General features: G+C 75.7%; 59 protein-coding genes and 1 pseudogene (1 of these 60 running past the window's edge). 43 read left to right on the top strand and 17 right to left on the bottom strand.

Annotated elements, in window-relative coordinates:
* The 3 genes in view from LFA75_RS00710 to nusB are tightly spaced (at most 3 nt apart) and all read left to right on the top strand, a layout consistent with a single transcriptional unit that may run on beyond the window.
* Positions 1-785: the 3' portion of a M24 family metallopeptidase gene (locus LFA75_RS00710; protein ID WP_225231861.1), read on the top strand. The gene continues 283 nt to the left of window position 1, outside the view; 785 of the gene's 1068 nt are visible here — the last part of the coding sequence; its start codon lies off the left edge, out of view; the stop codon is at positions 783-785.
* Complete coding sequence (efp, locus tag LFA75_RS00705) at positions 786-1346, top strand: elongation factor P (RefSeq protein WP_225231860.1); 561 nt, start codon at positions 786-788, stop codon at positions 1344-1346.
* 3 nt (positions 1347-1349) lie between these two features.
* Positions 1350-1757 carry a transcription antitermination factor NusB gene (gene nusB / locus LFA75_RS00700; protein ID WP_225231859.1) on the top strand — a complete coding sequence of 136 codons (408 nt, stop codon included), beginning with the start codon at positions 1350-1352 and terminating at the stop codon, positions 1755-1757.
* Between the two features lie 70 nt (positions 1758-1827).
* On the opposite strand, the gene bldD is transcribed toward nusB, so the two are convergent.
* Complete coding sequence (gene bldD, locus LFA75_RS00695) at positions 1828-2367, bottom strand: transcriptional regulator BldD (RefSeq protein WP_225231858.1); 540 nt, start codon at positions 2365-2367, stop codon at positions 1828-1830.
* Positions 2368-2599: 232 nt separating this feature from the next.
* On the opposite strand from bldD, the gene pyrR reads away from it, so the two are divergent.
* The 14 genes from pyrR (at position 2600) to LFA75_RS00625 (ending at position 18757) form a co-directional block, all read left to right on the top strand.
* Complete coding sequence (gene pyrR, locus LFA75_RS00690) at positions 2600-3178, top strand: bifunctional pyr operon transcriptional regulator/uracil phosphoribosyltransferase PyrR (protein ID WP_225231857.1); 579 nt, start codon at positions 2600-2602, stop codon at positions 3176-3178.
* Positions 3171-4088, top strand: coding sequence for an aspartate carbamoyltransferase catalytic subunit (locus LFA75_RS00685; RefSeq protein ID WP_225231856.1), 918 nt, complete (start codon positions 3171-3173; stop codon positions 4086-4088). Before pyrR ends, LFA75_RS00685 begins: the two co-directional genes overlap by 8 nt.
* Positions 4085-5368, top strand: a complete 1284-nt coding sequence (locus LFA75_RS00680; protein ID WP_225231855.1) for a dihydroorotase — start codon at positions 4085-4087, stop codon at positions 5366-5368. The genes LFA75_RS00685 and LFA75_RS00680 overlap by 4 nt, the downstream gene beginning before the upstream one ends.
* On the top strand, positions 5365-6480 hold the full coding sequence (carA, locus tag LFA75_RS00675; protein ID WP_225231854.1) for a glutamine-hydrolyzing carbamoyl-phosphate synthase small subunit: 1116 nt from the start codon (positions 5365-5367) through the stop codon (positions 6478-6480). Before LFA75_RS00680 ends, carA begins: the two co-directional genes overlap by 4 nt.
* The gene (carB, locus tag LFA75_RS00670; RefSeq protein WP_225231853.1) at positions 6467-9802 is read left to right on the top strand and encodes a carbamoyl-phosphate synthase large subunit; all 3336 of its coding nucleotides are present in this window, start codon (positions 6467-6469) and stop codon (positions 9800-9802) included. The genes carA and carB overlap by 14 nt, the downstream gene beginning before the upstream one ends.
* Positions 9799-10857, top strand: coding sequence for an iron-sulfur cluster-binding protein (locus LFA75_RS00665; protein ID WP_225231852.1), 1059 nt, complete (start codon positions 9799-9801; stop codon positions 10855-10857). The genes carB and LFA75_RS00665 overlap by 4 nt, the downstream gene beginning before the upstream one ends.
* Positions 10854-11852: a dihydroorotate dehydrogenase gene (locus tag LFA75_RS00660; RefSeq protein ID WP_225231851.1), complete on the top strand. Its 999-nt coding sequence runs from the start codon at positions 10854-10856 to the stop codon at positions 11850-11852. The genes LFA75_RS00665 and LFA75_RS00660 overlap by 4 nt, the downstream gene beginning before the upstream one ends.
* Positions 11849-12730: an orotidine-5'-phosphate decarboxylase gene (gene pyrF, locus LFA75_RS00655; RefSeq protein WP_225231850.1), complete on the top strand. Its 882-nt coding sequence runs from the start codon at positions 11849-11851 to the stop codon at positions 12728-12730. The genes LFA75_RS00660 and pyrF overlap by 4 nt, the downstream gene beginning before the upstream one ends.
* 216 nt (positions 12731-12946) lie before the next feature.
* Positions 12947-13273, top strand: coding sequence for an integration host factor, actinobacterial type (gene mihF, locus LFA75_RS00650; RefSeq protein ID WP_091245213.1), 327 nt, complete (start codon positions 12947-12949; stop codon positions 13271-13273).
* Positions 13274-13308: 35 nt separating this feature from the next.
* Positions 13309-13878, top strand: a complete 570-nt coding sequence (gene gmk, locus LFA75_RS00645; protein WP_225231849.1) for a guanylate kinase — start codon at positions 13309-13311, stop codon at positions 13876-13878.
* Between the two features lie 46 nt (positions 13879-13924).
* The gene (gene rpoZ / locus LFA75_RS00640; RefSeq protein WP_014741310.1) at positions 13925-14188 is read left to right on the top strand and encodes a DNA-directed RNA polymerase subunit omega; all 264 of its coding nucleotides are present in this window, start codon (positions 13925-13927) and stop codon (positions 14186-14188) included.
* 76 nt (positions 14189-14264) lie between these two features.
* Positions 14265-15479, top strand: coding sequence for a bifunctional phosphopantothenoylcysteine decarboxylase/phosphopantothenate--cysteine ligase CoaBC (coaBC, locus tag LFA75_RS00635; protein WP_225231848.1), 1215 nt, complete (start codon positions 14265-14267; stop codon positions 15477-15479).
* An 88-nt stretch (positions 15480-15567) separates the two neighbouring features.
* Positions 15568-16773, top strand: coding sequence for a methionine adenosyltransferase (gene metK, locus LFA75_RS00630; protein WP_225231847.1), 1206 nt, complete (start codon positions 15568-15570; stop codon positions 16771-16773).
* Between the two features lie 31 nt (positions 16774-16804).
* A complete protein-coding gene (locus LFA75_RS00625; protein ID WP_225231846.1) occupies positions 16805-18757 on the top strand; it encodes a primosomal protein N' in 1953 nt (650 codons plus the stop codon).
* Here the strand turns inward: LFA75_RS00625 and LFA75_RS00620 are convergent.
* Complete coding sequence (locus LFA75_RS00620) at positions 18754-19257, bottom strand: hypothetical protein (protein ID WP_225231845.1); 504 nt, start codon at positions 19255-19257, stop codon at positions 18754-18756. The two genes, LFA75_RS00625 and LFA75_RS00620, sit on opposite strands and share 4 nt — an antisense overlap.
* 51 nt (positions 19258-19308) lie before the next feature.
* Here LFA75_RS00620 and def point away from each other — a divergent pair, with 51 nt between their 5' ends.
* The 12 genes from def to hisG all read left to right on the top strand — a co-directional run bounded on the left by def (position 19309) and on the right by hisG (position 30061).
* Positions 19309-19860 carry a peptide deformylase gene (gene def / locus LFA75_RS00615; RefSeq protein WP_225231844.1) on the top strand — a complete coding sequence of 184 codons (552 nt, stop codon included), beginning with the start codon at positions 19309-19311 and terminating at the stop codon, positions 19858-19860.
* Entirely contained in the window at positions 19809-20897 is a 1089-nt protein-coding gene (locus LFA75_RS00610) for a methionyl-tRNA formyltransferase (RefSeq protein ID WP_318250064.1), read from the top strand. Before def ends, LFA75_RS00610 begins: the two co-directional genes overlap by 52 nt.
* On the top strand, positions 20876-22216 hold the full coding sequence (locus LFA75_RS00605) for an RsmB/NOP family class I SAM-dependent RNA methyltransferase (protein ID WP_225231843.1): 1341 nt from the start codon (positions 20876-20878) through the stop codon (positions 22214-22216). Before LFA75_RS00610 ends, LFA75_RS00605 begins: the two co-directional genes overlap by 22 nt.
* A 4-nt stretch (positions 22217-22220) precedes the next feature.
* Positions 22221-24167 (top strand): acetate--CoA ligase, encoded by a 1947-nt coding sequence (acs, locus tag LFA75_RS00600; RefSeq protein ID WP_225231842.1) that lies wholly within the window; start codon positions 22221-22223, stop codon positions 24165-24167.
* A gap of 94 nt (positions 24168-24261) precedes the next feature.
* Positions 24262-24714 (top strand): hypothetical protein, encoded by a 453-nt coding sequence (locus tag LFA75_RS00595; protein ID WP_225231841.1) that lies wholly within the window; start codon positions 24262-24264, stop codon positions 24712-24714.
* 22 nt (positions 24715-24736) lie between these two features.
* On the top strand, positions 24737-25414 hold the full coding sequence (gene rpe / locus LFA75_RS00590; RefSeq protein WP_225231840.1) for a ribulose-phosphate 3-epimerase: 678 nt from the start codon (positions 24737-24739) through the stop codon (positions 25412-25414).
* On the top strand, positions 25411-26457 hold the full coding sequence (gene ribD / locus LFA75_RS00585; protein ID WP_225231839.1) for a bifunctional diaminohydroxyphosphoribosylaminopyrimidine deaminase/5-amino-6-(5-phosphoribosylamino)uracil reductase RibD: 1047 nt from the start codon (positions 25411-25413) through the stop codon (positions 26455-26457). The genes rpe and ribD overlap by 4 nt, the downstream gene beginning before the upstream one ends.
* A 1-nt stretch (position 26458) precedes the next feature.
* Positions 26459-27067 (top strand): riboflavin synthase, encoded by a 609-nt coding sequence (locus tag LFA75_RS00580; RefSeq protein ID WP_225231838.1) that lies wholly within the window; start codon positions 26459-26461, stop codon positions 27065-27067.
* Positions 27064-28353 (top strand): bifunctional 3,4-dihydroxy-2-butanone-4-phosphate synthase/GTP cyclohydrolase II, encoded by a 1290-nt coding sequence (locus LFA75_RS00575; RefSeq protein ID WP_225231837.1) that lies wholly within the window; start codon positions 27064-27066, stop codon positions 28351-28353. Before LFA75_RS00580 ends, LFA75_RS00575 begins: the two co-directional genes overlap by 4 nt.
* 37 nt (positions 28354-28390) lie before the next feature.
* Positions 28391-28903 carry a 6,7-dimethyl-8-ribityllumazine synthase gene (gene ribH / locus LFA75_RS00570; protein ID WP_225231836.1) on the top strand — a complete coding sequence of 171 codons (513 nt, stop codon included), beginning with the start codon at positions 28391-28393 and terminating at the stop codon, positions 28901-28903.
* Entirely contained in the window at positions 28900-29166 is a 267-nt protein-coding gene (locus LFA75_RS00565; RefSeq protein WP_225231835.1) for a phosphoribosyl-ATP diphosphatase, read from the top strand. Before ribH ends, LFA75_RS00565 begins: the two co-directional genes overlap by 4 nt.
* A 31-nt stretch (positions 29167-29197) precedes the next feature.
* Positions 29198-30061: an ATP phosphoribosyltransferase gene (gene hisG / locus LFA75_RS00560; RefSeq protein WP_225231834.1), complete on the top strand. Its 864-nt coding sequence runs from the start codon at positions 29198-29200 to the stop codon at positions 30059-30061.
* 41 nt (positions 30062-30102) lie between these two features.
* Here the strand turns inward: hisG and LFA75_RS00555 are convergent, their stop codons facing one another.
* Together LFA75_RS00555 and LFA75_RS00550 are read right to left on the bottom strand one after the other, a co-directional pair.
* Positions 30103-31314 (bottom strand): MFS transporter, encoded by a 1212-nt coding sequence (locus LFA75_RS00555; protein WP_225231833.1) that lies wholly within the window; start codon positions 31312-31314, stop codon positions 30103-30105.
* A gap of 125 nt (positions 31315-31439) precedes the next feature.
* Positions 31440-32360 carry a LysR family transcriptional regulator gene (locus tag LFA75_RS00550; RefSeq protein ID WP_225231832.1) on the bottom strand — a complete coding sequence of 307 codons (921 nt, stop codon included), beginning with the start codon at positions 32358-32360 and terminating at the stop codon, positions 31440-31442.
* A 119-nt stretch (positions 32361-32479) separates the two neighbouring features.
* Here LFA75_RS00550 and LFA75_RS00545 point away from each other — a divergent pair, with 119 nt between their 5' ends.
* Positions 32480-33283, top strand: coding sequence for an SDR family NAD(P)-dependent oxidoreductase (locus LFA75_RS00545; protein WP_225231831.1), 804 nt, complete (start codon positions 32480-32482; stop codon positions 33281-33283).
* Here LFA75_RS00545 and LFA75_RS00540 read toward each other — a convergent pair.
* Positions 33263-34411 (bottom strand): annotated as a pseudogene (locus LFA75_RS00540) (FAD-dependent oxidoreductase); the annotation flags it as partial. The gene LFA75_RS00545 and the pseudogene LFA75_RS00540 sit on opposite strands and share 21 nt — an antisense overlap.
* A 309-nt stretch (positions 34412-34720) precedes the next feature.
* On the opposite strand from LFA75_RS00540, the gene LFA75_RS00535 reads away from it, so the two are divergent.
* Positions 34721-35362 carry a TetR/AcrR family transcriptional regulator gene (locus LFA75_RS00535; protein WP_225231829.1) on the top strand — a complete coding sequence of 214 codons (642 nt, stop codon included), beginning with the start codon at positions 34721-34723 and terminating at the stop codon, positions 35360-35362.
* A 7-nt stretch (positions 35363-35369) separates the two neighbouring features.
* Here the strand turns inward: LFA75_RS00535 and LFA75_RS00530 are convergent, their stop codons facing one another.
* Positions 35370-36374 (bottom strand): DUF2877 domain-containing protein, encoded by a 1005-nt coding sequence (locus LFA75_RS00530; protein WP_225231828.1) that lies wholly within the window; start codon positions 36372-36374, stop codon positions 35370-35372.
* Positions 36375-36702: 328 nt separating this feature from the next.
* Here LFA75_RS00530 and LFA75_RS00525 point away from each other — a divergent pair, with 328 nt between their 5' ends.
* Positions 36703-38589, top strand: coding sequence for a helix-turn-helix domain-containing protein (locus LFA75_RS00525; RefSeq protein WP_225231827.1), 1887 nt, complete (start codon positions 36703-36705; stop codon positions 38587-38589).
* A 24-nt stretch (positions 38590-38613) separates the two neighbouring features.
* On the opposite strand, the gene LFA75_RS00520 is transcribed toward LFA75_RS00525, so the two are convergent.
* The 3 genes from LFA75_RS00520 to LFA75_RS00510 are packed head-to-tail and all read right to left on the bottom strand — an operon-like array spanning position 38614 to position 40293.
* A complete protein-coding gene (locus LFA75_RS00520) occupies positions 38614-39363 on the bottom strand; it encodes a CbtA family protein (RefSeq protein WP_225231826.1) in 750 nt (249 codons plus the stop codon).
* Positions 39363-39566, bottom strand: coding sequence for a CbtB-domain containing protein (locus tag LFA75_RS00515; RefSeq protein WP_225231825.1), 204 nt, complete (start codon positions 39564-39566; stop codon positions 39363-39365). The genes LFA75_RS00520 and LFA75_RS00515 overlap by 1 nt, the downstream gene beginning before the upstream one ends.
* 52 nt (positions 39567-39618) lie before the next feature.
* Positions 39619-40293 carry a (2Fe-2S)-binding protein gene (locus LFA75_RS00510; protein ID WP_225231824.1) on the bottom strand — a complete coding sequence of 225 codons (675 nt, stop codon included), beginning with the start codon at positions 40291-40293 and terminating at the stop codon, positions 39619-39621.
* A gap of 61 nt (positions 40294-40354) precedes the next feature.
* On the opposite strand from LFA75_RS00510, the gene LFA75_RS00505 reads away from it, so the two are divergent.
* Complete coding sequence (locus LFA75_RS00505; protein WP_225231823.1) at positions 40355-41560, top strand: amidohydrolase family protein; 1206 nt, start codon at positions 40355-40357, stop codon at positions 41558-41560.
* Here the strand turns inward: LFA75_RS00505 and LFA75_RS00500 are convergent.
* Positions 41551-42384 carry a DUF998 domain-containing protein gene (locus tag LFA75_RS00500; protein WP_225231822.1) on the bottom strand — a complete coding sequence of 278 codons (834 nt, stop codon included), beginning with the start codon at positions 42382-42384 and terminating at the stop codon, positions 41551-41553. The two genes, LFA75_RS00505 and LFA75_RS00500, sit on opposite strands and share 10 nt — an antisense overlap.
* Positions 42385-42433: 49 nt before the next feature.
* On the opposite strand from LFA75_RS00500, the gene LFA75_RS00495 reads away from it, so the two are divergent.
* Positions 42434-42817, top strand: coding sequence for a GntR family transcriptional regulator (locus LFA75_RS00495; RefSeq protein ID WP_225231821.1), 384 nt, complete (start codon positions 42434-42436; stop codon positions 42815-42817).
* Positions 42814-43146 (top strand): YnfA family protein, encoded by a 333-nt coding sequence (locus LFA75_RS00490; RefSeq protein ID WP_225231820.1) that lies wholly within the window; start codon positions 42814-42816, stop codon positions 43144-43146. The genes LFA75_RS00495 and LFA75_RS00490 overlap by 4 nt, the downstream gene beginning before the upstream one ends.
* On the opposite strand, the gene LFA75_RS00485 is transcribed toward LFA75_RS00490, so the two are convergent.
* Both LFA75_RS00485 and LFA75_RS00480 read right to left on the bottom strand, forming a co-directional pair.
* Positions 43121-43543 carry a hypothetical protein gene (locus LFA75_RS00485; RefSeq protein WP_225231819.1) on the bottom strand — a complete coding sequence of 141 codons (423 nt, stop codon included), beginning with the start codon at positions 43541-43543 and terminating at the stop codon, positions 43121-43123. The two genes, LFA75_RS00490 and LFA75_RS00485, sit on opposite strands and share 26 nt — an antisense overlap.
* Complete coding sequence (locus LFA75_RS00480; RefSeq protein WP_225231818.1) at positions 43540-44490, bottom strand: WcbI family polysaccharide biosynthesis putative acetyltransferase; 951 nt, start codon at positions 44488-44490, stop codon at positions 43540-43542. Before LFA75_RS00480 ends, LFA75_RS00485 begins: the two co-directional genes overlap by 4 nt.
* Positions 44491-44574: 84 nt before the next feature.
* On the opposite strand from LFA75_RS00480, the gene LFA75_RS00475 reads away from it, so the two are divergent.
* Entirely contained in the window at positions 44575-45798 is a 1224-nt protein-coding gene (locus tag LFA75_RS00475) for an MFS transporter (protein ID WP_225231817.1), read from the top strand.
* A gap of 3 nt (positions 45799-45801) precedes the next feature.
* Here the strand turns inward: LFA75_RS00475 and LFA75_RS00470 are convergent, their stop codons facing one another.
* Entirely contained in the window at positions 45802-46002 is a 201-nt protein-coding gene (locus LFA75_RS00470) for a hypothetical protein (RefSeq protein WP_225231816.1), read from the bottom strand.
* A 64-nt stretch (positions 46003-46066) separates the two neighbouring features.
* Here LFA75_RS00470 and LFA75_RS00465 point away from each other — a divergent pair, with 64 nt between their 5' ends.
* The 3 genes from LFA75_RS00465 (at position 46067) to LFA75_RS00455 (ending at position 48602) form a co-directional block, all read left to right on the top strand.
* Positions 46067-46891 carry a helix-turn-helix domain-containing protein gene (locus tag LFA75_RS00465; RefSeq protein ID WP_225231815.1) on the top strand — a complete coding sequence of 275 codons (825 nt, stop codon included), beginning with the start codon at positions 46067-46069 and terminating at the stop codon, positions 46889-46891.
* 68 nt (positions 46892-46959) lie between these two features.
* The gene (locus LFA75_RS00460; protein ID WP_225231814.1) at positions 46960-47712 is read left to right on the top strand and encodes an SDR family oxidoreductase; all 753 of its coding nucleotides are present in this window, start codon (positions 46960-46962) and stop codon (positions 47710-47712) included.
* On the top strand, positions 47709-48602 hold the full coding sequence (locus LFA75_RS00455) for an SDR family NAD(P)-dependent oxidoreductase (protein WP_225231813.1): 894 nt from the start codon (positions 47709-47711) through the stop codon (positions 48600-48602). Before LFA75_RS00460 ends, LFA75_RS00455 begins: the two co-directional genes overlap by 4 nt.
* Here the strand turns inward: LFA75_RS00455 and LFA75_RS00450 are convergent.
* Positions 48557-49411 (bottom strand): SDR family NAD(P)-dependent oxidoreductase, encoded by an 855-nt coding sequence (locus tag LFA75_RS00450; RefSeq protein ID WP_225231812.1) that lies wholly within the window; start codon positions 49409-49411, stop codon positions 48557-48559. The genes LFA75_RS00455 and LFA75_RS00450 overlap by 46 nt on opposite strands.
* A 92-nt stretch (positions 49412-49503) precedes the next feature.
* On the opposite strand from LFA75_RS00450, the gene LFA75_RS00445 reads away from it, so the two are divergent.
* The 3 genes from LFA75_RS00445 to LFA75_RS24040 are packed head-to-tail and all read left to right on the top strand — an operon-like array spanning position 49504 to position 51529.
* Positions 49504-50421, top strand: coding sequence for a LysR family transcriptional regulator (locus tag LFA75_RS00445; protein ID WP_225231811.1), 918 nt, complete (start codon positions 49504-49506; stop codon positions 50419-50421).
* Positions 50422-50474: 53 nt separating this feature from the next.
* Positions 50475-51122, top strand: coding sequence for a dihydrofolate reductase family protein (locus LFA75_RS00440; RefSeq protein WP_225231810.1), 648 nt, complete (start codon positions 50475-50477; stop codon positions 51120-51122).
* Positions 51026-51529, top strand: coding sequence for a maleylpyruvate isomerase N-terminal domain-containing protein (locus LFA75_RS24040; protein WP_404820923.1), 504 nt, complete (start codon positions 51026-51028; stop codon positions 51527-51529). Before LFA75_RS00440 ends, LFA75_RS24040 begins: the two co-directional genes overlap by 97 nt.
* A 50-nt stretch (positions 51530-51579) precedes the next feature.
* Here LFA75_RS24040 and malQ read toward each other — a convergent pair whose 3' ends face one another.
* Entirely contained in the window at positions 51580-53460 is a 1881-nt protein-coding gene (gene malQ, locus LFA75_RS00425) for a 4-alpha-glucanotransferase (protein WP_225231809.1), read from the bottom strand.
* 70 nt (positions 53461-53530) lie between these two features.
* On the opposite strand from malQ, the gene LFA75_RS00420 reads away from it, so the two are divergent.
* Positions 53531-54187 carry a hypothetical protein gene (locus tag LFA75_RS00420; RefSeq protein ID WP_225231808.1) on the top strand — a complete coding sequence of 219 codons (657 nt, stop codon included), beginning with the start codon at positions 53531-53533 and terminating at the stop codon, positions 54185-54187.
* Position 54188: 1 nt separating this feature from the next.
* On the opposite strand, the gene LFA75_RS00415 is transcribed toward LFA75_RS00420, so the two are convergent.
* Together LFA75_RS00415 and LFA75_RS00410 are read right to left on the bottom strand one after the other, a co-directional pair.
* Positions 54189-55013 (bottom strand): HpcH/HpaI aldolase/citrate lyase family protein, encoded by an 825-nt coding sequence (locus LFA75_RS00415; protein ID WP_225231807.1) that lies wholly within the window; start codon positions 55011-55013, stop codon positions 54189-54191.
* Positions 55014-55059: 46 nt separating this feature from the next.
* Positions 55060-56517 (bottom strand): ATP-dependent helicase C-terminal domain-containing protein (locus LFA75_RS00410; RefSeq protein ID WP_318249948.1); only part of this gene is annotated, 1458 nt, incomplete at its 5' end.

Genomic DNA, 56517 nt, shown 5'->3' with positions numbered 1-56517 from the left:
ACGTGGTCACCGTCGACGGGCTGCGGGCGCTCACCGCGGCGGCCGACGGCGCCGAGCTGGTCAGCGTGCAGCGCGCGGTGGAGGACCTGCGCGCGGTCAAGGACGACGACGAGGTCGACGCGCTGCGCCGGGCCTGCGCCGTGGCCGACCGGGCGCTGGCCGAGCTGGCCGTCGAGGGCGCGCTGCGGCCCGGCCGCACCGAGCGCGAGGTCGGCCGCGAGCTCGACGCCCGGATGCTCGCCCTGGGTGCCGAGGCGGTGTCCTTCGAGACCATCGTGGCCACCGGCGCCAACTCCGCGATCCCGCACCACCGCCCCGACGGCACCGAGCTGCGCAGCGGGGACTTCCTCAAGCTCGACTTCGGGGCCACCTTCGACGGCTACCACTCCGACATGACCCGCACCCTGGTGCTCGGGCACGCCGCGGACTGGCAGACCGAGGTCTACGCCCTGGTGCAGGCCTCCCAGGCCGCCGGCCGGGCGGCGCTGGGGGTCGGTGTCGAGGTCACCGCGGTCGACGCCGCCTCCCGCGACGTCATCGCCGCGGCCGGCCACGGCGAGCACTTCACCCACGGCCTCGGCCACGGGGTGGGCCTGGAGATCCACGAGGCTCCGGGCATCTCGGCGCTGGGCGCGGGTACCCTGGCCGCCGGCATGGCCGTCACCGTGGAACCCGGGGTCTACCTCCCCGGGCACGGCGGTGTCCGGATCGAGGACACCCTCGTCGTCACGGCCGACGAGCCCGAGTTGTTGACCCTCACGAGCAAGGAACTGCTGGTTCTCTAGATGGCTACCACCAACGACCTCAAGAACGGCATCGTCCTCAAGCTGGACGGACAGCTGTGGACCGTGACCGACTTCCAGCACGTGAAGCCGGGCAAGGGTGGCGCGTTCGTGCGGACCACCCTGAAGAACGTGCTCAGCGGCAAGGTCGTGGACAAGACCTTCAACGCCGGGCTGAAGGTCGAGACCGCGACCGTGGACAAGCGGACGATGACCTTCCTGTACAAGGACGGCGCCGACTTCGTCTTCATGGACGGCGACACCTTCGACCAGATCCCGGTGTCGGCGGCCACCGTCGGCGACGCGGCGAACTACCTGCTGGAGAACACCGAGGCCATGGTGGCCGTGCACGACAGCGTGCCGCTGTTCATCGAGCTGCCCGTCACCATGGAGCTCGTCGTCTCCCACACCGACCCGGGCCTGCAGGGCGACCGCTCCACCGGCGGCACCAAGCCGGCCACGCTGGAGACCGGCGCCGAGATCCAGGTACCGCTGTTCATCACCACCGGCGAGAAGCTGAAGGTCGACACCCGCGACGGCCGGTACCTCGGCCGGGTCAGCTAGCACATGGCTGCCCGTTCCAAGGCGCGCAAGCGCGCGGTCGACGTCCTCTACGAGGCCGACCTGCGCGGCGGCGACATCCTCCCGCTGCTGCGCGAGCGGATCGCCGACGGCCAGCCGCCGATCGGCGAGCACACCGTCCGGCTGGTCGAGGGCGTGGTCGAGCACTCGGCCGACATCGACCGGCTGATCGAGGAGCACGCGCAGGGCTGGTCGCTGGACCGGCTGCCCGACGTGGACCGCGCGATCCTGCGGATGGCGGTCTTCGAGCTGCTCTGGGTCGAGGACGTCCCCGACGCGGTGGTCATCGACGAGGCGGTGGAGCTGGCCAAGAGCCTGTCCACCGACGACTCGTCCGGCTACGTCAACGGCGTGCTCAGCGGCGTCCTGCAGGCGCAGATCCCCACCAGCTGAGCCACGGGCTGACAGACGACGAAGGGCCCCTCCCGCACCGGGAGGGGCCCTTCGTCGTGCGTGGGTGTGCTCAGCGGGGGTTGCGGCGGCGGTCGCCCCAGTCCTCGGTCTCGTCCTCGTCGGTGTAGATGCTGCCGTCGGCGCCGGGGGAGAGCACGCCCCACTCGATCAGCCGGGTGGTCAGCTCGTCCGGGCTCATGTCGTAGATGATCGCCAGCGACTTGAGGTCCTCGGTGCGGATGGACAGCACCTTGCCGTTGTAGTCGTGCCGCTGGGCCTGGATGGTCGAGGCGTAGCGGGCCAGCGGGCCGGCCTCGTCGGCGGGCAGCGAGCCCAGCGACTCCAGGTTCAGCACGATCTTGGTGGACTTGGTGATCGCGGAGCTGGGCCGCGGGTCGGGCAGCAGCTCGGCGACCGGGACGCCGTAGAACACCGCGAGCTCGGAGAGCCGCTGCACGGTCACCGCGCGGTCCCCCCGCTCGTAGGACCCGACGACGACGGCCTTCCAGCGGCCGTGCGACTTGTCCTCGACACCCTGCAGCGAGAGACCCTGCTGGTTCCGGATCGCCCGGAGGCGAGCGCCCAGCGCTCGGGAGTAGTCGGTGCTCATCGTGTCCTGCTCACTCAGTGTCGTCGGATGTGGCGCCTGCTGGTGACGGAGAGTACTCGATATCGGTGGTGCACAGCACGTCGAGCACCTCGGACGGGTGAGGACCGACCGATGCAGGTCACATCGGGCCGTGCGCTAGCGTCCTCGGTGGACCAAACCACTCCTTTAACGACCCGTCCCGTGAGGCGGGGAAGGAGGCCTGATGGTGCTGCACGAACCACAGCCATCGACCTTGACCGACGCCGTGCCCGGATCCACCTCAGGCCAACCACTGCTCACCGCCGACGACGTGACGCGGGTGGTGGACCGGATGGCCCACCAGCTCATCGAGCGCGCGGCCGGCTCCACCACGACCGGTGACGGCCTGGCCGACCTCGTCCTGGTCGGCATCCCCACCCGCGGCGCCCCGCTGGCCCGCCGGCTGGCCGCCCGGATCGAGGCGTTCACCGGGACCGCCGTCGACGTGGGCACGGTGGACATCACCCTGTACCGCGACGACCTGCGCACCCGCGGCGTCCGTGCGCTGGAGGACACCCGGCTGCCCGACGCCGGCATCGACGGCCGGCTCGTCGTCCTGGTCGACGACGTGCTCTTCTCCGGCCGTTCGGTGCGGGCCGCCCTGGACGGCCTGCGCGACGTCGGCCGCCCGCGCGCCGTCCAGCTGGCCGTACTGGTCGACCGGGGGCACCGGGAGCTGCCGATCAAGGCCGACTTCGTGGGCAAGAACGTGCCGACGTCGCGCACCCAGCAGGTCCGGGTGCGGCTGGCCGAGGTCGACGGCGAGGACGGGGTGACCGTCACCGATGCGTAGGCACCTGCTCGAGTCCGCCGACCTGGACCGCTCCGACGCCACCCTGGTGCTCGACACCGCCGCCCAGATCGAGTCCGCGCTGGCCGGCCGCGAGGTCAAGAAGCTGCCCACCCTGCGCGGGCGCACCGTGGTCAACCTGTTCTTCGAGGACTCCACCCGCACCCGGATCAGCTTCGAGCTGGCCGCCAAGCGGTTGAGCGCCGACGTCATCAACTTCTCCGCCAAGGGCTCCAGCGTCTCCAAGGGCGAGAGCCTCAAGGACACCGCGCTGACCCTGGAGGCGATGGGTGCCGACGGCATCGTCGTGCGGCACGGGTCCTCCGGCGCCCCGCACCGGCTGGCCACCTGGGTGGCCGGCAGCGTGGTCAACGCCGGCGACGGCACCCACGAGCACCCCACCCAAGCCCTGCTGGACGCCTACACGATCCGGCAGCGGCTGGGCCGGCTGGAGGGCGTCAAGGTGGTCATCACCGGCGACGTGCTGCACAGCCGGGTGGCCCGGTCCAACGTCTGGCTGCTGCACACGCTGGGCGCCGAGGTCACCCTGGTCGCCCCGCCGACCCTGCTGCCCGTCGGCGTCGGGTCCTGGCCGGTGAGGGTCAGCTACGACCTGGACGCCGTCCTCCCGCAGGCCGACGTGGTGATGATGCTGCGCGTGCAGGCCGAGCGGATGAACGCGTCGTTCTTCCCGTCGGCCCGGGAGTACAGCCGCCGCTACGGCCTGGACGCCACCCGCATGGCCAAGCTCGGCGACGACGCGATCGTCATGCACCCCGGCCCGATGAACCGCGGCATGGAGATCGCCGCGGACGTCGCGGACTCACCCCGCTCGACGATCGTCGAGCAGGTCGGCAACGGCGTCAGCGTGCGCATGGCCGTCCTCTACCTGCTGCTCGGAGGCCCCGCATGACCCTGCTCCTGAAGGGCGCCCGGCCCTACGGCGAGGACGCCGTCGACATCCTGGTCAAGGACGGCGTGATCGCCGCGATCGGGGAGTCGCTGTCCACGACGGCCGACACGATCGACGCGACCGGCCTCGTCGTCCTCCCCGGGCTGGTCGACCTGCACACCCACCTGCGCGAGCCCGGCCGGGAGGACACCGAGACGGTGCTCACCGGCTCCCGGGCCGCGGCGCTGGGCGGCTTCACCGCCGTCCACGCGATGGCCAACACCGACCCGGTGGCCGACACCGCCGGCGTCGTCGAGCAGGTCTGGCGGCTGGGCAACGACGCCGGGCTGGTCGACGTCGTCCCGGTCGGCGCGGTGACCGTCGGGCTGGGCGGCGAGCAGCTGGCCGAGCTCGGCGCGATGGCCGACAGCGCCGCCCGGGTGCGGGTGTTCTCCGACGACGGCAAGTGCGTCTCGGACCCCGCGCTCATGCGCCGGGCGCTGGAGTACGTCAAGGCGCTGGACGGCGTCGTCGCCCAGCACGCCGAGGAGCCCCGGCTGCCCGTCGGCGCCCAGATGCCCGGGGGCGCCCGCTCCGCCCGCCTCGGGCTGACCGGCTGGCCCGCGGTCGCCGAGGAGGCGATCATCGCCCGCGACGTGCTGCTGGCCGAGCACGTCGGCGCCCGGCTGCACGTCTGCCACGTCTCGACGGCGGGCTCGGTGGAGCTGATCCGGTGGGCCAAGTCCCGCGGGGTGCAGGTCACCGCCGAGGTCACCCCGCACCACCTGCTGCTCACCGACGCCCAGGCCGAGGGCTACGACGCCACGTTCAAGGTGAACCCGCCGCTGCGCACCGCCGAGGACGTCGCGGCGCTGCGGGCCGGGCTGGCCGACGGCACGATCGACGCCGTCGCCACCGACCACGCCCCGCACGCCGGCGAGGACAAGGAGTGCGAGTGGTCCGCGGCCCGGCCCGGGATGCTCGGGCTGGAGCAGGCGCTGAGCGTCGTCGTCGACACGATGGTCGACACCGGGCTGCTGACCTGGCGCGAGGTGGCCGACCGGATGTCGGTGCGGCCCGCGCAGATCGGCCGGCTGGCCGGGCAGGGCCGGCCGATCGCGGTCGGCGAGCCGGCCAACCTGGTGCTGCTGGACCCCTCCGCCCGCGCGGTGGTCGACCCGGCCGCGCTGGCCAGCAAGAGCCGCAACAGCCCCTACGCCGGGCGCGAGCTGCCCGCCCGCGTGGTGCACACGCTGCTGCGCGGAGAACTGTCGGTCCTCGACGGGAAGGTCCAGAAGTGAGTGAAGCGCTGCTCGTGCTCGAGGACGGCCGCGCGTTCCGCGGCGAGTCCTACGGGGCGACCGGGACGACGGTCGGCGAGGCGGTGTTCTCCACCGGGATGACCGGCTACCAGGAGACGCTGACCGACCCCAGCTACCACCGCCAGGTGGTCGTGATGACCGCCCCGCACATCGGCAACACCGGGGTCAACGGCGAGGACGACGAGTCCCGCCGGATCTGGGTCGCCGGGTTCGTGGTGCGCGACCCGGCCCGCCGGCCGGCCAACTGGCGCTCCACCGGCACCCTGGACGACGAGCTGGTCGCCAACGGCGTGGTGGGCATCAGCGGGGTGGACACCCGGGCGCTGACCCGGCACCTGCGTGACCGCGGCGCGATGCGGGTCGGCATCTCCACCGAGGTGCTGGACGCCGACGCGCTGCTGGCCCAGGTGCTCGCGGCGCCGTCGATGAGCGGTGCGGACCTGGCCCCGGAGGTCACCACCGAGGCGGCCTACGTCGTCCCGGCGGTGGGGGAGAAGAAGTACACGATCGCGGCGCTGGACCTGGGCATCAAGGCGGCCACGCCCCGGCACCTGGCCGAGCTGGGCGTCGAGACGCACGTGCTGCCGGCCACGGCCACCGCGGCCGAGCTGCTGGCCGCCGGCCCGGACGGCGTCTTTCTGTCCAACGGCCCCGGCGACCCGGCGGCCAGCGACTACGCCGTGGACGCCGTCAAGGGCGTGCTGGACGCCCGCCGGCCGCTGTTCGGCATCTGCTTCGGCAACCAGATCCTCGGCCGCGCGCTGGGGCTGGGCACCTACAAGCTGCCCTTCGGCCACCGCGGGCTCAACCAGCCCGTGCTGGACCGGGTCACCGACTCGGTGCGGGTCACCAGCCAGAACCACGGCTTCGCCGTCGACGCCCCGCTGGACCGGGCGTCGGACACCCCCTACGGGCGGGTCGAGGTCAGCCACGTCGGGCTCAACGACCAGGTGGTCGAGGGCCTGCGCTGCCTCGACGTGCCGGCGTTCAGCGTGCAGTTCCACCCCGAGGCCGCGGCCGGTCCGCACGACGCGGCCCCGCTCTTCCAGCGCTTCGTGGACCTGATGGAGGACAACCGTGCCGAAGCGTGACGACATCTCGCACGTGATGGTGATCGGGTCCGGCCCGATCGTCATCGGCCAGGCCTGCGAGTTCGACTACTCCGGGACCCAGGCCTGCCGGGTGCTCAAGGCCGAGGGCCTGCGGGTCAGCCTGGTCAACAGCAACCCGGCGACGATCATGACCGACCCCGAGGTGGCCGACGCCACCTACATCGAGCCGCTGACCCCGGAGTTCGTCGAGAAGGTCATCGCCGCCGAGCGCCCCGACGCGCTGCTGGCCACCCTGGGCGGCCAGACCGCCCTGAACCTGGGGCTGGCGCTGCAGGAGAACGGGGTGCTGGAGAAGTACGGCGTCCGGCTGATCGGCGCCGACGCCGAGGCGATCAACCGCGGCGAGGACCGGCAGCTGTTCAAGGACATCGTCCGGTCGATCGGCGCCGACGCCCCGCGCTCGACGGTCTGCGGCACCGTCGAGGAGGCCCTGGCCACCGCCGCCGAGGTCGGCTACCCGGTCGTCATCCGGCCCAGCTTCACCATGGGCGGGCTGGGCTCGGGGTTCGCCACCGACGAGGCCATGCTCCGCCGGATGGCCGGGCACGGCCTGGCCGACTCCCCGGTCCACACCGTCCTGATCGAGGAGTCGGTGCTGGGCTGGAAGGAGTACGAGCTCGAGCTGATGCGCGACCACACCGACAACGTGGTCGTCGTCTGCTCCATCGAGAACATCGACGCGATGGGCGTGCACACCGGTGACTCGGTGACCGTGGCCCCGGCGATGACGCTGACCGACCGCGAGTACCAGCACATGCGCGACGTCGGCATCGCCGTGCTCCGCGCGGTCGGCGTGGACACCGGCGGCTGCAACATCCAGTTCGCGGTCAACCCGGAGAACGGGCGCCTGGTCGTCATCGAGATGAACCCGCGGGTCTCCCGGTCCAGCGCGCTGGCCTCCAAGGCGACCGGCTTCCCGATCGCCAAGATCGCCGCCAAGCTGGCCATCGGCTACACCCTGGACGAGATCACCAACGACATCACGAAGGTGACCCCGGCGGCGTTCGAGCCGACGCTGGACTACGTCGTGGTCAAGATCCCGCGGTTCGCCTTCGAGAAGTTCCCCGGCGCGGACCCCCGGCTCACCACGACGATGAAGAGCGTCGGCGAGGTCATGAGCATGGGCCGCAACTTCACCGAGGCCCTGGGCAAGGCGATGCGGTCCACCGAGACCCCGCAGGTCGGCTTCTGGACCGGCCCCGCCCAGCCCGAGGCCACCGCCGAGGAGCTGGTCGAGCAGCTGCGCACCCCGCTGGACGGCCGGCTCTACGTCGCCGAGCGCGCCCTGGCCGCCGGCGCCACCGTCGAGGCGGTCGCCGAGGCGTCCGGCTTCGACCCCTGGTTCGTCGACCAGGTGCTGCAGGTGACCGAGATCGGCGCCGCGGTCCGGGAGGCGCCCTCGCTGACCCCCGAGCTGCTGCGCCGGGCCAAGCGGCACGGCCTCAGCGACCGCCAGGTGGCTGCGCTGCGCCCGGAGCTGGCCGGCGAGGACGGCGTCCGCACGCTGCGCTGGCGGCTGGGCATCCGGCCGGTCTACAAGACCGTGGACACCTGCGCCGCCGAGTTCGCCGCGACCACGCCCTACCACTACTCGACCTACGACGAGGAGACCGAGGTCGCCCCGCGCACGAAGCCGGCGGTGCTGATCCTCGGCTCGGGGCCCAACCGGATCGGGCAGGGCATCGAGTTCGACTACTCCTGCGTGCACGCCGTGCTGGCCCTGCAGGACGCCGGCTACGAGGCGGTGATGGTCAACTGCAACCCCGAGACCGTCTCCACCGACTACGACACCGCCGACCGGCTGTACTTCGAGCCGCTCACCTTCGAGGACGTGCTCGAGGTCGTCGAGGCCGAGCGCGCCGCCGGCCCGGTCGCCGGGGTCATCTGCACCCTGGGCGGGCAGACGCCGCTGGCGCTGGCCCAGCGGCTCAAGGACGCCGGGGTGCCCGTGCTGGGCACCGCCCCGGAGGCCATCGACGCCGCCGAGGACCGCGCCGAGTTCTCCCGGGTGCTGGCCGACACCGGTCTGCCGGCGCCCAAGCACGGCACCGCGTTCCGGTTCGACGAGGCCCGCGAGATCGCCGCGTCGATCGGCTACCCGGTGCTGGTCCGCCCGTCCTACGTGCTGGGCGGGCGCGGCATGGAGATCGTCTACGAGGACGCCACGCTGGAGGCCTACCTCGCCAAGGCCACCGACGTGAGCCCGGACCACCCGGTGCTGATCGACCGGTTCCTCGAGGACGCCGTGGAGATCGACGTCGACGCGCTCTACGACGGCACCGACCTGTACCTGGGCGGGGTCATGGAGCACATCGAGGAGGCCGGCATCCACTCCGGCGACTCGGCGTGCGCGCTGCCGCCGATCACGCTGGGGTCCACCGACCTGCACGCCATCCGCGCTGCGACGCAGAAGCTGGCCGCGCGGATCGGGGTGCGCGGGCTGATGAACGTGCAGTACGCGCTCAAGGACGACGTCCTCTACGTGCTGGAGGCCAACCCGCGGGCCAGCCGCACCGTGCCGTTCGTGTCCAAGGCGACCGCGGTGCCGCTGGCCAAGGCGGCGGCCCGGATCGCGGTGGGGGAGACCATCGCCCAGCTGCGGGCCGCCGGGGTGCTGCCGGCCACCGGCGACGGCACCGACACCCCCGACGACGCCCCGATCGCGGTCAAGGAGGCGGTGCTGCCGTTCAACCGGTTCCGCACCATCGACGGCATGGGCGTGGACACGGTGCTCAGCCCGGAGATGAAGTCCACCGGTGAGGTGATGGGCCTGGACGCCGAGTTCGGCACCGCCTTCGCCAAGTCCCAGGCCGCCGCCTACGGGTCGCTGCCCACCGAGGGCACGGTGTTCGTGTCGTTGGCCAACCGGGACAAGCGCTCGGCGGTCTTCCCGGTCAAGCGGCTGGCCGACCTCGGCTTCACCGTGCTGGCCACCGCCGGCACCGCACAGGTGCTGCGCCGCAACGGCGTGCCCTGCACGGTGGTCGGCAAGTACTCCGACGGGCCGGGCAACGTGGTCGAGGCGATCCTGGCCGGGGAGGTCGACATGGTGGTCAACACCCCGTTCGGCGCCCCGGGCAACTCCGGGCCACGGCTGGACGGCTACGAGATCCGCACGGCCGCGGTGACCGCCGGGATCCCGTGCATCACCACGGTCCAGGGCATGGCGGCCGCGGTGCAGGGCGTCGAGTCCCTCCGCCGGGGTGACATCGGGGTGCGCAGCCTGCAGGACCTGCACGCCGCCCTCGCGGCGAGCCGCGCCGAGGCATTGGCGGCCAGCCGGGCCGGGGCGCTGTCGTGACCGAGGGGTCGGGCACCCGCCTGGTGCAGCTGCCCTCGGGCGACCGGGTGCTGCCGCCGGTCCCGGGGTCCCGCACCGAGCCGCTGGGCGAGCCGGCCCCGCCGGCCGAGCACGCCCCGGTGCAGGGCCTGGCCGTGGTGGTCGGCTCCCGGCCGGTCAGCGCCTACACCGAGCTGACCCTGGAGGCCCCCGACATCGCCGAGGTGGCCCAGCCGGGCCAGTTCGTGGCGTTCGCCGTCGGGGGGCCGACCTCGGCCATGCTGCTGCGCCGGTCGATCGCCATCGCCGGGGTCGGCGACGGCCGGTTCTCCGTGGTCGTCAGCGCCCGCGCGGCCGGGTCGACCTGGCTGGCCGGGCTGCGCCCGGGCGACGAGGTGGACGTGGTGGGCCCGCTGGGCCGACCGTTCCCGCTGCCCCCGCCGGGCACGCCGACGCTGCTGGTCGGCGGCGGCTACGGCGCGGCCGCCCTGGTGGGCCTCGGTGGCCTGCTGCGCTCCCGCGGGCACGAGGTGGCCGCGGTCGTCGGTGCCGGCGACGCGGCCCGGCTGTGCTCGGTGGAGGACCTCGCCGCGGTCGCCGCCCCCTTCGTGGTCACCACCGACGACGGCAGCGCCGGCCGGCCGGGCCGGGTGACTGGTCCGGTCGCCGACCTGGTCAGCGGCGCCGGCGCCGTCTACGCCTGCGGGCCGATGCCGATGCTGGCCGCGGTGGCCCGGCTGGCCACCGACCGCGGGGTGCCCTCCTGGGTGGCCGTGGAGGAGTCCATGGCCTGCGGGGTCGGGGTCTGCATGACCTGCGTGCTGCCGGTGGTCGGCGCCGACGGCCGGTCCCGCTTCGCCCGGTCCTGCGTGGAGGGACCGGTCTTCGCCGGCGACCGGGTGCGGTTCGCCGACGTCGGCACGCTGCCCCCGGACCTGGTCGGCGCCGACGCGATGGCGCTGCCGCACCCGCCCGACGCCCCTGCTCTCGACGAGGCCCCCGAGCCCGAGCCGTCCGCCGAGCCCGGTGCCGACACCGCGGCCCACCCGACCGCCCCGACGGGGGAGACGCCGTGACCCTGCCCGAGCTCGAGCTGGCCGAGGTCGAGGTGCCCAGCGTCGACATGCAGGCCTCCGTCGGCGGCGTCCCGCTGGTCAGCCCGGTGCTGACCGCCTCGGGCTGCTCGGCGTTCGGCCGGGAGCTCGACCCGTTCTTCGACCTCACCTCGATCGGTGCGGTGGTCACCAAGTCGGTGCAGCTGCGGCCGCGGTCGGGGCGGGCCACCCCGCGGATGGCCGAGACCCCCAGCGGGATGATCAACTCGATCGGCCTGCAGGGCCCGGGCATCGACGGGTTGCTGGAGGACGAGTTGCCCTGGCTGGCCGAGCGCGGCGTCCGGTCCTTCGTGTCGATCGCCGGTGCCCGCACCGAGGACTTCGCCGAGCTGGCCGCCCGGCTGCGCGGGGCCCCCGGCGTGCTGGGCATCGAGGTCAACATCTCCTGCCCGAACGTGGAGAGCCGCGGCGAGGTGTTCGCCTGCAACCCCGACGCCTCGGCCGCGGTGGTCGCCGCCGTGCGGGAGGCCGCCGACCCGGCGCACCCGGTCTACGCCAAGCTCACCCCCGACGTCACCGACATCGTCGCGGTGGCCCGGGCGTGCGCCGACGCCGGCGCCAACGGCCTGTCGATGATCAACACGCTGCTCGGCCTGGTCATCGACCCGGACACGATGCGGCCGGTGCTCGGCGGGGTCACCGGCGGGCTGTCCGGTCCGGCGATCCGGCCGGTCGCGCTGCGCTGCGTATGGCAGGTGCACGCCGCGCTGCCCAACGTGCCGATCCTGGGCATGGGCGGCATCCGGACCGGCCTGGACGCCCTGCAGTTCATCCTCGCCGGTGCCGGTGCGGTCTCGGTGGGCACCGCGGTCTTCAACGACCCGTCGGCCCCGGCCCGGATCCACGCCGAGCTCGCCGAGGCGCTGGGCGAGCGCGGGTTCGGCCGGCTGGCCGACGCGGTCGGCTACGCCCACCGGGCCCCCGACGAGGTGCCGGCCGGACGGCACGGCCGGTGACCGCGCCGTTCGGGGCGCGGCTGGCCGACGCCGTGGCCCGCCGCGGGCCGCTGTGCGTGGGCATCGACCCGCACGCCGAGCTGCTGGCCGCCTGGGGGCTGACCGACGACGTCGAGGGCCTGCGCCGGTTCACCGACGCGGTGGTCGAGGCGCTGGCCGGCACGGTGGCGGTGCTGAAGCCGCAGTCGGCGTTCTACGAGCGGCACGGCGCCCGCGGCCTGCTGGTCCTGGAGGACGCCGTGGCGACCTGCCGGGCGGCGGGCGCCCTGGTGCTGCTGGACGCCAAGCGCGGCGACATCGGCTCCACCATGGCCGGCTACGCCGACGTGCTGGCACCGGGGCACCCGATGCAGGTCGACGCGCTCACCGTGAGCCCCTACCTCGGCCCGGGGTCGCTGGAGCCGGCCGTGCGCACCGCCCGCGCGCACGGTGGCGGGCTGTTCGTGCTGGCCCGCACGTCGAACCCGGACGCGGCCACCTTCCAGCACGCCCGCCTGGCCGACGGCCGCACCGTCGCCCAGGCGGTGGTGGACACCGTCGCCGGCTGGAACGACCCGGGCTGGCTGGTCGGTGACCCGGCACCGGACCCCGGGGCGCACGCGGACCTGCAGGGCCGGTGGGGGGCGCACACCGGCTCCTTCGGCGTGGTCGTGGGCGCCACCCTGGCCGAGCTGGACGTCGACCTCGACGGCCTGCGCGGGCCGGTGCTGGCCCCCGGGCTGGGCGCCCAGGGCGGCACCCCGGCCGACCTGCGGCGGCTGTTCGGCGCCGGCCGGGCCGTCGTCCCCACGGTCTCCCGGGATGTCCTCGGAACCGGTCCGGACGTCGCCGCCCTCCGCGGCGCTGCACAGCGGTGGGCCGCTGAGCTGGCGGTATGACGCAGCGTCACATCGACCCGGGACCGGGGGACGCGGCCCAGCACACCGCGGGCGGCGCCGGCGCACCGGGTGCCGGTGACCAGGCCGTCCCCGGGTGACTAGGTTGACGCCCAGGCCTCGAGCAGCCCGGGCCACGGCCCCCTGCTCGACCCCCCACACACCGAGATCCGCCACCGACGGTCACCACCGCCGGCAGAGAAACGATTGGGTTGCCCCGTGCCCCTTCCTCAGCTGACCCCCGAACAGCGCGCCGCAGCCCTCGAGAAGGCCGCTGCCGCCCGCAAGGTCCGTGCCGAGCTCCGCGAGAAGCTCAAGGGCAAGGGCACCACCGTCGGTGACGTCCTCAAGCAGGGCGAGACCGACGAGATCATCGGCAAGATGCGCGTCTCCGCCGTCCTGGAGTCGCTGCCCGGCGTCGGCAAGGCCCGCGCCGCCAAGATCATGGAGCGCCTGGAGATCTCGCCGACCCGCCGGGTCCGCGGGCTCGGTGCCAACCAGCGCAAGGCGCTGGAGGCCGAGTTCGCCGGCGAGCAGTCCGCCTGAGCCCCGTCCCCACCCCCCTCCGAGGAACGCCCGACGTGGCCGCCCCGCGCGCCCGGTTGACGGTGCTGTCGGGACCCTCGGGGGTGGGGAAGGGGACCGTGGTCGCCGAGGTCCGCCGCCGCCACCCCGAGGTGTGGGTGTCGGTGTCGGTGACCACCCGGGCCCCCCGGCCCGGCGAGGTGGACGGCGAGCACTACCTGTTCGTCGACGCCGAGCACTTCGACTGGTTGGTCGCCCACGACGGGCTGCTGGAGTGGGCCGAGTACGCGGGCAACCGCTACGGCACCCCCCGCGGGCCGGTCGAGGAGCAGCTGGCCCTCGGTCTGCCGGCCCTGCTGGAGATCGAGATGCAGGGCGCGCGCCAGGTCCGGGCCACCGCCCCTGACGCCCAGCTGGTCTTCCTGGCCCCGCCCACGTTCGAGGAGCTGGCCGTCCGGCTGACCGGTCGCGGCTCCGAGCCGCCGGAGGTCATCGAGCGCCGGCTGGCCATCGCGCGGTCGGAGATGTCCGCCGTCGACGACTACGACGTGGTGGTCGTCAACGACGACCTGGCCCGCGCCGCGGACGAGTTGGTACTCTTGCTGACTGCGCCACCCGCGGGCTGACGATCGCCCCCCGCGCAACCCGTCCTACCGAGGAGCTCACCCGCCCGTGTCCGGAGTCGCACCTGCCCCCGAGGGCATCACCAACCCGCCGATCGACGAGCTGCTCGAGCGCACCAGCAGCAAGTACGGCCTGGTCATCTACGCGGCCAAGCGGGCCCGCCAGATCAACGCCTACTACAGCCAGCTCTCCGAGGGCCTGCTGGAGTACGTCGGCCCGCTGGTCGACACCGCCCCCCAGGAGAAGCCCCTCTCGATCGCGCTGCGCGAGATCAACGAGGGCCTGCTGACCCACACCGCCGGCGAGAACTGAACGCCGACACCCCCGTTGTGAGGAAACCCCCGGCCCCGCGGCCGGGGGTTTCGTCGTCCCTGGGGAAGATGGGCGCATGAGCCGCATCGTGCTGGGGGTCGGCGGCGGGGTCGCCGCCTACAAGTCGGCGTTGCTGCTGCGTGCGCTGACCGAGCGGGGCCACGACGTCCGGGTGGTGCCCACCGCCTCGGCGCTTCGGTTCGTCGGCGCGGCCACCTTCGAGGCGCTGAGCGGCAACCCGGTGAGCACCGAGGTCTGGGACGACGTCCCCGAGGTCGCCCACGTGCGCATCGGCCAGACCGCCGACCTGGTCGTGGTCACCCCGGCCACCGCCGACCTGCTGGCCCGCGCCGCGGCCGGCCGGGCCGATGACCTGCTGACCGCCACCCTGCTGGCCACCGCGGCCCCGGTGGTCTTCGTGCCGGCCATGCACACCGAGATGTGGCTGCACCCCGCCACCCAGGACAACGTGGCCACCCTGCGCCGCCGCGGCGCGCTGGTGCTGCCGCCGGCCGTCGGCCGGCTCACCGGGCCGGACTCCGGCCCGGGCCGGCTGCCCGAGCCCGCCGACGTCGCCGCGCTGCTGGACGTGGTGCTGGCCGGCGGCTCGCTGCGCCAGGACCTCGCCGGCCGCCGGGTGCTGATCAGCGCCGGGGGCACCCGGGAGCCGCTGGACCCGGTCCGGTTCCTGGGCAACCGGTCCTCGGGCCGGCAGGGCTGGGCGCTGGCCCGGGTCGCCGCGGCCCGCGGCGCCGAGGTCACCCTGGTGGCGGCCAACGTGGACGACGCCGCGCCCTTCGGCTGCCGGGTGGTCCCGGTCGGCTCCGCCGAGGAGCTGCGGACCGCGATGGCCGGGCACGCCCCCGACGCCGACGTGGTGGTCATGGCGGCCGCGGTCGCCGACTTCCGGCCGACCGAGGTCGCCGGGGCCAAGATGAAGAAGGGCAGCGGGAGCGAGCCGACCGCCGTCCCGCTGACCCGCAACCCCGACGTGCTGGCCGAGCTGGTGGCCGCCCGCCCGGTCGGGCAGCTGGTCGTCGGCTTCGCCGCCGAGACCGGGGACGCCGACGACGACGTGCTCGGCCACGCCCGCGCCAAGCTGGCCCGCAAGGGCTGCGACCTGCTGGTGGTCAACGACGTCTCCGGCGGCCAGGTCTTCGGCCGGCCGGACAACGCGGTCACCGTGCTGGCCGCCGACGGCGGGTTCACCGAGGTCCCGGCCGGCAGCAAGGACGTCGTCGCCGCCGGCATCTGGGACGCCGTCGCTGCCCGATCCGCGACCCGCCGGTAGCCTCATCCGTCGGGCGCCCGCACCGCGAACGCCCCATCGAGGCCGCGCACACGCGGGACCCGACCCAGCACACCCCAGGGAGCACCGAGTGGCACGTCGCCTGTTCACGTCCGAGTCGGTCACCGAGGGACACCCCGACAAGATCGCCGACCAGATCAGCGACGCCATCCTCGACGAGATGCTCACCCAGGACCCGCGCAGCCGGGTCGCCGTCGAGACGATGATCACCACCGGTCAGGTGCACATCGCCGGCGAGGTCACCACCGCCGGCTACGTCGACATCGCCAAGGTCGTCCGCGAGACCATCCTGCGGATCGGCTACGACTCCTCCCGCAAGGGCTTCGACGGCGCCTCCTGCGGCGTCAGCGTCTCCCTCGGCGCGCAGTCCCCGGACATCGCGCAGGGCGTCGACGTCGGCTACGAGACCCGCACCGGTGCCGCCGACCGCGCCGCCGCCGCCGAGGACCTCATCGCCAGCCAGGGCGCCGGCGACCAGGGCCTGATGTTCGGCTACGCCAGCGACGAGACCCCCGAGCTGATGCCGCTGCCGATCGCGCTGGCCCACCGGCTGGCCAAGCGGCTGTCCGCGGTCCGCAAGGACGGGTCGGTGCCCTACCTGCGCCCCGACGGCAAGACCCAGGTCACCGTGGTCTACGAGGACGACCGGCCGGTCGGCGTGGACACCGTGGTCGTGTCCTCCCAGCACGCCGAGGACATCTCGATCGAGACGCTGCTGACCCCCGACATCGAGGAGCTCGTGGTCCAGCCCGAGCTCGCCGCCCTCGGCCTGCCCACCACCGGGCACCGGCTGCTGGTGAACCCCACCGGCAAGTTCGTCATCGGCGGCCCGATGGGCGACGCCGGCCTCACCGGCCGCAAGATCATCGTGGACACGTACGGCGGCATGGCCCGGCACGGCGGCGGCGCCTTCTCCGGCAAGGACCCGTCGAAGGTGGACCGCTCGGCCGCCTACGCGATGCGCTGGGTGGCCAAGAACGTCGTCGCCGCGGGCCTGGCCCGCCGCTGCGAGGTGCAGGTGGCCTACGCGATCGGCGCGGCCAGCCCGGTCGGCCTGTTCGTGGAGACCTTCGGCACCGGCACGGTCGCCGACGACGTGCTGGAGAAGGCGATCACCACGGTGTTCGACCTGCGCCCGGGCGCCATCGTGCGCGACCTGGACCTGCTCCGGCCGATCTACGGCCCGACCGCGGCCTACGGCCACTTCGGCCGCACGGACCTCGACCTCCCCTGGGAGCGGACCGACCGCGTCGAGGCGCTGCGCGCTGCCGTCTGATCCTGTCGGTGCCCCCGGGCACGATGGGCCGGTGCGGGTCGCCAGGGTGGTCGTCGACGTCCCCCTGGCGCACCTGGACCGGCCCTTCGACTACACGGTGCCCGAGGAGCTGGCCGACGACGTCGTCGCGGGCTGCCGGGTCCGGGTCCGGTTCGCCGGCCGGCTGGTCGACGGCGTCGTCCTCGACGTGGGGACGACGACCGAGCACACCGGCAAGCTCGCGCCGCTGGCCAAGGTGGTCTCCGGCGAGCCGGTGCTCACCCCCGAGGTCGCCGAGCTCGCCCGGGTGGTGGCCGACCGGTACGCCGGCAGCCTGACCGACGTCCTCCGGCTCGCGCTGCCCCCGCGGCGGGGCGCGCCGGAGAAGCGGCCGGTGGGGGAGTCCCCGGCGCTGCCCGGGCCGCCGGACCCGGCCGGGTTCGCCCGGTACCCGACCGGCCCGGAGTTCCTGGAGGCCATCGCGCTGGGCCGGCCGGTGCGGGCGGTGTGGACCGCGCTGCCCGGCGAGGACTGGCCGGCCCGGCTGGTGGAGCTGTGCCGCGCTGCGCTGTCCGGCGGGCGCGGCGCACTGGTCGTCGTCCCCGACGGCAAGGACCTCGACCGGCTGGCCGCCGCTGCCGCCCTGGAGCTGCCCAAGGACGCCGTCGCAGTGCTGCGGGCCGACTCGGCCCCCGACACCCGCTACGGCCGGTTCCTGTCGGTCTCCCGCGGCACCGCCCAGGTCGTGCTGGGCACCCGCGCAGCGATGTTCGCCCCGGTCCGCGACCTGGGCCTGGTGGTGGTCTGGGACGACGGCGACGACCTGCACGCCGAACCCCGGGCGCCCTACCCGCACACCCGCGACGTCCTGGTGCAGCGGGCGCACCTGGCCGGCTGCTCGGCGGTGGTGGCCGCGACCGCCCGGACCGCCGAGGCCGCGCTGTTGGTCGAGTCCGGGTGGGCGCACGAGCTGGTCGCCGACCGGGCCGTCCTGCGGTCCGCGGCGCCGCGGGTGCAGGCCCTGGGCGCGGACTCCGAGCTGGCCCGGGACCCGGCCGCCCGCACCGCCCGGCTGCCCTCCCTGGCGTTCCGGGTGGCCCGGGAGGCGCTGGCCGCCGGTGCGCCCGTGCTGGTGCAGGTTCCGCGGGCCGGGTACGCCCCCGGGCTGGTCTGCGACCGCTGCCGGGCACCCGCGCGCTGCCGGCACTGCGCGGGACCGCTGGGCGTCGCCTCGGCGCCGTCCCCGGGGGGACAGCGCGTCGCCGCCTGCCGGTGGTGCGCCCGCCCGGCGGCGACCTTCGACTGCCCGCACTGCCACGGGACCAAGCTGCGCGCCTCGGTGGTCGGGTCGGCCCGCACCGCCGAGGAGCTGGGCCGGGCGTTCCCGGGTGCGGCGGTCCGGGGCAGCGGACGCGGCTCCGTGCTGGCCACGGGGGAGGCCGGCCCGGCGGTCGTCGTGGCCACGCCGGGGGCCGAGCCGGTGGTCGAGGGCGGGTACGGCGCGGCCCTGCTGCTGGACTCCTGGGCGCTGCTGGGCCGGCCCGACCTGCGGGCCGCCGAGGAGACGCTGCGCCGCTGGCTGAACGCCGCGGCGCTGGTGCGCCCGGCCGGTGCCGGGGGGCAGGTCGTGCTGGCCGCCGACGCCTCGCACCCGGTCGCCCAGGCGCTGGTGCGCTGGGACCCGGCGGGGCTGGCCGCCCGCGAGCTGGCCGACCGGCGCGAGCTCGGCTTCCCGCCGGTGACCCGGCTGGCCGCGCTGTCGGCGTCACCGGCCGGGCTGGCGGAGTTCCTCGAGCTGCTGCGGCTGCCGCCGGGTGCCGACGTGCTGGGGCCGGTGCCCGAGCCGCCCCGGCCCGGGCACGAGGCGGGGGAGCGCTACCTGGTGCGGGTGCCCCGCGCCGACGGCGTGGCCCTGGCCCGGGCGCTGGCCGACGTCCAGGGCGTGCGGTCAGCCCGCAAGGCCCCCGAGCACGTCCGGGTCCAGCTGGACCCGACCGAGCTCTAGCGGTCCACCGCCGCCAGCTCGGCCTCCCAGGCGGCCAGGTCGGCGGCCTCGGCGGCGGCGCGGGCGTCGTCCCGGATCCGCAGCGTGCCCCGCCGCCACCACATGGGCAGCGTGGACACCGCCGTCACCACCCCGGTCGCGATGCCCAGGGCGAGGTGCGGGCGGGCCACCCCGCGGCGCGCGAGCACCCGGGCCAGCGGACCGTCCACGACGGTGACCAGCGCGCCCCAGCCGGCCGAGACCAGCCCGGCGGCCATGGCCAGCTGCTGCTGGGCCGGCTCGACCGGGCGCGGGGGCCGGCCGGCGGCGATCGCCCGCACGGTCGGCAGCTCGCCGACCAGGGCGTCGGTCAGCAGGGCCCCGCCGATGACCAGGTAGGTGCGGCGCCGGGCGGGCGACCGCTTGGGGTGGTCCAGGGCTGCCTCGGCGGCGCCGACGAGGACTCCGTCGAGGGCGCTGCTGACGAGGGCGCGGGCGCGGTGGCGGGTACCGGTGGCCATGCCCCACGGTACCCACGGGGAGCCCCGGGGTCCTTCTTCTAAGCTCGACCGGTGAGCGTCACCCCGATCCGGATCATGGGCGACCCGGTGCTGCGCAGCCCGGCCGCGCCCGTCGTCGACTTCGACGCCGAGCTGCGCCGGCTGGTCACCGACCTGACCGAGACCATGCACGCCGCCGGCGGCGCCGGTCTGGCCGCCCCGCAGATCGGCGTGGGCCTGCGGGTCTTCACCTGGTACGTGGACGGCGAGGTCGGCCACCTGGTCAACCCCGACGTCGTCCCGGTGGGGGAGGAGACCGAGGTCGACGCCGAGGGCTGCCTGTCGATCCCGGGCTTCCGGTTCGACTGCCGCCGGCACCTCACCGTCGCGGCCACCGGCTGGGACATGCACGGCGAGCCGCTGCGCGTGGAGGGCTCGCACAAGCTGGCCCGGGCCATCCAGCACGAGACCGACCACCTGGACGGCGTCCTGTTCGTGGACCGGCTGGACGCCGAGGCCCGCGCGGCCGCCCTGGACGTGCTCGGCGCCGCCGAGTGGCAGGGCCACGCCGCCTGGCTGCCGCAGGGCGAGCCGGTCCCCGTCGTCAAGGTGAGCCCGCACTGAAGCTCCTCTTCGCCGGCACCCCGGCGCCCGCCGTCCCGTCGCTGGAGGCCCTGCTGGCCAGCGACCACGAGGTGGTCGCGGTGCTGACCCGGCCCGATGCCCGGGCCGGGCGGGGCCGCCGCGAGGTCCGCTCCCCGGTGGCCGTGCGGGCCGACGAGGCCGGCATCCCGGTGCTGCAGCCGCCCTCGCCCCGCGACCCCGCCTTCCTGGAGACCTTCGCCGGCCTCGGCGTCGACTGCGCGCCCGTGGTCGCCTACGGCGCGCTGGTCCCGCCGGCGGCGCTGGACGTCCCGGTGCACGGCTGGGTCAACCTGCACTTCTCGCTGCTGCCCGCCTGGCGCGGTGCGGCCCCGGTGCAGCACGCCGTGATGGCCGGCGACGAGCTCACCGGTGCCGCCACCTTCCGGCTCGAGCAGGGCCTGGACACCGGCCCCGTCTACGGGGTCGTCACCGAGCCGGTCGGCCCGCGCGACACCGCCGGTGACCTGCTGGACCGCCTCGCCGTCTCCGGCGCGGGCCTGCTGGTGGCCACCCTGGACGGCATCGCCGACGGGTCGCTCGTGCCCCAGCCGCAGCCCGCCGACGGCGTCTCGCTGGCCCCCAAGGTCGAGACCGCCGACGCCGCGGTCGACTGGTCGCTGCCGGCGCACGTGGTGGACCGGCGGGTGCGCGGGGTGACCCCGGCCCCCGGCGCCTGGACGACGTGGCGCCGTGACCGGCTGCGGCTGGGCCCGGTCGAGCCGCTGCCGACCGCGCTGGGGCTGGCCCCCGGCGAGGTGTCGGTGGGCCCGAGCGGTGTCCTGGTGGGCACCGGCCGGGGATCGGTGCGGCTGGGCCTGGTCCAGCCGGCCGGCAAGAAGATGCTGCCGGCGGCGGACTGGGCGCGCGGCGCCCGGCCGACCGACGGCGAGGGGGTGGGCGCGTGCCCTCCGCTGGACGACGACACGGACCGGGCGGCCGGCCCGCCGGTCCGCGGACGACGCAGCAGCGACCGGAGAGCCGCCGGGTCCGCCCGGTGCTCGACGGTGCCCGGCTGACCGCCTACGACGTGCTGGAGGGCGTCTCGGCGCGGGCCGCCTACGCGAACCTGCTGCTGCCCCAGCTGCTGCGCGAGCGGTCGGCCGACCTGCGTCCCCGGGACGCCGCGTTCGCCACCCAGCTCGCCTACGGCACGCTGCGCGCGACCGGGACGCTGGACGCGATCCTCACCGGCCTGGTCTCCCGCCCGCTGGCCGAGCTGGACCCCAAGCTGCTGGACCTGCTGCGGCTGGGCGCCTACCAGATCATCGACCTGCGGGTGCCGGCGCACGCCGCGGTGGACACCACGGTGGCCCTGGCCCGGGCGATCGTCGGCACCGGCGCCTCCGGCCTGGTCAACGCCGTGCTGCGCAAGGTGGCCGCCGGCGGCACCCGCGAGGAGTGGGTCGCCGCGCTGGACGTCACCGGCGACGACCGGCTCGCCCTCCTCACCGACCACCCGCTGTGGATCGTGGCCGCCTGGCGCGACGCGCTGGGTGCCGACGGACCGGGGGCGGAGGCCGAGCTCGAGGCGGCGCTGCTGGCCGACGACGAGGCACCCGAGGTGCACCTGGTCGCCCGGTCGGTGGACCGCGCCTCGCTGATCGCGGCGTCGGACGGCCTGCCCGGCCCCTGGTCGCCCTACGCGGTCCGGCTGGAGGGCGGGGACCCCGGCCTGCTCGACGACGTGCGCTCCGGTGCGGCCGGCGTGCAGGACGAGGGCTCCCAGCTGGCCGCGCTGGCCCTGGTGCGGGCCCCGCTGGAGGGCCCGGACGCGGCCTGGCTGGACATGTGCGCCGGGCCCGGCGGGAAGTCCGCGCTGCTGGCCGCGGTCCGGCCGGACGGGGTGCGGCTGACCGCCGCCGACCGGTCCGAGCACCGGGTCGGCCTGGTCGCCTCCGCGCTGCGCGACGCCGAGGACGTCGAGGTGCTCGTCGCCGACGGCCGGTCCGGCCCCTGGGAGCCGGGTTCCTTCGACCGGGTGCTGCTGGACGCGCCGTGCACCGGGCTGGGCGCGCTGCGCCGCCGTCCCGAGGTCCGCTGGCGGCGCACCGCCGACGACGTCCCGCAGCTGGCCGAGCTGCAGGGCGAGCTGCTGACCGCCGCGCTGGCCGCCGTCCGGCCCGGTGGCGTGGTCGCCTACGTGACCTGCTCGCCGCACACCGCCGAGACCGTGGACGTCGTCGCGGCCGCGGCGGCCCGGGACGACGTCGAGGTGCTGCCGGTCGCCCCGCTGTTCCCCGGGGTGCCCGACGCCGCCCGCGGCGACGCCTGGCAGCTGTGGCCGCACCGGCACGGCACCGACGCCATGTTCGTGGCCCTCCTGCGCCGGGTCTGACCCGGTGGTCGTCGCCGGTCACCCGCCGCCCCCGGGGTTCGCGGCGCAGGCCAACGTCGGACCCGAGGTGTACGCCGAGGCCGCCGCGGACCCGTTCGCCTTCTGGGCGGAGCAGGCCGGGCGGCTGCGGTGGGACCGGCCCTGGGACACCGTCTTCGGCGACGCGCAGTGGCCCACCGCCCGGTGGTTCGGCGGCGGCCGGCTCAACGTCGCGGTCAACTGCGTCGACCGGCACGTCGACGCCGGCCACGGCGACCGGGTGGCGATGCACTGGGAGGGCGAGCCCGGCGACCGGCGCACGGTCACCTACGCCCAGCTGCAGGACGACGTCTGCCGGCTGGCCCACGGGCTCACCGAGCTCGGGATCGGGGCCGGCGACCGGGTCGTGCTCTACCTGCCGGTGCTGGTCCAGACGGTCGTCGCCACGATGGCCTGCGCCCGGATCGGTGCGGTGGTCAGCCTGGTGTTCGGCGGGTTCTCCGCCGACGCCCTGCGGTTCCGGGTCGCCGACACCGGGGCCAAGCTGCTCATCGCCTCCGACGGTCAGTTCCGCCGCGGCCGCGCGGTCGGGGTGAAGGCCGCCGCCGACGAGGCGGTGGCCGGGCTGGACCACGTCGAGCACGTGCTCGTCGTCCGCCGCACCGGCGAGACCGACGTGCCGTGGACACCGGGCCGCGACGTCTGGTGGCACGAGCTGCTGGCCGGGCAGTCGACGCAGCACGAGGCGGCGTCGTTCGACGCCGAGCACCCGCTGTTCATCGTCTACACCTCGGGCACGACCGGGCGCCCCAAGGGCCTGGTGCACACCACCGGTGGCTACCTCACCCACGCCAGCTGGACGCACTGGGCTGTGTTCGACCTCAAGCCCGACGACGTCTACTGGTGCCAGGCCGACCTGGCCTGGGTCACCGCGCACACCTACGTCCTCTACGGCCCGCTGTCCAACGGCGCCACCCAGGTCGTCTACGAGGGCAGCCCGCTGACCCCGCACCCCGGGCGGCACTTCGAGGTCATCGAGCGGTACCGGGTGTCGACCTACTACACGGCGCCGACGCTGGTGCGCACGTTCATGAAGCACGGGCCCGAGCTGCCGGCCGGCCACGACCTGTCCTCCCTGCGGCTGCTCGGCTCGGTGGGCGAGGCGATCAACCCCGAGGCCTGGCGCTGGCTGCACGAGCACGTCGGCGGCGGTCGGTGCCCGGTGGTGGACACCTGGTGGCAGTCCGAGACCGGGGCCGCCGTCGTGGCACCCCTCCCGGGGGTCACCACCACCAAGCCCGGGTCGGCCACCGTGCCGCTGCCGGGGATGTCGGCCACCGTCGTCGACGACGCCGGGGTGGAGACCCCGCCGGGGGTGGAGGGCAACCTGGTCATCACCGCGCCCTGGCCGGGGATGGCCCGCACGGTGTGGGGCGACCACGACCGGTTCGTGTCCTCCTACTGGGCGCCCTACGCGGCCCAGGGCTGGTACCTGGCCGGGGACTCGGCGTCGCGCGACGAGGACGGCTACATCTGGATCGGCGGCCGGATCGACGACGTCCTGAACATCTCCGGGCACCGGCTGAGCAGCATCGAGCTGGAGTCGGCCCTGGTGTCGCACCCCCGGGTCGCCGAGGCCGCGGTCGTCGGCGCACCGGACGACGTGACCGGCCAGCGGATCGTCGCGTTCGTGATCACCCGCGACGCCCCCGGGGCCGACGACACCGGCCTGGCCGCGGAGCTGCGGGCGCACGTGGCCGCCCGGGTGGGGGCGGTGGCCAAGCCGCGGGAGGTCGTCGTGGTCACCGACCTGCCCAAGACCCGCTCGGGCAAGATCATGCGCCGGCTCGTCGCCGACCTGACCGCCGGCCGCGCCGGTGGCGACACCACCTCGCTCACCGACCCGGCGGCCCTGGGCGTGGTGCAGCGGGCCTGGACCGCCCACGTCGAGGCCCGGCCCGGGGGCGGCTGAGCCCTCGGGCGACGCGTGTTTGCGCGCGGGAGCCCCTGCCCACACCCTCCGGTGAGCTCGAACCCGTGGCCGTCACCGGCTGCGGGGTGGTGCTGTGGACCGCTGGGAGATCGTGGTCCGGGAGGGCGGCCCGGCCGTCGTCCTGACCGTGCGGGGCGTGGTGCGGGCCGGCTTCGGCCTGCTGCACGACCACCTCGCCGACGCCGTCGACGAGCTGGGCGACCGGCCGGCGGTGGTCGACGTCAGCGAGCTGTGGGTGCAGCACCCGGCCGCCCTGCAGGTGCTGCGCAGCCTCCTCGGCCGCCGACCGCCGGGCTCGGGCACGGTGGTGCTGGCCCGCACGTCGACCCGGCGCCGGCTGCACGGGGTCTTCGACGTCGACGTCGCCTGGTACCCCGCCGAGCTGCGCACCCCGTGGCTCGGCGTGGCCGCGGCGCTGGCCCACCGGCGGTACCAGCTCCCGGCCCCGGACCGGACGGCACCGCAGGCCGACCCGCTGGGGGAGCTGCTGTGGGCGGCGGCCCAGGAGTGCACCGGGCAGCGGTGAGGGCCCGCCCTACGATCACGGGGTGTCCCGCCGCCCGATGATCGCGCCCAGCCTGCTCTCCGCCGACTTCGCCCGGCTCGCCGAGGAGACCGCGCGGATCGCCGACGCGGACTGGGTGCACGTGGACGTGATGGACGCCCACTTCGTGCCCAACCTGACCCTCGGCGAGCCGGTGGTGAAGGCCATCCAGGCGGTCAGCCCCGTACCGCTGGACTGCCACCTGATGATCACCGACCCCGAGCGGTGGGCACCGGCCTACGCCGAGCTGGGCGCCCGCAACGTCACCGTGCACGCCGAGGCCTGCACGGGCGACCCCCGGGACCTGGCCCGCGACCTGAAGGCCGCCGGCGCGCTGGCCGGGCTGGCGCTGAAGCCCGGGACGCCGCTGGCGCAGTACCTCGACGTGCTGCCCGCCTTCGACACCCTGCTGGTGATGAGCGTCGAGCCCGGCTTCGGCGGCCAGTCCTTCATGCCCGAGGTGCTGGACAAGGTGCGGGAGGCCCGCCGGCTGGTCGACACCGGCCACCTGCAGCTGCTCGTCGAGATCGACGGCGGCATCAACGCCGACACCATCGAGGTCGCCGCCGAGGCCGGGGTGGACATGTTCGTGGCCGGGTCGGCGGTCTACGGCGCGGCCGACCCCTCGGCCGCGATCGCCGCGCTGCGCGCGCAGGCGGCCCGCTCCTTCCCGACCGCGTGACCACTCTCGCCGAGGCGATGCGGCGGGCCCGCGAGCTGGGCTGGTCCGTGCTGGGCCGCACCAGCCCGAACCCCGCCGTCGGCGCCGTCGTCCTGGACGCCGCCGGGCAGGTCGTGGGGGAGGGCGCCACCGCGCCCCCGGGCGGCCCGCACGCCGAGGTCGCGGCGTTGGCGCAGGCCGGCGAGCGCGCCCGCGGCGGCACCGCCGTCGTCACCCTGGAGCCCTGCGACCACACCGGCCGCACCGGGCCGTGCTCGGTGGCGCTGCTGGCGGCCGGGGTCGCCCGGGTGGTCGTCGCGGTGCCCGAGCCGACCGGGCAGGCGGGCGGCGGCGCCGAGCGGCTGCGGGCCGCCGGCGTGGCCGTCGAGCTGGGCGTGGAGCAGGCCGAGGCCGAGGACGGCGCCCTGGCGCCCTGGCTGCTCGGCGTCCGCGAGCAGCGGCCGCAGGTGGTCTGGAAGGTCGCCGCCACCCTGGACGGCCGGGTGGCCGCCGCCGACGGCACCAGCCGGTGGGTCACCGGCCCCGACGCCCGCGCCGCGGTGCACCGGCTGCGGGCCACCTGCGACGCCGTCCTGGTGGGGTCGGGCACCGCGCTGGCCGACGACCCCCAGCTGACCGTGCGCGACGTGCCCGGCGCCGACCACCAGCCGCTGCGGGTCGTCCTCGACCGGCGCGGCCGGGTGCCGGCCACCGCCCGGGTGCACGACGACGCCGCGCCGACCCTCGTCAGCCGGGCCGCCGGGCCGGCCGAGCTGCTGGCCGAGCTGTGGGACCGCGACGCCCGCCGGGTGCTCCTGGAGGGCGGGCCGACCCTGGCCGCGGCCTTCCTGCGGGCGGGCCTGGTCGACGAGCTGGTGCTGCACCTGGCGCCGCAGCTGCTGGGCGCCGGACCCGCCCTGACCGGCGACCTGGGAATCACCACCATGGCCGGTGCGCTGCAGTGGCGGATGCTGGACGTCACCACCCTGGGGAGGGACGTGCAGGTCCGGTACCGGCCGACCCGGCACACTGGGTCCCCACGACCGACGGAAGAAGGCAACTGACGTGTTCACCGGCATCGTCGAGGAGGTCGGCACCCTCGTCGTCCGCGACGACCAGGGCGACTCCGCCCGGCTGCGGGTCCGCAGCACGACCACCCTCGAGGGCGTGGCGCTCGGTGACTCGATCGCGGTCAACGGCGTCTGCCTGACCGTCACCGGCATCGAGGACGGCGTCTGGTCCACCGACGTGATGGCCGAGACCCTGCGCCGCAGCAGTCTCGGCGCCCTGACCGACGGCGACCCGGTGAACCTGGAGCGCGCGGTCACCGCCGGCACCCGGCTGGGCGGGCACATCGTGCAGGGCCACGTCGACGGCGTCGGCACGATCGCCTCGGTGAGCCCCAGCGAGCACTGGACCGTCGTCCGGGTCGCGCTCCCCGCCGACGTCGCCCGCTACGTCGTGGAGAAGGGCTCCATCACCGTCGACGGCGTCTCCCTGACCGTCAGCGCCCTCTCCGAGGTCCAGGACCCCGAGCCGTGGCTCGAGGTCTCCCTCATCCCCACCACGCTGCGCGAGACCACCCTCGGCGCCCGCACCCCGGGGGACCGGGTCAACCTGGAGGTGGACGTCATCGCCAAGTACGTCGAACGACTGATGGGAGCGCGAGCGTGAGCCGCACGCACCTGGACTCGATCGAGGACGCGATCGCCGCGATCAAGAGCGGCAAGCCCGTCGTGGTCATCGACGACGAGGACCGCGAGAACGAGGGCGACCTGATCTTCGCCTCCGAGCTCGCCACCCCCGAGCTGGTCGCCTTCATGGTCCGCTACACCTCGGGCTACATCTGCGTGGCCGTCACCGAGGCCGACGCCGACCGGCTGGACCTGCCCCCGATGTTCCGGGTCAACCAGGACCGCCGGGGCACCGCCTACACGGTCACCGTCGACGCCCGCGAGGGCATCACCACCGGCATCTCGGCCACCGACCGGGCGCACACCATCCGGCTGCTGGCCGGCGCCGAGACCAGCAGCGCCGACCTGTCCCGCCCCGGCCACATCGTGCCGCTGCGGGCCCGCGACGGCGGCGTGCTGCGCCGCCCGGGCCACACCGAGGCCGCCGTCGACCTGGCCGTGCTGGCCGGGCTGCGCCCCTCGGGCACGCTGTGCGAGGTCGTCAGCGAGAAGGACCCGATCGGCATGGCCCAGGGCGACGAGCTGCGGGTCTTCGCCGACGAGCACGACCTGGTGATGTGCTCGATCGCCGACCTGATCGCCTACCGCAAGCGGTTCGACAAGCTGGTCGAGCGGGTCGCCGAGGCCAAGGTGCCCCTGGCGCCGGGCCTGTTCACCGCGGTCGGCTACGCCAGCTCCTACGACGACCGCGAGCACGTGGCCTTCGTCTACGGCGACATCAGCGACGGCGAGGACGTGCTCGTCCGGGTGCACTCCGAGTGCCTCACCGGTGACGTGTTCGGCTCGCTGCGCTGCGACTGCGGCCCCCAGCTGCAGGCCGCGCTGGCCGCGGTGGCCCAGGAGGGTCGCGGCGTCGTGCTCTACATCCGCGGCCACGAGGGCCGGGGGATCGGCCTGCTGCACAAGCTGCAGGCCTACCAGCTCCAGGACGCCGGCGTGGACACCGTGGACGCCAACCTCGACCTGGGCCTGCCCGCCGACGCCCGCGACTACGGCACCGGCGCGCAGATCCTGGTGGACCTCGGCGTGCGGTCCATGCGGCTGCTGACCAACAACCCGGCCAAGCGCGCCGGGCTGGAGGGCTACGGCCTGCGGATCACCGGCCGGGTGGGGCTGCCCAGCCACGTGACACCGGAGAACGTCGGCTACCTGCGCACCAAGCGCGACCGGATGGGCCACATCCTGGACATCGTCGACCCCGACGTGGACATCCCGGTGCCGGTCGGCACGCACACCCCGATCCGGCAGCCCGAGCAGGACCAGTGACCCCCGACCGACCGACCAGCACAGAGGAGACCCCGCGATGAGCGGAGCAGGCGCACCGACCGACCAGGCAGTCGACGCATCGGGGCTGCGGCTGGCGATCGTCGCCGCCCGCTGGCACAGCGACATCTGCGAGTCCCTGCTGGCCCGGGCCACCGCCTGCGCCCTGGAGATGGGCGTGCCCGACCCGACCGTCGTCCGGGTGTCCGGGGCGCTCGAGCTGCCGGTGGTGGCGCAGGCGCTGGCCGCCGACCACGACGCCGTCGTCGCCCTCGGAGTGGTCGTCCGCGGCGGCACCCCGCACTTCGAGTACGTCTGCGACTCCTTCACCGCCGGGCTGACCCGGGTGTCCCTGGACACCGGCGTGCCGATCGGCAACGGCGTGCTGACCACCGAGGGGGAGAAGCAGGCCCGGGACCGGGCCGGCCTCGAGGACTCCGCGGAGGACAAGGGCTGGGAGGCCACCGTCGCGGCGCTGGACACCGCGGTGACCCTGCGCCGCCTGCGTGCCCCGAAGCGGGACACCGGGTTCGGCATCGGCAGCGGCGCGTGAGCACGACGTTCGACGCGCTCTTCGCCGACCTGCAGGCCAAGGTGGCCGCCGGTGACCCGGCCTCGGGCACGGTGGCCGCCGTGCAGGCCGGGGTGCACACGATCGGCAAGAAGCTCGTGGAGGAGGCGGCCGAGAGCTGGATGGCCGCCGAGCACGAGGGCCCCGAGCGGGCCGCCGAGGAGATCAGCCAGCTCCTCTACTGGACGCAGGCGCTGATGCTCGCCAAGGGCCTCACGCTTGACGACGTCTACGCCCACCTCTGAACCGCCCGATCCCATGACCAGGAGTTCCCCCGTGCTGCGCGTCGCCGTCCCCAACAAGGGCGTCCTGTCCGAACCCGCGGCCGAGATGCTGTCCGAGAGCGGCTACCGCCAGCGGCGCAGCACCAAGGACCTCGCGGTCTACGACCCCGACAACGACACCGAGTTCTTCTACCTGCGACCGCGCGACATCGCCGTCTACGTGGCCGCCGGCACCCTGGACGTCGGGATCACCGGCCGGGACATGCTGCAGGAGACCACCCCGGCCGACACCGCGTCCCCGGCCGTGGAGGTCATGGCGCTGGGCTTCGGCCGGTCCTCGTTCCGGTTCGCCAGCCCCACCGGCTCGGGCATCGAGGACGTCGCCGGGCTGGCCGGCACCCGGATCGCCACCGCCTACCCGGTGCTGCTGGAGAAGTTCCTCGCCGAGTCCGGCATCGACGCCTCGGTGGTCAAGCTGGACGGCGCGGTGGAGACCGCCTGCCGCCTGGGCGTGGCCGACGCCGTGTGCGACGTGGTCGAGACCGGGACGACGCTGCGCCAGGCCGGCCTGCACGTCATCGGCGACCCGGTGCTGACCAGCGAGGCGATCCTGGTGCAGCGCACCGGCGCCGAGGACAACCCGGCGGTGGCCCAGCTGCAGCGCCGGCTGCGCGGCGTGCTGGTGGCCCGGCAGTACGTGATGCTCGACTACGACTGCCCCGACGACCTGCTCGAGCGGGCCACCGCGATCACCCCGGGCCTGGAGGGCCCGACGGTGAGCCGGTTGCAGACCCCGGGGTGGTCGGCGGTGCGGGCGATGGTGCGCCAGGCCGAGACCAACCGGCTGATGGACGAGCTGTGGGAGCTGGGCGCCCGGGCGATCCTGGTGACGTCGATCCACGCGTGCCGGATCTGACCTGCCCGATCTGACCCGCCCGGGGCCCAGCTCCGCGCGGGTCAGGCCAGCCGGAGCTGGCGGACGACGACCGCGACGACGACCGACAGCACGCCGACCACGGCCACCGCGGCGGCGATGCCGGACAGGGCCCCGGACACCGCGATCACCAGCAGCGGGCAGAGGAACTCACCGAGGAACAGCGCGGCGGTCCACCGGCCGGTGCCCCGGCCGCGCTCGGCCAGCGACAGCCCGGAGACCACCCAGGTCAGCAGGCTGGGCAGCATGAGGCCGGTGCCGGCGCTGGCGATGACCGCGCCGAGCACGGCCACCGGGACGACCGGGGCCAGGCCCATGACGACCAGGCCGATGCCGGCCAGCCCGAAGGCGGTGGGCAGCAGGAACCGGGGGCCGCGGGCGACCAGCCGGGGGAAGGACGCCGCACCGGCCGCGGTGGCCAGGGAGGCCAGCGCCGCCATGCCGCCGATGGCCGCGGTCTCGGTGACGCCCAGGTCGTCCAGCACGTAGGACAGCTCGACGATCGGGGTGTAGAACACGATGCCGCCGACCAGGCTGATGCCCAGCGGGACCAGCATCCGGCGCCAGGGCAGCGGGGGCAGGGCACCGTCGGTGCCCGGCGGCACGGTCGGCGTCCAGAGCAGGACGGCGGCCAGGCCGGCCAGCGGGAGCGCCACCAGGTACAGCCAGAACGGCGTGCGCCAGTCGTTGCTGCCCAGGGCGCCGCCGAGGCCGAAGAACACCGTGGCGGCCAGCGTGGTGACGATGGTCTGCAGGCCGAACAGCTTGGCCCGGCGGGCGCCGGCGGAGTAGTCGGCGATCAGCGTGGTGCAGCAGGTCATGATCGCGGCCTCGGCGACGCCGACGCCGACCCGGGTGGCCAGCACCGCGGGCAGCGAGTCCAGCAGCACCGGGGCGGTGCCCAGGATCGCGTAGAGGACCAGCGAGCCGACCAGCAGGCGCTTGCGCCCGACGGCGTCGACGATGCGGCCGGCGACCGGGGCCAGCAGCGCGATGACCAGGGCCGGGGCGGTGAGCACCAGCGGGGCCAGGGCGTCGACGCCGGGGGTGTCGGCGAAGGCGCGCTGCAGCGTGGGCAGCACGGGGGACAGCAGCACCGCGCCGAGGATCGGCATGCAGCTGGCCGCCATGAGCACCGCGATGGCGGGCTTGCCGGCCGGGCGGCCGGTGGACGGGTGCAGGGCCCCCGTGTCGGGGGCCGCGACGGCGGCGGCCGCGGGGATGGTCTCGGACAACGCGCACTCCTGGAGGATCAGGCCGGACCTCGGTGACCGGCATCACTGCGAGGCGCAGTGTGGGGACTCCGGGGCACCGAAGGCCAATAGATCCGGTGAGGCGCGGCATCCACCGCGCTGATGCCCTACCCGACGCGGGCGGTGGCCAGCTCGGCGGCCTGGCGCACCAGGTCCCGCAGGTAGGCGTGCTCGGGGTCGCGCTCGTAGACCGGGTGCCAGTACATGGCCTCGACCAGCCCGCCGACGTCGACCGGCGAGGGCAGCACCCGTACGCCGCTGGCCAGCGGCAGGAGGTCGACCAGCCGGCGCTGCAGCATCGAGATCCGGCCGGACCCGGCGACCAGGCCCGGCACGGTCAGGAAGCTCTCGGTCACCACCTGGACGCGGGGCTCGATGCCGCGCATCCGCAGGAACCGCGCAGCCGGGGTCGAGGCGGTCTGGCCGTGGTAGACCGACACCCAGGGCAGGGTCTGCAGCTGCTCGACGGTGATCGCCTCGCCGACCGCGCGGTTGTCGGTGGACACCACCACGACCCACTCGTCGGTGTAGAGGTCCACGGACGGCAGGTCGTCGATGAACCCGCGGGGCAGCAGCATGAGGTCCGCGGCCAGCAGCGCCTGGTCGGCCCGGCCCACCAGCTCCGGGGTGTGCGGGGTCAGCCGCAGACGGGCCCCCGGCGCGGTCTCGGCCAGCAGCGTGGCCAGCGTGTCGCCGAGCACGGTGATGCCGTAGTCGCTGAGCAGCACGTGGAACTCGCGGGTGGAGCTGGCCGGGTCGAAGGCCGGCTGGGCGCTGAAGACTCGGTGCACCGACTGCAGCGCCAGCCGGGACTGCAGCTGCAGCTGCTCGGCCAGCGGGGTCAGCCGGTACTCGTTGCCGACCCGGGTGAGCAGCTCGTCGCCGAAGTGCCGGCGCAGCTTGGCCAGGGACGCCGACAGCGCCGGCTGGGACAGCCCCAGCTGACCGGCGGCGCGGGTCACGCTGCGCTGGTGCAGGAGCGCGTCCAGCGAGACCAGCAGGTTGAGGTCCAGGTTGGCCACGTTCACCCCCGCAGGCTAGCCCGAGAGCATCACCGGTGGTGATGTCCGGCATCATCCATCCGGGTTTCCCTGATGGGCGCCGGTGGCGTTGGGTGGGACGGTCACCGTCGACGCAGGAGGTCCCCGTGCCCGCACCCCGTCCAGGCCCGCTCGCCGGTCGCGTCGTCGTCGTCACCGGGGCCGGTCGCGGCCAGGGGGCGGCCGAGGCCCGGCTGCTGACCGCCCAGGGTGCCCTCGTGACCGGCTGCGACCTGGACGACGAGCCGGCCGAGGACCTCGACGGGTCCGACTACCGGCGGCTGGACGTCACCGACGCGGCCGGGTGGACCGCGCTGGCCGCGGAGTTGGCCGACCGGCACGGCCGGGTCGACGGGCTGGTCTGCAACGCCGGGACCACCTGGCGGGCCCGGGTGACCGAGCTGGCCACCGCGGACCTGGAGCGGGTGCTGGCGGTGAACGTGACCGGCACGCTGCTCGGCCTGCAGGCGCTCACCCCGCTGATGCCGGCCGGCGGCTCGGTGGTCGTCGTGGGGTCGGTGGCCGCCCTCACCGGGCACTACCCGGCGGCCTACACGGCCAGCAAGTGGGCGCTGCGCGGGCTGGCCAAGGCCGCCTGCCTGGAGCTGGGCCCGCGCGGCATCCGGGTCAACACCGTCCACCCGGGCTACATCGAGACGCCGATGACCGCCTCGGCGTCGCCGGCCTTCCGGAACGCCAACGTCGCCGAGACCCCGCTGGGCCGCACCGGCACCGTCGACGAGGTGGCGCCGCTGGTCGCCTTCCTCCTCGGCGACGGTGCCGCCTTCATCACCGGCGCGGAGATCCCGGTAGACGGCGGCCTCACCGCCCACGGCGGGGGGAAGTCGATCAGCGACGCCGTCCGCGCCGCGGCGCCGCCGCCGGCCGGGTCAGCCCTCGATCAGCGCTAGCTGCTCGTTGATCAGCTTCGGGTTGCTGTCGCCGGCCACCTTCTGCAGGAACGGGGTGTGGTCGAACACGAAGTCCCGGACCGGCCGCAGCGCCGCCGGGGTGTGGTGGAAGACCTTGCCGAGCAGGTAGGCCTGCTGCACCTGCCGGGCGGTGTGCGGCCGGCGCGGGGCCTCGTAGGCCTGCAGCGCGGCCGCGACGGCGACCGGGTCGGTCAGGTCCACCCCGCGCAGCGCGACCCCGAGGAAGTAGCCGTCCTCGATGGACATGCCGGCCCCGTAGGCGGCGTAGGGGGAGGTGGGGTGCGCGGCGTCCCCGACCAGGGTCGCCCGGCCCCGGGACCACTGCGGCAGGGCCGGGCGGTCGCGCAGCACCCAGCGCTGCACGTCGGCGTCCGCGGTGGCCGCGACCAGGCCGGGCAGCGGGGCGGGGAACTGCGCGGCCAGCGCGGTGGCGGCGGCCTTGAGGTCCGCCGGCGCCGGGGCGTCCGGGTCGGTGCCGGTGAGCACCCACCACTGGTGGCCGTCGCGGCCCTCGTGCCGGATCGACGTCCAGCTGCCCTGCACGGTGGGGCCGTGGGTCAGCACGCAGCTGTTCGGGGTGGTGCCCGGGACGTCGGCGAAGGTGAAGCCGCCGAAGATGTGCAGCCGGTGCTCCCGTTTGGGCGCGTCGCCCCAGAGCGTGCGGCGGACCAGGGAGTCGATGCCGTCCGCGCCGACGAGGACGTCGTGGGTCTCGCTGCTGCCGTCGGACAGGTGCAGGGTGACCTCGCGGTCGTCCTGGGAGATCCGGTCCACCTGCTGGCCGTACCGGATGGTGCCCTCGGGGATGGCGGCGAGCATGCGGCGGTACAGCTCGGGCCGCAGCAGCCCGATGAAGCCGCCGCCGAACTCGTCCTTGACGGCCTGGTCGAGCTTCACCCGGACGCGGACCTTGCCCTCGAGGTTGCGGAACTCCGAGTCGGTCGGGGCGCCCAGGTCGACGGTGTCCACGCCCAGGGCGCGCAGCGCCTTCAGCGGCGGCGGCCACAGGTTGAGGATGTTGCCGGCCGGGCGGGCCTCCCGGTAGCGCTCGAGCACGACGACCTGGTGGCCGGCGCGCAGCGCGCCGAGGGCCGCGGCCATGCCGGCGGGGCCGGCACCTGTCCCTTATAAACATCTGACGCCGCCGACGACAACCCTTGTGTAAATTTCCGCGCCCGCGCCGACCTGTATGAACAAGATACGCACACTACAGTATGCAACTCCGCCAGTCACGCCTACTCCTTCCGAGATGTTTTGTCGGAAGCTTATCTACACAGCTATGACACANGGCGGGGGTGGACGGCACGGGGAGCCTCTCGACGAGCAAACAGTAGTGAGCGCTATCGTTCGCGCTGACTGTAGCGCGCGTCACGCGGTCGTCAAGGACGGGCCGGGGGTGGCGGGAGAGGATGGGGCGTGGCTGAGCAGACCGATGACCTCGCTGTCCGGCTGCCCCGGCAGCGACGGAGCCGGGAGGCCTGGGCCCGGGTGCTCGACGCCGGCGTGGCCCTGCTGGAGGACGGCGGCTACGAGGCCTTCACGATCGCCGCGGTGTGCGACCGCGCCCAGGTGGCGCCGCCGGCCATCTACGCCCGGACGGCGAGCAAGGACGCGCTGTTCCTCGCCGTCTACGAGCACGGCATCGCCCGGCTGCTGGCCGGCCAGGACGTGCTGGCCGACGAGGACCGGTGGGCCGGGCTGGCGCCCGACGACCTGGTGCGCGGCGTGGTGCGCGAGGTGGTCGGCCTCGTGCTGGCGCACCGGCGCTTCCTGGGTGCCGTCGTCCTGGTGTCCGGGGCGCACCCCGAGGTGCGCCGGCGGGGGACCGGCTACGTGCGGGGTCTGGGCGCCGGGGTGGCCGCGCTGCTGCTGCGGGCTCGCGCGTCGATCACCCACGACGACCCCGCCGCGGCGGTGCGGTCGTGCTTCGACGTGGTCTTCTCCACCGCGGTCCTGCGGGTGGCGTACGGGCCGGGGTTCACCACCGACGAGCCGGTCGACGACGCGGAGTTCGTCGACCAGCTCGCCGAGGTGGCGGTCCGTTCCCTGCTGGCCTGACCGCTGGTCAGCGTGGGCGGGTGGTCCGCTCGGCCAGGTCGATGGCGGTGCACAGGCCCAGGGCCATCGCCCGGCCGCTGGTGGACCCGGTGGTGAGCAGGGTCGCGACGGCGGTGTCCAGGTCGCCCTGGCCGATCAGCGCCCGGACGACGGCGGCGAACTCGCCGCTGACCCGACCGGCCGCGGCGTGCTTGAGCAGGGCCCGGGACAGCTCGGTGGTCCGGCCGACCGCGAGGGCGTGCACGCCGGCCCCGAAGCGCTCGGCGGCGGGGTGGCCCAGCAGCACCAGCCCGGCCACCGTGCCGGCGAGGACGTCGTCCCCGGCCGGGGTGAGGCCCGGGCCGAGGCCCACGAGGCGGGTGGCGGTCCGCAGCGCGGCGTCCAGGTCGGCCCGGCGCACGGCGCCGCGGAGGGCGGCCAGCGGTCCGCTGGGCCCGCCGGGCAGGCCGGGCAGGGTGAAGGCGCTGTGCGGGGCGTCGCCGTAGAGCGTCGTCCGCAGCGTGCGCACGCCCTCGGGCAGCAGGGCCGGCTGGGCACCGGGCAGCCGGGGGCGCGGGTCCCACCAGGCCGCCGCGGACACGGTGAGGTCGCCGACGACGACCCGGCCGCCGCCCACGGTCGCCGGGGCGCCGGCGGGGGAGGAGGCCAGCGGTCGGCCGTTGGCCCGCCGGGACAGGACGAGGCCCAGCGGCAGGCGGGCGGCGTCGGCGGTCAGCACGCCGACCACCTCGGTGCCCTGCGGGGTGGGCACCGACAGGTAGACCGCGGCCGGCACCGAGAGCAGGACGGTCGCCGGGCGGACCGGGCCGCGCAGCAGCTCGGCGATGCCGGTGCTCGCGGCGGCCGGCACGGCCGGGCCGTGGGCGGTCGTGGCCTGGGCGGTGCGCCGGGCGGTGTGCGCGGACCCCGGGGGGAGCGGGATCGTGGGCACGCCCATGCGGGCGGCGCGGCCGGGTGCGGCGGTGGTGGCGTGCTGCGGCTGGGTGGCGTGCTGCGGCTGAGCGGTGCGCATGGGTCCCTCCCCTGGGTACCGGCGACCCTCTCGGGTCACCGGCCGCCGGGGTGCCGGGCGGAGGGAGACCGGACCGGGGTCCGGCACCGTCGTCGACGGCTTACCATCCGTGCACGGCAACACCGAGCGGATCTCGAACCTATGCGGCGCGTCGGGCGGCTCCGTATGGCGGAACTAGCCAAGAATGTGTGCAATGGGCCGGGTAGCTCTGACAGGATCCGTGGCGTGCGGTGGGCGGATGAGCGACATGGGGGAGATTCCGGTGACTGATCGTGAGCGCACAGTGACGCCGATCGCGGAGGGTATCCGCACGGCTCCGCTGCGTCAGGTGTCGCAGCGGTCGGAGCCGGCGCTGTCCCGGGTCGCCCCGACCGAGCGCACGGCGCTCGAGGACAGCATGGGGCTGTCGGTCACCCAGCTGCTGGCGCTCACCGACGGCACGCTGGTCGCCGGCTCCGCGGGGGCCGGTCGGGTGGTGCGCCAGGTGGTCGTCGACGACCCGGCCGACCCGCTCGCCGGCGCCGGTCCCGACGTCCTCGTCGTCCTCGGCGCCCGGCTGCCCCCGGCCGACCCGGGCCAGTGCCGGGCGCTGATCGAGCGGCTGACCGCGCTGGGCACCGCCGCCCTGGCCTACCGCGACTCCGACGGGCCGCCCGCGGTCCCGGCGGAGGTGCGCTACGAGGCCGACCGCCGCGGGTTCCCGATCGTCGCGCTGCCGCGCACCTCGCGGTTGGACCTGGTCGTGGCCGAGGTGTTCGGCGCGATCGTGTCCAAGCAGACCCAGGCGCTGAGCCTGGCCGACCGCATGCACAACCAGTTCATCGACGTGGCGCTCACCGGCGGCGGGCTGGCCGAGGTCACCGCGCAGGCCGCGACCTTCCTCGACGGGGCGGCAGTCCTGGGGCTGGGCCCCGACCGCGAGATCGCCACCAGCGCCGGCCCGCCGGACGACGTGACCGAGGTGCGGGACTGGCTGTGGCTGCTGGACGCCGCCGCCGACGACGCCTACTCCGACCTGCCCAGCGCCCGCCGCCTGTCGGAGAACCGCGCCGACCAGGCCATCGTCACCCCGGCCGACGTGCTGGCCGACGCCGACCTGTCCCCGGCCGACGGCATCCTGCTCGTGCCCGGGCACCACGAGCTGCCCGGTGGGGTCGGCGAGTACGCGGTCGCCCCGATCATGGCCGGGGACCAGCGGCACGGCTGGCTGGTCGCGGTCAACCGGCACGGCCCGATGCTGGTCGGCGCCGGCGCGGTCCTCGAGCGCGGCGCGGTCATCGCGGCGCTGTCGGAGATCCGCCACCAGGCGGTGCACTCGGTCGAGCTGCGCTTCCAGGGCGACATGGTGCGCCGGCTGGTCAGCGGCGCGATCGGGCACACCGAGCGGGCGCTGGCCTACACCCGGTCCTTCGGCTGGCGGCTGGACGGACCGGTCGTCGTCCTGGTCAGCGCCACCGAGACCGTCGCCGACGCCAACACCGACCCCACCCGTGCCCTAGACGTGCTGGACCGCCTGGCCGACGGCTGGCGGGCCGCGATCGACGGCGAGGTCGCCGGGGCGGCGGTGGCCGGGCTGGCCACCGAGATCGTCACGGTGCTGCCGCTGGACGGCCGCACGCCCGAGGAGCTGACCGCCCTGGTCGCCGCGGTCACCGGCCGGGTCAACGCCCGGCTGCGCCGGGTCGGCCGGGTGCTGGCCACCGGGATCGGCCGGCCGGCCCAGGTGCTGTCCGGCCTGGGCGACGCCCACCAGCAGGCCCAGCGGGCGCTGCAGGTCGGCCAGGAGATCCACGGCGACGCCACGGTCACCCACTTCGACCAGCTGGGCGTCTTCCGGCTGCTCTCGCTGATCCCGGACAGCTCGGAGCTGCGCTCCTACGTCGACGAGGTGCTGGGTTCGCTGGCCGACGCCTCCGACCCGGACTCCGCCGACCTGCGGGACACGCTGCGGGTGCTGCTGGAGACCAACCTCAACGTGGCCGAGTCCGCCCGCCGGCTGCACTTCCACTACAACACGATGCGCTACCGGATCGGCAAGCTCGAGCGGATGCTGGGGCCCTTCACCTCCGACCCCACGCTGCGGCTGAACCTGCTGCTGGCCCTGCACGCGGCCCGGATGCGCGGGCTGGACCAGGCGCACCGGCCGCCGGTGGAGGCCTCCGCGCTGCCGTTCCTGGACGACGGCCTGGAGTCGCTCTCCCACGCCCAGGGCTGAGCCCCCGGGCCCAGGGCGGTGGCCTCAGGCCCGGCGGGCCAGCCGGTCGACCAGGTAGCCGGCGGTGAGGCCCAGCGTGGTCCACAGCACGGCGAGCTGGCCCAGGGAGGCCAGCCGGAAGTCCCACACCACGGCGGCCGGCACGTCGGCGGCGATGGCGTCGGGGCTGTCGGGCACCAGCAGCACCATGGCCACGACCAGGGCCAGGGTGACCAGCACGCCCACCGCCGCGACGGCCGAAGGGTGCACCCCGCGGGCCTGCAGTGTGCCGACCAGCGCGCCGACCAGCAGCGCCGTCACCACCCCGGCACCGAGGACGGCGATGTAGATCGCCGTCCGGGCGTCGATGGTGTCCGGGTCGCCGACCGCGGGCGGGTTGGCCGGGATCGTGATCGCCGGCAGCAGCGCGAAGACCGCGAACCCGATCGCGGTGAGGACGGCCACCCGCGAGACATCGCTGCGCCCGGGCAGCCGGTGCCGGAGACCGGCGTACACCGCAGCGACGACGACGGAGAACACCACGGCGGCGATCACCGTGCCCAGGAAGCCGCCGAGGAGCTGCGTGCCGCGGCCGAACAGCTCCGCGGAGTGCTCGTGCGACCCGGCCGACCGGGCCTCCTCCAGCGCCAGCGCCGGGGCGATGGCGCGCTCGGTGACCACCATCGACCACAGGCCCGAGGCGGCACCGGCGACCAGGCCGGCGATGGCGAACCGGCCCAGCAGCGAGGCGAAGCGGGGCGCGGTCTGCCGCGGGGCGGCGAGGTCGCTGACCATCAGTGGCAGGGCATGCCGAGGGAGTGCCGGGCGTCGTGGAAGAACTCGTGGGCGACGTCCCCGGCCGAGGCCAGCACCGCGCCGTTGTCCTGGGCGACCAGGTACAGCGCGAACAGGGCGAGCATCGCCAGGGCCCAGGCCCAGGCCGGCACCGCGATGCGGGGCACCGCGACGCGGGTGGGGTTGTGCTGTGCGGAGGTCATGCGCGGACGCCAGGACCCGGTTCCCCTATCGGCCAAGGTCGCAGCTGCGCACTCACGCAGGCACAGGGTCCACCAAGACGCAGTCCCCACAGGTGCCGGCCCCGGGCAGCAGCTGGATCAGGCAGCACGAGCGCCGCACGAAGCTGCCGTCGGGCCGGCGGGCACCCCGGCCGCGCAGGGGACCGGTGGCGACCAGCGCGTCGACCAGCGCTCGGGCGCTGGGGGCGAGGTCGGGCCGGGCGGCGGCGACCACGACGCAGGTGCCGTGGACCGCGGAGACGACGTTGCCGGTCAGCACCTGCCCGGACAGCCCGGTCCCGGCGACCGTGTCCGTCCACGGCTGCACGAGCGGCCCCAGCCAGTGCTCGGCCAGCGCGGCCGCGATGGCCTCCGGGCCGGCGACGTCGACCCCGCGCACACCGGCCCACGCCATCGGCACCGGGTTGGACCCCACCGGCTGCAGGTGCACCGACGTCGGCACCGGCAGCACACCGGCCGCCAGCGCCGCGCCCACGGCCGGGGACAGCACCCGGGCGACGACCCCGAGGTGGACCAGCGAGTGCACCACCCGCGGTGCGGCGGCCGGGCCCAGCACCGCCCGCACCGCGGCGGCCCGCTCGCCCAGCAGCCGGTCCCCGTCGGCCAGGTCCACCCAGCCCGGACCGGGCTCGTCGTCCAGCGCGCAGAACGGCCCGAGCCGGGCGGCGGCGAGCAGGGCGGGGAGCACGCGGCCAGCCTGCCAGCGTGCGGTCACCGGCCCGTCACACCGCTGCGGTAGGAGTGGTCCCATGAGCGACCTCCTGGTGACCGATGCCCGCCTGCGCGACGGCCGGGTGGTCGACGTGCACGTCGCCGGGGGGCGGGTGGTCGCGCTGGCCCCGGTCGGCGAGCGCCCCCGCCCGGACGGCGTCCCCGTGGTCGCCGCCGACGGCGGGCTGGTCACCGAGCCGTGCGTGGACGGCCACCTGCACCTGGACAAGGTGCGCACCCTGCCGCTGGCCGGCGAGGCGGCCCTGGCCGCCTACACCGCCGACGGGATGGCGGAGTCCGCGGTGAGCATCGACCTGGCCAGCGCGGTGAAGGCGCACTGGTCGCTGGACCGGCTGCTGCCCGGCATCCGGGAGGTGCTGCAGCTCGGCGTCGAGCACGGCGTGCTGCACGTGCAGGCGTTCGTCGACGTGGACTCTGCCGCCGGCCTGGTCGGGATGGAGGCGGTGCTGACCGCCCGGGCCGAGGTCGCCGGCGTGGTCGACGTGTCCGTGGTGGCCTTCCCGCAGGACGGCGTGCTGCGCGACCCGGGCACCGCGGAGCTGGTGGAGGCCGCGCTGGACCTGGGCGCCGACGTGGTGGGCGGCATCCCGTGGATCGAGGACGGCGAGGCCGACCAGCGGGCGCACGTCGAGTGGGCCTGCACTCTGGCTGCCCGCCGCGGGCTGCGGGTGGCGATGCTGACCGACGACGCGCCGGACCCGGCCTACCGGACGACCGGGATGCTGGCGCAGGCGATGGTCGCCCACGGGCTGGTCGGCCGCGGTGTCGCCTGCCACGCCCGCGCGCTCGGCTCCTACGACGAGGCCGGGCTCGCCGAGGTCGTCGGGCAGGCCCGGGCCGCCGGGCTGGGCTTCGTCAGCGACCCGCACACCGGCGGCCGCGCGGTGCCGGTCCGCCGGCTGCTGGCCGAGGGCCTGCCGGTCGGGCTGGGCCAGGACGACGTGGAGGACGCCTACTACCCGTTCGGCCGGCACAACCTGCTGGAGGTTGCGTTCCTGGCCGCCCACCTGCTGGAGATGCGCACCGCACCGGACCTGGAGGTGCTGGTCGACCTGGTCACCACCGGCGCTGCCCGGGTGCTCGGGCTGGCCGGGTTCGGGCTGCGCGAGGGCGGACCGGGCGACCTGCTGGTGCACGACGCGGAGCGCACCGTGGACCTGCTGGCCCGGCACGCCGCACCCCGGGCCGTCGTCCGGGGCGGCCGGGTGGTCGCTCAGCGCTGACGGGGCGACTTCCAGGCGGCCTCCTCGTCGAAGGGCTCGTCGGGGTCGTCGGGGTCGGCCGCCGCCGTCTTCTTGGCGTGCGCCTCGAGCGCCTCGTCGCGCTCCCGGGCCCGGTCGAAGGCCTCGGCCCGCTCGAGCTCCCGGCGCTGCCGCTTGGTAAGCGGTGCGTCCTCGCCCTCGGGCAGGACGACCTGCCAGTCGTCGCCCTGCCGGACCAGCAGGACGGCGGCGACGGCGAGCCCGATCGGCAGCACGTAGGCGCCCACCCGCTCCATGCCGCCGTAGCCCAGCAGCTGGGTCACCCCGGTGCCGAAGAAGACCGTGCCGATGATGCCGACCAGGCCGAGCAGGGCCAGCACCGTGCCGACCGCCTCCGAGCGCGGGCGCAGGGCGTAGGCCAGCGAGATCAGGCCCAGCCCGCTGCCGACCAGGTAGAGGATGGCGCCGACGGTGTGCGTGGCCCCGCCGTCGTCGGAGGGGAACAGGCCCACGAGCACGGTGCCCACCGCGGCGGCCGACAGCAGCACCAGCGCGAGGCGACCGCCCAGGCCGACCAGCGCCGGGCGCAGCAGGGCCGCGCCGGCGGCGATCAGCACGCCCTGGGCGATGAACGAGGCGTTCATCAGGCCGGCGCCGGGGGACAGCGAGGTGCCCAGGTCGCTGATCGCTTGGTCCACCCGGCTGTAGCCGCCGAACCGGGCGACCGAGACCGCCTCCAGCACGAAGAACTGCAGCGTGAGCAGCCAGGCCGCACCTCCGGCGAGGTACCGGGTGCGGCTGAGGGAGGTGGGGGCCGGGGCCGTGCGGTCGTCGCTGTCGCTCACGGGGAACCATGGTCCCAGCCCTGCCGAGGGCTCGGCCAGACTGGGCCGCATGACCGGTGCGGTGGACCTGCGGATCCAGGTGGACGTCGGCAACGGCACGCCGCCCTACGAGCAGCTGCGGGCGCACATCGCCGAGCTGGTGCACGCCGGCGAGCTGGTCGAGGGCGACCGGTTGCCCACGGTGCGCGGGCTGGCCGAGCAGCTCGGCGTGGCGCCGGGCACGGTCGCCCGGGCCTACGCCGAGCTGGAGACCGACGCCCTGGTCGAGGGCCGCGGCCGGGCCGGCACGGTGGTCACCGGCGGGTCCGGCGACCCGGCCCGGGCCCGGCTGCGCTCGGCGGCCAACCGGCTGGTCGCCGCCGCCCGCGCCGACGGGCTGGACGACGACACCGTGCTGGCCGTCGTGCACGCCGCCCTCACCGATGCCCGGTGACCGGCCGCTCGATCGCGCTGTTCGGGCTGGCCGCGCTGCTGGAGATCGGCGGCGCCTGGCTGGTCTGGCAGGGCGTGCGGGAGCACCGCGGCTGGCTGTGGATCGGGGCCGGGGTGGTCGCGCTGGGCCTCTACGGCCTGGTGGCCGCCCAGCAGCCCGATGCCAGCTTCGGCCGGGTGCTGGCCGCCTACGGCGGGGTGTTCATCGCCGGGTCGCTGGCCTGGGCGGCGGTGGCCGACGGGTTCCGGCCCGACCGCTGGGACATCGCCGGCGCGCTGGTCTGCCTGGTCGGCGTGGCGCTGATCATGTACGCGCCGCGGTCGGGCTGAGCGCGCGCACGACCGCCCACTGCGCCGGGGACAGCCACGACGGGTTGCTTCCCGCGGGCATCCGCAGCACCTCGGCGTCCCGGGCGACCGGGTCGGCCAGCAGCGCCTCCCGGGGCACCGGCGCGGGCAGCAGGGCCCAGCGCACGCCCACGACCGGGCCGTCGGCGGAGTCCTGCACCCCGGCGGTCACCGTGCCGGTGGCGTGCACGCCGGGGTCCACCCGTCCGCTGCACCACAGCAGCACCGGGTCCCCGGGCGCCATCAGCCCCAGCCGGTAGGACGGCCGGACGCACCGGGTCAGCTCGACCGCGGTGCCCGGCGCCCAGCCGGGTTCGGGCAGCCGGGAGGACTTCAGCACCCAGCAGCCGACGTCGTCCCGGGTGAGCCGGCCGGTCACAGCCCCAGGGCCGCCGTCCGCTCGGCGTACTTCTCGACCGCGCGCCGGGCGACGTCGGGCTGCTCGGCGTAGAGCTGCAGCTGCGGGCCGGCGACCTCGGCCCACGGCACGTCCCGGCCGGCCAGCGACCAGCGCGGCCGGGCGGCGGCGGGGTCCAGCCCCAGCGCGGTGAGGACGGCGGCCTCCAGCGGCGCCCGCGAGCCGCCCAGCATCTGGTGGTCCGGGACGTCGGGCTCCCCGGGCCAGCCCAGCGTGGCGAGCACGCCGGCGCCCACCTCCCGCAGCGTGGCGTTGGCCGGGTGGTTCACCGTCCACATCGCCTCGGCGCCGCCGGCGACGACCGCGTCGGTGGTGTCCACGTCGAGGTCGGCGTTCCGGCGACGCAGCTCGGCCTGCGACCGCGCGGCGAGGTCCCGGACGGCGTCGGCGGCGGGCTCGAGCTCCTCGATCCGCGCGACGGCGCGGGCGACGTCCCAGCCACGCACAGCCGCGTCGAGCAGCCGCAGGTCGTGGTAGTCGGTCAGCGGGGCGTCCACCCGGCCGTCGGCGTCGTGGGCGTGCACCTGCCAGGGGAACAGGCCTTCGTAGTAGGTGGTCGGCACCCGGACCACCCGGGCGTCGGCCGGCAGCAGGGCGACCAGCTGCTCGCTGCCGCAGCCGGGCACCCGGTACTCGTCCTTCACCGGCTGGGTCACCAGCACCCCGGCCACGGCCATCAGCGCGTGCAGCCGGCCGACCTCGGCCTCGTCCATCTCGAACACCGGCGGCAGCCGGACGAACTCCACACCGTGGGCGGCACCGGCCGGGGCCACCATCCGGCGGATCGACTCGGCCTGGCAGTTGCCCCACACGAACCCGACGCTGCCCGGCTCGACGGTCGCCGGGTCGAGCTCGTGCCAGCGGCGGAGGTGCTCGGGGACCGCGACCTCGACCTGGTTGTCCGTCATGCCCCCAGCATCGGACCCCGACGTGAGATGGGCGACCCCGGCTGGCCCTGCGGGTGGTCGCTGCCGCAGGGTGGGCCCGTGCCGGTGACCGCCCTCGAGCTCCCTGAGGGCCACCGCGCCGGGGAGCGCGGGCTGCACCGGGCGTCGCTGTCGATCTTCCTGGCCGGCATCGCGGTGTTCGCGATGCTCTACGAGCCGCAGGCACTGCTGCCCGAGCTGACCCGGGCCTTCGACGTCACCCCGGCCGGGTCGACGCTGGCCATCTCGGTGTCCACGGTGGCCCTGGCGGTCGGCCTGCTGGTGCTGGGCCCGCTCTCGGACCGGCGCGGGCGCACCGGGATCCTGCAGCTGAGCCTGGCCACCTCGGCGGTGCTGGCGGTCGCCATCGCGCTGGCCCCGACCTGGCCGGTGCTGCTGGTGCTGCGCGGTGCCCAGGGGTTCGCCCTGGCCGGCTTGTCCGCGGTCGCGGTGGCTTACCTGCGCGAGGAGCTGCACCCCACGGTGACCTCGCGGGCCATCGGGCTCTTCATCGCCGGCAACGCGATCGGCGGGCTGACCGGCCGGCTGCTCGGCGGGTTCCTCACCGACCTCGGCGGCTGGCGGGTCGCCCTGGGTGGGGTGGCGGTGCTGGGCGTGGCGTGCGCGGTCGCCGTCCGGGTGCTCTTGCCGGCCCCGCGCCGGTTCCGCCCGGTGGACCGGTCGGGGTCCCTGCTGCGCTCGCTGGGCAGTGCGTTCACCGACCCCGCGCTGCTGATGCTCTACGCGGTCGCCGCATTCCTCATGGCCGCGTTCGTCGCGGTCTACAACGCCGGCACGTTCCGGCTGGAGTCCGCGCCGTACTCGCTGACCCCGGCGCTGGCCTCGCTGGTGTTCCTGGCCTACCTGCTCGGGTCGGCCAGCTCGCCGACCGCCGGGTGGCTGGCCGACCGGTCCAGCCGGCGGCTGGTCGTCCCGGTCTCGGTGCTGGTCATGGGCGCCGGCCTCGCGCTGACCCTGCTCGGCCCGCTGTGGTGCTTCGTGCTGGGGCTGTGCGTGCTCACCGTCGGGTTCTTCGCCGCGCACGCGGTCGCCAGCGGCTGGGTGGCCGCCCGCGCGGCGCTCGGCGGGCGGCCGGTCGGCCAGGCGGCCTCGCTGTACTCGTTCTGGTACTACGTCGGGTCCTCGATCGGCGGCACCCTGGCCGGCCAGGCCTGGCAGGGCAGCGGGTGGACCGCGGTGGCCCTGCTGGCCGGCGGGTTCACCCTGGCCACCCTGCTGCTGACCCTGGCGCTGGGCCGGACGAGGTCGCTGGACCCGACCGCGCGGTAGCGCTCAGGAGGTGGCGTCGTGCTCGTCGGCGCCCCTGGGCGCGGCGTCGTCGGAGCCCACGGCCTGGCGCTCCTGCTCGGTGCGGTGCTCGAGGACCTCGTCGGCCAGGTGCGGGTCCTTGGCGTGCTCCTGCCGGTCCCGCGGTGCGTTCTCCGTCGGGTCGATGACGTCGTCCAGGTGCGGGGTGTTCTCGGGGCTGGTCATGCCGTCGTCCCTTCCCCGGCCGGTGGGGGTGCCACACCCGGGCCCGGCGCGGGAGGATGTGCGGGTGCCCGGTACCCCCGCAGCGACCTGGCGGGCCCTCGACGTCCGGCGGGTGCAGGACCCGGCCGAGACCGAGGACCTGCGCATCGCCGGGGCCGACGTCCAGCGGGTGGTGGTCCTGCAGCGCGGCCGCAAGCGGATCGAGTCCGCCGGCGGCGGGCGGTGGCGCTCGGCGGAGCACGGTCCGGGCACGGTCAGCCTGACCGCGCCGGGCCGGGAGACCCGGCTGCGCTGGCGGGCCACCTCGCCGGACCCGGTGGTCACCCTGCAGGTGCAGCTGCCCGGGACGACGCTGCGCGCGGTGGCCGGCCAGCTGCGGCCGGGGGCGGCCGTCCCCGAGCTCGACCTGCTGCGCGACGACGACGACGTGACCGCCGCCCTGGTGGGCGGGCTGGCCCGCGCGCGGGCCGACGGCGCCCCGGAGATGTACGCCGAGGCCGCCGCCCAGTACCTCGCGGTGCACCTGCTCACCCGGTACGGCGGGCTCCCCGGCGCGGGTGCCCCCGCCCGGGAGGTCCGGCGGACCGCGGCGGTCCGGGCCCACGTGCGCGAGCACCTCGCCGACCCGCTGACCCTGGCCGAGCTGGCCGCCGTCGCGGGCCTGTCGCCCTGGCACTTCCTGCGGGTGTTCCGCGCCGAGACCGGGACCACGCCGATGCGCTTCGTGGCCGCGGCCCGGCTGCAGGAGGCCGGTCACCTGCTGCGGACGACCAGCCGGTCGGTCACCGACATCGCCTACGCGTGCGGCTTCAGCAGCCCGGGCCACCTGACGACCGCGTTCACCCGGCACGTGGGCACCACACCGACCCGGTTCCGCGCCAGCACCTGAGCAAGCGGGTGGAAGCACGGCGCAACCGGGTGGAAGCGGAGCGCCCGCGGGCTTCCTAGCGTCGGGGCATGACCACAGCTGAGCAGCCACCAGGACCACGCGTGGCCGTCGTGACGGGGGCGTCGGGCGGCATCGGGGCCGCCGTCGCCCGGCGGCTGGCCGCCGACGGGATGACCGTCGTCGTCGCCTACGCCGGCCGGCGCGAGCGGGCCGACGAGGTCGTCGCCGCCATCACCGCACAGGGCGGGACGGCGACCGCGCACCGCGCCGACGTCGCCGACGAGACCGAGGTCGGCGCCCTGTTCGACCGGGCCGAGGAGCTGTACGGGGGCGTGGACGTCGTCGTGCACGCCGCCGGCATCATGCTGCTGTCCCCGCTGGCCGACCTGGACCTCGCCGACTTCGACCGGATGCACCGGACCAACGTCCGCGGCACCGTGGTGGTGGACCAGCAGGCGGTCCGCCGGCTGCGCCGCGGGGGAGCGCTGGTCAACTTCTCCACCTCGGTGACGTCGCTGGCGCTGCCCGGCTACGCCGCCTACGTCGCCACCAAGGGCGCGGTGGACGCGCTGACCATGGTGCTGGCCAAGGAGCTGCGCGGCCGGGACGTCACGGTGAACGCGGTGGCCCCCGGCCCGACCGCGACGCCGCTGTTCCTGGACGGCAAGGACCAGGCCACGATCGACCGGCTGGCCGCGGCGCCCCCGCTGGAACGGCTGGGGCAGCCCGAGGACATCGCGGAGACCGTGGCGTTCCTGGCCGGTCCGGGCCGCTGGGTCAACGGCCAGGTGCTGCTGGTCAACGGCGGGGTGGCCCGGTGACCGCGCAGGTGGTCCTGGTCACCGGCGCCTCCAGCGGCTTCGGCGCGATGACGGTGCGCGCGCTGGCCGGCGCCGGGCACACCGTGTGGGCCGGGGTGCGGCAGACCACGGCCCGCAACGCCCCCGCCGTGGCCGACCTCGACGCGCACGCCGCGGAGCACGGCGTCGACCTGCGCGCCGTCGAGCTCGACGTGTCCGACCAGGACTCCGTGGACGCCGGGGTGGCCCGCGTGCTCGCCGAGTCCGGACGGCTGGACGTCGTGGTGCACAACGCCGGGCACATGGTGCTGGGCCCCACCGAGGCCTTCCTGCCCGAGCAGCTGGCCGCGGCCTACGACGTCAACGTGCTGTCCACCCAGCGGGTCAACCGGGCCGCGCTGCCGCACCTGCGGGCGCAGGGCAGCGGCCTGCTGGTCTGGATCGGGTCCTCCAGCACCCGCGGGGGGACGCCGCCGTACCTGGCGCCGTACTTCGCGGCCAAGGCGGCCGAGGACGCCCTGGCGGTCAGCTACGCCGCCGAGCTGGTCCGCTTCGGCATCGAGACCACGATCGTCGTCCCGGGGTCGTTCACCAGCGGCACGAACCACTTCGCCAACGCCGGGCAGGCCGCCGACGCCGAGGTGGCCGCCGCCTACGACGCGCGGTACGCCGGGCTGATGGGCCAGGTGGGGCAGAAGCTGGCGGAGCTGTCCCCGCCCGACGCCGACCCGGCCGAGGTGGCCCGCGCGGTCGTCGCCGCCGTCGACGCCGAGCCGGGGCGCCGGCCCTACCGGGTGCACGTCGACCCGGCCGACGACGGAGCCGAGGAGGTCAACGCCGTCGGCGACCGGGTGCGCCGGGAGTTCTACGGCCGGATCGGGCTGGCCGACCTGCTGGGGCCGACCGGCTGACCGAAGGCCGCCAGGGCGACCGGCTCCCACTCCGCCCAGGTGGCGAGCCGGTCGGCGTAGATCGCGGCGACGTCGGTGAAGGACCGGCCGAAGAACACCCGGTGCGGCGGCACCGGCGCGTCGACCACCCGGAGCAGCGCGGCCCGGGTGGCCGCCGGGTCACCGACCTCGAAGGTGCCCTCGGCGGCCGCCCGGACGGCGTCGTAGGCCGGCAGCGGCGCACTGGTCCGCGATCCCCGGGACAGCCAGTCGGTCGCATAGGGGCCGGGCTCCACGTTGGTGACGTGGATCCCCAGACCCTCGACCTCCTGCCACAGCGACTCCGACAACCCCTCCACCGCCCACTTCGACGCGTGGTAGGCACCGATGCCCGGGAACGCCCGGACGCCGCCCTCGCTGGTCACCTGCAGCAGGTGACCGTGGCCCTGCGCGCGGAACACCGGCAGCGCGGCCTGGGTGACCCACGCCGCGCCGAAGAAGTTGGTCTCCATCTGGTCCCGGAGCTCCTGCTCGGTGAGCTCCTCGACCATGCCGAAGTGGCCGTAGCCGGCGTTGTTGACCACCACGTCGAGCCGGCCGAGGTGCTCCTGCGCCCGCTGCACCGCGGTCAGGACCGCGGCCCGGTCGCGGACGTCGAGCTCGAGGGTGAGCACCGCGTCGCCGAACCGGTCGGCGTAGTCCGCCACGGCGTCCAGCCGACGGGCGGTGGCCACGACCCGGTCCCCGCGCTCGAGCGCCGCCTCGGTCCACAGCCGGCCGAACCCGGTGGACGTCCCGGTGATGAACCACGTCTTCCCTGCTGTCTGCATGCCCCCACCCTCGGTCCGGGACGGGGGGCTGCACCAGCGAGGGAACGGCACCGCAGCCATGCCCGGACGGAATGGCGGGCAGGATGGTCCCGGTGACCCTGGACGTGTCCTCGCCGGCGCTGCGGTCCCTGCGGGCGATCGCCGAGTCCGGGTCGTTCACCGCGGCGGCCGAGCGGCTGGGCTACACGCAGTCGGCGGTGTCCAAGCAGGTCCGCGCCCTGGAGACCGCTGCCGGGGCGACCCTGTTCGTGCGGGCGCCGCGCGGGGTGGCGCTGACCGCCGCCGGCCGGGCGCTGCTGCAGCGGGCCGAGGTCGTGCTGGACCAGCTGGACGCCGCCGAGCAGGACATCGCCGCCCTCGGTGCCCGGGTCGGCGGCCGGGTGGCGCTCGGCGGCTTCCCGACCACGGCCGTGGACCTGGTGCCGCGGGCCCTGGCCCTGCTGCGCACCAGCACCCCGGACGTGGACGTCGACTTCCGGCAGCTGTCCACCCCCGCCCAGCTGCGGCAGCTGCGCTCCGGCCGCCTCGACCTGGGCGTCGTCGCCGTGAACCCGGGGTCGGCCGACCTCGACGGCCTGGCCACCGCACCCCTGCCCAGCGGGCCGCTGCTGGTCGCCGTCCCCGCGGGCCACCGGCTGGCCGGCACCGGACCGGTCGCGCCGGCCGACCTCGCCGGGGAGCGGTGGGTCGTCGGCCAGGGCGAGGCGGGGGAGCCCCAGTTCGGCGTGTGGCCGGGACTGCCGGAGGCCGACGTGGCGGCGCGGGCGCGGGACTGGTCGACCCGGCTGGGCTACGTGGCCGCCGGCCTCGGCGTGACGTCCATCCCCGCGCTGGCGGCCGCGGCCGTCCCCGCCGGGGTGGTGACCGTGCAGGTGGCGCAGCCGGTGCCCCGCCCGCGCCGGCTCACGCTGGCCTGGGCGCACGAGCCGGGTCCGGCCGTCGCCGCGGTGCGCGAGGCGCTGACCAGGACCGCGGAGCTGCTGGCCGAGCCCTGGACGGCGGACCGATGAGTCACGGTGGGCACGGCAGTCTGACCCGCGACGACCCCTGATCCGGAGGACAGATGGCGCAGCAGGTGCGGGTGCAGAACTTCACCGTCTCGGCGGACGGCTACGGCGCGGGGGAGGGCCAGAGCCTGGAGCGGCCCTTCGGCGCCGCCGACCCCGGCGAGCTGATGGCCTGGGCGCTGGCGACGGCGAGCATGCCCGGGATGGGCCGGCTCGACAGCAGCCGCGGCCTGGACGACCGGCTGGTGCGGGACTTCGGCAACGGCATCGGCGCCGAGATCATGGGCGCGCACAAGTTCTCCCCGCACCGGGGTCCGTGGACCGACCTGGAGTGGCAGGGCTGGTGGGGCGAGGACCCGCCCTTCCACGTCCCGGTGTTCGTCATGACCCACCACGAGCGGCCCTCGTTCACCCTGTCGGACACCACGTTCCACTTCGTGTCCGGGGAACCCGCGCAGGTGCTGGAGCAGGCCCTGTCCGCGGCCGGCGGGGGCGACGTCCGGCTCGGCGGCGGGGCGCAGAGCATCCGCGCCTTCCTGGACGCCGACCTGGTCGACCAGCTGCACGTCGCCGTCGCCCCGGTCGAGCTGGGCGCCGGCAGCCGGCTGTGGACCTCCCCGGCGGAGCTCGACGACCGGTTCCACCACGAGGAGGTGCCCAGCGCGACCAGCGGGGTGGTGCACCACCTGCTGTGGCGACGGTGAGCGGCCCCGTGCCCACCGACGACGAGCTCTGGCGGGCCGCCGCCCGGGAGCGGGCGGCGCTCGCCGACGACCTGGCGACGCTGACGCCGGAGCAGTGGCGCCGGCCCAGCCTCTGCCGGGGCTGGGGCGTCGAGGAGGTCGTGGCGCACCTGACCGCGGCGGCCAGCCTCGGCCGGGGCGCCTGGCTGCGCAGCATGGCCGGTGCCCGGTTCCGGTCCGCCGTCCCCTCGGCCTGGCCCACGACCCGGACCCGGCCACCCTGGCCGCGGTGCTCCGGTTCGCGGTCGCCCGCGACTTCACGGTGGCCGGCCGCACCACGGCGGCCGGCCTGGCGCTGCGGGCCGACGACGGGCCGTTCGCCGCCGGCGAGGGCCCGGAGGTCACCGGTCCCACGCTGTCGCTGCTGATGGTCGTCGCCGGCCGGGCCGCCCACCTGGACGACCTGGCCGGCGACGGACTACCCCTCCTGCGGGAGCGCCTCGCGGGCTGAGGGTCGGGCCAGCCCGCGGCCGAGCTCCCGGGCGACGGTCTGCACGCCGCGGTGCCCGGCCAGCTGGTCCACCGGGACCGGCAGCGGCAGGCACCAGTTGGGCCGCTGCATCGCCCCGGGCACGTTGGGCCGCCGCTCGACGCCCAGGGCGTCGTCCAGGGTCGCCGAGAGCAGGGTGCACGGGGCGGTGGCCAGCAGGCGGTGCGCGCGCTCCACGGCCTTGGCCACGCCCATCTTCTTCGTGGGGCCGTCCGGGTGGCCGGTGAGGTGGGCGAGCAGCTGCTGCCGGTCGGACTCCAGCTGCTCGCGCTCCCCGGTGCCCAGCTCGACCTGCTCGGCGACGTCGGAGCCGGTCCACAGCCCGGCCACGGTCGGCAGGTCGTGGGTGGTGATGGCCCCCATCGACGCGGCCGGCCAGTCGGCGGGGGCGTCGTCCTCGAACCACAGCAGGCGGTAGGACAGCACGCCGTGCTCGGCCATGGCCTCCCGGACGCCGTCCTCGACGGTGCCCAGGTCCTCGCCGACCACGACGGCCTGCGCGCGGTGGCTCTCCAGCGCGACGATGCCCAGCAGGTCCTCGGCCGGGTAGCGCACGTAGGCGCCCTTCGTCGGGTCGCCGCCGGGCACCCACCACAGCCGGAACAGGCCCATCACGTGGTCGATCCGCAGCCCGCCGGCGCCGGCCATGGTCGACCGGATGGACTCCACGAACGGGGCGTAGTCCGCCGCCCGCAGCCGCCAGGGCACCAGCGGCGGGGAGCCCCAGTCCTGGCCGGCGGCGTTGAACGCGTCCGGCGGGGCACCGACGCTGACCCCGCCCTGGGCCAGCACGTCCTGCCAGGCCCAGGCGTCGGCGCCGCCGCCGGACACCCCGATCGGCAGGTCCTGGATCACCGTGAGGTCGCCGGTGGCGTCGGCCAGCTGGCCGTCCAGCAGCCACTGCAGCCAGGCGTGGAAGGCGACCTGCGGCTCGTGCGCGGTCGACCACTCCCGGACGGCGGCCGAGCGCGGGTCGCGCAGGTCGGCCGGCCAGTCCGGCCAGTTCGCGCCGTGCTCGTCGGCGATCGCCGACCAGTTCGCCCAGTCCTGCAGCGGCTGGCCCTGGTGCCACCACCAGTCCCGGAAGCCCTCCGGCGACGGGTCGGCGTCGAAGGTGCGCTGCAGCACGCCGCGCTTGAACGCCCAGATGGCGTCCCGGTCGATGAGCTCGCCGTCGTTCAGCTCGGCGGCCCGGGCCCGGTCGGAGTCGGTCAGCTGCACGCCGGGGACGTCGTCCAGGCGCAGGTAGACCGGGTTGCGGAAGCGGCGGGTGGCCGGCAGGTACGGGCTGTCCTCCTGGTCGGCGCCGGGGCCGACGGCGTGCAGCGGGTTGACCAGCACGAAGCCGGCGCCCTGCGACTCCGCGAGCTCGCGGACGGTGCGCAGGTCGGCCAGGTCGCCGATGCCGGCGGACCCGGTGCCGCGCGCGGCGTAGAGCTGCACGGCCCATCCCCAGCTGCGGTCCTCGGGCAGCCAGCAGCGCCCGGGGTGCACGACCAGCAGGCGGTCGCCGCCGTCGGGGGTCCGCAGGCGGTGGTACCCCAGCGGCATGTCCTCGGGCAGCTCGCCGTCGACGTCCACGCTGGTGCCGTCCTCGCAGACCACCAGCGCGAGGTCGACCTCCAGGGCGTCCCCGGGCATCGCCACGATCGGGGCGGTGTCCTCGAGGTCGGCCGGCGGTTCGCCGACCACCTCGCGCAACCGGTCGATCGTGGCCTGGTCGACGGTGTGCTCGGTGTCCAGGGCGTCGAGCCAGGTGGCGTCGATGCCCCAGCGGTCGGTCACGGGTGGGGTGGGTTCCGTCGTCACCCGTCCATCCTCCGGGCTGCCGACGCGGGCCGCCGGGCGGCGTCGGCGTGTCCGCGGTGGGATGGGCGACATGACCCGTTGGCTGCTCTGCCACCCGCCGCTGCTGGGCCCCGCGACCCTGCGCCCGCTCGCCGCCGAGCTGCGGGCCGGGGGAGCGGTCGTCGTCGTCCCCGACCTGCGGGCCGCCGTCGAGACGGCGGAGGGCTGGTGGGACCGGTACGCCCGCACGGCCGCCGACGCGGTGCCGGGCGGGGCCGACGTCGTCCTCGGCTGGTCCGGCGCCGGCGTGGTGCTGCCGCAGGTCGCGGTCGCGGTGGGCGCGACCCGGGTGGTGTGGGTGGACGCCGTCGTGCCGGCCGCGACGGGCACGACCTACCCCTCGCGCGAGCTGCGGTCGCGGGTGGCGGCGCTGGCCCGCGACGGCGCGATCGCCCCGTGGCCGACCTGGTGGGGCCCGGACGCGATGGCCGAGCTCGTCCCGGACGACGCGCTCCGCGCCGAGATCACCGCGGAGGCGCCGTCGCTGCCGCTGGACCTCTACGACGAGGGCGTGCCGGTGCCCGAGCGGTGGCCGGACGGCGAGGTCACCTACCTGCACCTGTCGCCGGCCTACGACGCCGACGCGGCGGAGGCCGGCCGGCGGGGGTGGCGGGTGGTCGGCGACGGCGCCGGTGCGCACACCGACGTCGCCACCGACCCCGCCGGGGTCCTGGCGCTGCTGGGCTGACTCAGGCGGGCTGGACGCCGAACGCCGTCGCCAGCGTCATGATCTTGCGGGCCCGGCCGAGCCGGGGCAGGTCGCTGCCGTCCCGGATGACCTGGCCGCGGGCCTCGAAGTCGGCGAGGAACTCCGTGGCCCAGGCGACGTCCGAGGGCGTGGGGGAGATGACCTCGTTGATCACCGGCAGCTGGTCGGTCTGCAGGCAGAGCTTGCCGGTGAGGCCGAGGGAGACGGTGACCTCGGTGGCGTCGCGCAGCACGCCGTGGCTGGAGCCGACGGTCGGGCCGTCGATCGGGCCGGGCAGGTTGCCCACCCGGCTGGCGATGACCAGGCGGGAGCGGGGGTAGGCCATGGCCAGGTCGTCGGCGGCGGTGCCGGTGTCGCGGCGGTAGTCACCGGACCCGAACGCCAGCCGGAACGCACCGCGGGCCGAGGCGATCCGGACGGACTCCTCGATGCCCAGCGCGGACTCGACCAGGGCGAGCACCCGGGTGGCACCGCCCAGGCGGTCGAAGGTCTCGGTGACGTGGCTGCCGTCCTCGGTCTTGGCCAGCATCACCCCGGCCAGGCCCGGCAGGCCGGCGAGGGCGGCGACGTCGTCGGCCCAGAACGGGGTCGAGTGGTCGTTGATCCGGACCCAGGCCGAGCGCTCGCGGGCGGTGCCCAGGTACTCCACGACCGACGCGCGGGCCTGCGGCTTGGCCTTGGGGTCGACCGCGTCCTCGATGTCGAGGATGACCTGGTCGGCCCGGGAGGCCAGGGCGGAGTCGAACTCCGCGTGGTCCCGCGCGCCGTTGACCAGCAGCCAGGAGCGGGAGATGTCGGCTTCCACGGTTCGTCTCTGCACGCGGCGATCCTCCCCCTAGGACCGCTGTCACTCAGGGGCGGGGCTTGGCCCGTCGGGTCGGCACCGCCCGGGCGGGGTCCTCGGGCCACGGGTGCTTGGGGTAGCGGCCCTTGAGCTCGCTGCGCACGGTGGGGTAGCCGGTGGTCCAGAACCCGGCCAGGTCCCCGGTCGTGGCCACCACCCGGCGGGCCGGCGACAGCAGCTCCAGCCGCAGCGGACGGCCGGCGACCGTGGGCGTCTCGGACCAGCCGAACGCCTCCTGCACCCGCATGGACGCCGTCGGGCTCTCCGGGTTGGCGTAGTCCACCCGGTGCCCGGTGCCGCCGGGCACGGTGATCTTCTCGGGGACGACGTCCTCCAGCGTCCCGGCGACCTGCCACGGCACCAGGGCCCGCAGCGCGGCCACCACGTCCAGCCGGCGGAGGTCGGCGCGGCTGCGGGCGGCCCGGACCTGCGGCGTGGCGCCCAGCGCGGTGCGCAGCGCGTCGTCGTCGACGGCGGGCCACGGGTCGCCCAGCCCGGCGTGCGCGGCGGCCAGGCGCTCCCGCAGGTTCGTCGCGGCCGGCGTCCAGCGCAGCAGCGCCAGGCCCTCGGTGCGCAGGCCCTCGGCCACCGCGGCGGCGACCAGCTCGGGGTCCGGGTCGGGCAGCGGGCGCTCGGTCAGCACGATCGCGCCCAGCCGCTCGACACGGGCGGCCCGCACGTCGCCGTCCCGCCAGGTGACCTCCGGGCCGTCGGTGTGCCCGCCGACCTCCAGCGCGGTGGCCTGGTCGACCGCGACGGCCAGCCGCACCCGCGCGTCGCGCCGTCCCGGCGCCCGGTCGGCGGCGGCCACCGCGATCCACTCGGCGCCGGACAGCGCGGTGCCCTGCGGCAGCTCCGCGCCGGTGCCGGCGGCCAGCAGGTAGGTGCGCTCGGTGCGCGGCCGGCGGCGGGCCAGCCACTCCGGGTGCGCCAGCGCGGTGACCAGGCCGGCGGCCTGGTCGTCGGTCAGGTCGGTCCGCCGGACGTCGGGGACGGCGCGCTCCAGCCGGGAGACCTCGTCCCGCCACGGCCCGTGCCCACCGCGGGCCTCGCGGAGCGCGGCGACCAGGTCGTCGGAGCGCGGGCTGCTGTCGGCCGAGAGCAGCGCGACCACCTCGGCGGCCCGGCGCCGGCCGGCCAGCGGGGCGCCGTCGACCAGCGCGCGGGCCAGCCGGGGGTGCGCGCCGACCGCGGACAGCCGCCGGCCCCGGTCGGTCACCCGGCCCGCGTCGTCGACCGCGCCCAGGGTGCGCAGGGTCTGCCCGGCGACCGCCATCGCGGCGTCCGGGGGCGGGTCCAGCAGCGCCAGGCCGACCCCGCCGGGGGCGCCCCAGGTCGCCAGCTCCAGCGCGACCTGGGTGAGGTCGGCGGTGGCCATCTCCGGCTCGGGTGCGGCCGGGCGGCGGGCGTGCTCGGCCTCCGACCACAGCCGGTAGACCCGGCCCGGCCGCACCCGAGCCGGAGA

The organism is Klenkia terrae (assembly GCF_900491935.1).
GTDB lineage: Bacteria > Actinomycetota > Actinomycetes > Mycobacteriales > Geodermatophilaceae > Klenkia > Klenkia terrae.
This window is presented reverse-complemented; position numbering and strand designations above follow the sequence as displayed.

What these genes read in the sequence shown, in the direction of transcription:
- efp (WP_225231860.1), top strand. Translation starts at nt 786, where the DNA reads ATGGCTACCACCAACGACCTCAAGAACGGCATCGTCCTCAAGCTGGAC.
- nusB (WP_225231859.1), top strand. Translation starts at nt 1,350, where the DNA reads ATGGCTGCCCGTTCCAAGGCGCGCAAGCGCGCGGTCGACGTCCTCTAC.
- bldD (WP_225231858.1), bottom strand. Translation starts at nt 2,367, where the DNA reads ATGAGCACCGACTACTCCCGAGCGCTGGGCGCTCGCCTCCGGGCGATC.
- LFA75_RS00685 (WP_225231856.1), top strand. Translation starts at nt 3,171, where the DNA reads ATGCGTAGGCACCTGCTCGAGTCCGCCGACCTGGACCGCTCCGACGCC.
- LFA75_RS00680 (WP_225231855.1), top strand. Translation starts at nt 4,085, where the DNA reads ATGACCCTGCTCCTGAAGGGCGCCCGGCCCTACGGCGAGGACGCCGTC.
- coaBC (WP_225231848.1), top strand. Translation starts at nt 14,265, where the DNA reads ATGAGCCGCATCGTGCTGGGGGTCGGCGGCGGGGTCGCCGCCTACAAG.
- LFA75_RS00620 (WP_225231845.1), bottom strand. Translation starts at nt 19,257, where the DNA reads ATGGCCACCGGTACCCGCCACCGCGCCCGCGCCCTCGTCAGCAGCGCC.
- ribH (WP_225231836.1), top strand. Translation starts at nt 28,391, where the DNA reads ATGAGCGGAGCAGGCGCACCGACCGACCAGGCAGTCGACGCATCGGGG.
- LFA75_RS00530 (WP_225231828.1), bottom strand. Translation starts at nt 36,374, where the DNA reads ATGCGCACCGCTCAGCCGCAGCACGCCACCCAGCCGCAGCACGCCACC.
- LFA75_RS00520 (WP_225231826.1), bottom strand. Translation starts at nt 39,363, where the DNA reads ATGGTCAGCGACCTCGCCGCCCCGCGGCAGACCGCGCCCCGCTTCGCC.
- LFA75_RS00515 (WP_225231825.1), bottom strand. Translation starts at nt 39,566, where the DNA reads ATGACCTCCGCACAGCACAACCCCACCCGCGTCGCGGTGCCCCGCATC.
- LFA75_RS00505 (WP_225231823.1), top strand. Translation starts at nt 40,355, where the DNA reads ATGAGCGACCTCCTGGTGACCGATGCCCGCCTGCGCGACGGCCGGGTG.
- LFA75_RS00495 (WP_225231821.1), top strand. Translation starts at nt 42,434, where the DNA reads ATGACCGGTGCGGTGGACCTGCGGATCCAGGTGGACGTCGGCAACGGC.
- LFA75_RS00480 (WP_225231818.1), bottom strand. Translation starts at nt 44,490, where the DNA reads ATGACGGACAACCAGGTCGAGGTCGCGGTCCCCGAGCACCTCCGCCGC.
- LFA75_RS00470 (WP_225231816.1), bottom strand. Translation starts at nt 46,002, where the DNA reads ATGACCAGCCCCGAGAACACCCCGCACCTGGACGACGTCATCGACCCG.
- LFA75_RS00460 (WP_225231814.1), top strand. Translation starts at nt 46,960, where the DNA reads ATGACCACAGCTGAGCAGCCACCAGGACCACGCGTGGCCGTCGTGACG.
- LFA75_RS00450 (WP_225231812.1), bottom strand. Translation starts at nt 49,411, where the DNA reads ATGCAGACAGCAGGGAAGACGTGGTTCATCACCGGGACGTCCACCGGG.
- LFA75_RS00440 (WP_225231810.1), top strand. Translation starts at nt 50,475, where the DNA reads ATGGCGCAGCAGGTGCGGGTGCAGAACTTCACCGTCTCGGCGGACGGC.
- LFA75_RS00420 (WP_225231808.1), top strand. Translation starts at nt 53,531, where the DNA reads ATGACCCGTTGGCTGCTCTGCCACCCGCCGCTGCTGGGCCCCGCGACC.